This is a genomic window from Flavobacterium wongokense (genome assembly GCF_021608265.1).
Taxonomy (GTDB): domain Bacteria; phylum Bacteroidota; class Bacteroidia; order Flavobacteriales; family Flavobacteriaceae; genus Flavobacterium; species Flavobacterium wongokense.
Genome location: NZ_JAKIHP010000008.1, coordinates 1 through 57,671, shown reverse-complemented (window position 1 = coordinate 57,671; position 57,671 = coordinate 1). Strand labels below are relative to the sequence as shown.

Annotated in this window: 44 protein-coding genes, 1 tRNA gene and 1 pseudogene (1 of these 46 running past the window's edge); 14 read left to right on the top strand and 32 right to left on the bottom strand. The window is 38.3% G+C overall.

Going from position 1 to position 57,671, the window contains the following annotated elements; all coding sequences use genetic code 11:
* The 3 genes in view from L1S31_RS14010 to L1S31_RS14000 are tightly spaced (at most 56 nt apart) and all read right to left on the bottom strand, a layout consistent with a single transcriptional unit that may run on beyond the window.
* Positions 1 to 1,308, bottom strand: partial view of an RCC1 domain-containing protein gene (locus L1S31_RS14010; protein ID WP_236465396.1) — the 5' portion only. It extends 57 nt beyond the left edge of the window; only the first 1,308 of its 1,365 coding nucleotides appear in the window; its start codon is at positions 1,306 to 1,308; its stop codon lies off the left edge, out of view.
* A 10-nt stretch (positions 1,309 to 1,318) separates the two neighbouring features.
* A complete protein-coding gene (locus L1S31_RS14005; RefSeq protein WP_236465395.1) occupies positions 1,319 to 1,939 on the bottom strand; it encodes an L-threonylcarbamoyladenylate synthase in 621 nt (206 codons plus the stop codon).
* A 56-nt stretch (positions 1,940 to 1,995) separates the two neighbouring features.
* Entirely contained in the window at positions 1,996 to 4,323 is a 2,328-nt protein-coding gene (locus tag L1S31_RS14000) for an ATP-dependent helicase (protein ID WP_502539612.1), read from the bottom strand.
* Positions 4,324 to 4,428: 105 nt separating this feature from the next.
* Here L1S31_RS14000 and L1S31_RS13995 point away from each other — a divergent pair, with 105 nt between their 5' ends.
* Positions 4,429 to 4,953, top strand: a complete 525-nt coding sequence (locus L1S31_RS13995; RefSeq protein WP_236465394.1) for a DUF7935 family protein — start codon at positions 4,429 to 4,431, stop codon at positions 4,951 to 4,953.
* 34 nt (positions 4,954 to 4,987) lie between these two features.
* On the opposite strand, the gene L1S31_RS13990 is transcribed toward L1S31_RS13995, so the two are convergent.
* The 4 genes from L1S31_RS13990 to L1S31_RS13975 form a co-directional block, all read right to left on the bottom strand.
* Positions 4,988 to 6,733, bottom strand: a complete 1,746-nt coding sequence (locus L1S31_RS13990; protein ID WP_236465393.1) for an Ig-like domain-containing protein — start codon at positions 6,731 to 6,733, stop codon at positions 4,988 to 4,990.
* 95 nt (positions 6,734 to 6,828) lie between these two features.
* Positions 6,829 to 8,832 (bottom strand): protein-disulfide reductase DsbD family protein, encoded by a 2,004-nt coding sequence (locus L1S31_RS13985; RefSeq protein ID WP_236465392.1) that lies wholly within the window; start codon positions 8,830 to 8,832, stop codon positions 6,829 to 6,831.
* The gene (tilS, locus tag L1S31_RS13980; RefSeq protein WP_236465391.1) at positions 8,829 to 10,136 is read right to left on the bottom strand and encodes a tRNA lysidine(34) synthetase TilS; all 1,308 of its coding nucleotides are present in this window, start codon (positions 10,134 to 10,136) and stop codon (positions 8,829 to 8,831) included. The genes L1S31_RS13985 and tilS overlap by 4 nt, the downstream gene beginning before the upstream one ends.
* Positions 10,137 to 10,157: 21 nt before the next feature.
* Positions 10,158 to 11,435: an anthranilate synthase component I family protein gene (locus L1S31_RS13975; RefSeq protein ID WP_236465436.1), complete on the bottom strand. Its 1,278-nt coding sequence runs from the start codon at positions 11,433 to 11,435 to the stop codon at positions 10,158 to 10,160.
* Between the two features lie 242 nt (positions 11,436 to 11,677).
* Here L1S31_RS13975 and L1S31_RS13970 point away from each other — a divergent pair, with 242 nt between their 5' ends.
* The gene (locus L1S31_RS13970) at positions 11,678 to 12,571 is read left to right on the top strand and encodes a DUF4349 domain-containing protein (protein WP_236465390.1); all 894 of its coding nucleotides are present in this window, start codon (positions 11,678 to 11,680) and stop codon (positions 12,569 to 12,571) included.
* Between the two features lie 96 nt (positions 12,572 to 12,667).
* Positions 12,668 to 13,042, top strand: coding sequence for a DoxX family protein (locus L1S31_RS13965; protein ID WP_236465389.1), 375 nt, complete (start codon positions 12,668 to 12,670; stop codon positions 13,040 to 13,042).
* Between the two features lie 35 nt (positions 13,043 to 13,077).
* Here L1S31_RS13965 and katG read toward each other — a convergent pair whose 3' ends face one another.
* Positions 13,078 to 15,321: a catalase/peroxidase HPI gene (gene katG, locus L1S31_RS13960; protein WP_236465388.1), complete on the bottom strand. Its 2,244-nt coding sequence runs from the start codon at positions 15,319 to 15,321 to the stop codon at positions 13,078 to 13,080.
* A gap of 177 nt (positions 15,322 to 15,498) precedes the next feature.
* On the opposite strand from katG, the gene L1S31_RS13955 reads away from it, so the two are divergent.
* Positions 15,499 to 17,178 (top strand): amino acid permease, encoded by a 1,680-nt coding sequence (locus tag L1S31_RS13955; RefSeq protein ID WP_236465387.1) that lies wholly within the window; start codon positions 15,499 to 15,501, stop codon positions 17,176 to 17,178.
* Between the two features lie 34 nt (positions 17,179 to 17,212).
* Here L1S31_RS13955 and L1S31_RS13950 read toward each other — a convergent pair whose 3' ends face one another.
* The gene (locus L1S31_RS13950) at positions 17,213 to 19,747 is read right to left on the bottom strand and encodes a DUF7619 domain-containing protein (protein WP_236465386.1); all 2,535 of its coding nucleotides are present in this window, start codon (positions 19,745 to 19,747) and stop codon (positions 17,213 to 17,215) included.
* A gap of 673 nt (positions 19,748 to 20,420) precedes the next feature.
* Between L1S31_RS13950 and lpdA the strand changes: the two genes are divergently transcribed.
* From lpdA to ribB, 7 genes and pseudogenes are all read left to right on the top strand, one after another.
* The gene (gene lpdA / locus L1S31_RS13945; RefSeq protein ID WP_236465385.1) at positions 20,421 to 21,824 is read left to right on the top strand and encodes a dihydrolipoyl dehydrogenase; all 1,404 of its coding nucleotides are present in this window, start codon (positions 20,421 to 20,423) and stop codon (positions 21,822 to 21,824) included.
* 10 nt (positions 21,825 to 21,834) lie between these two features.
* The gene (gene tpx, locus L1S31_RS13940) at positions 21,835 to 22,332 is read left to right on the top strand and encodes a thiol peroxidase (RefSeq protein ID WP_236465383.1); all 498 of its coding nucleotides are present in this window, start codon (positions 21,835 to 21,837) and stop codon (positions 22,330 to 22,332) included.
* Between the two features lie 10 nt (positions 22,333 to 22,342).
* Positions 22,343 to 22,717, top strand: a complete 375-nt coding sequence (locus L1S31_RS13935) for a diacylglycerol kinase (protein WP_236465382.1) — start codon at positions 22,343 to 22,345, stop codon at positions 22,715 to 22,717.
* 43 nt (positions 22,718 to 22,760) lie between these two features.
* Positions 22,761 to 25,235: a DNA translocase FtsK gene (locus tag L1S31_RS13930; RefSeq protein WP_236465381.1), complete on the top strand. Its 2,475-nt coding sequence runs from the start codon at positions 22,761 to 22,763 to the stop codon at positions 25,233 to 25,235.
* Between the two features lies 1 nt (position 25,236).
* A complete protein-coding gene (gene lolA1 / locus L1S31_RS13925; RefSeq protein WP_236465380.1) occupies positions 25,237 to 25,878 on the top strand; it encodes an outer membrane lipoprotein periplasmic chaperone LolA1 in 642 nt (213 codons plus the stop codon).
* Between the two features lie 6 nt (positions 25,879 to 25,884).
* A pseudogene (locus L1S31_RS13920) lies at positions 25,885 to 27,312 on the top strand (LptF/LptG family permease); the annotation flags it as partial.
* A 430-nt stretch (positions 27,313 to 27,742) separates the two neighbouring features.
* Complete coding sequence (gene ribB, locus L1S31_RS13915; RefSeq protein ID WP_236465379.1) at positions 27,743 to 28,876, top strand: 3,4-dihydroxy-2-butanone-4-phosphate synthase; 1,134 nt, start codon at positions 27,743 to 27,745, stop codon at positions 28,874 to 28,876.
* 56 nt (positions 28,877 to 28,932) lie between these two features.
* Here the strand turns inward: ribB and L1S31_RS13910 are convergent, their stop codons facing one another.
* The 4 genes from L1S31_RS13910 to L1S31_RS13895 form a co-directional block, all read right to left on the bottom strand.
* Entirely contained in the window at positions 28,933 to 29,322 is a 390-nt protein-coding gene (locus L1S31_RS13910) for a GNAT family N-acetyltransferase (protein WP_236465378.1), read from the bottom strand.
* 50 nt (positions 29,323 to 29,372) lie between these two features.
* Entirely contained in the window at positions 29,373 to 29,912 is a 540-nt protein-coding gene (locus tag L1S31_RS13905; protein ID WP_236465377.1) for an SRPBCC domain-containing protein, read from the bottom strand.
* A 32-nt stretch (positions 29,913 to 29,944) separates the two neighbouring features.
* Positions 29,945 to 31,684, bottom strand: a complete 1,740-nt coding sequence (locus tag L1S31_RS13900; protein ID WP_236465376.1) for a T9SS type A sorting domain-containing protein — start codon at positions 31,682 to 31,684, stop codon at positions 29,945 to 29,947.
* A gap of 142 nt (positions 31,685 to 31,826) precedes the next feature.
* Entirely contained in the window at positions 31,827 to 33,035 is a 1,209-nt protein-coding gene (locus tag L1S31_RS13895; RefSeq protein WP_236465375.1) for a helix-turn-helix domain-containing protein, read from the bottom strand.
* 239 nt (positions 33,036 to 33,274) lie between these two features.
* Between L1S31_RS13895 and L1S31_RS13890 the strand changes: the two genes are divergently transcribed.
* Positions 33,275 to 33,359 (top strand) — tRNA-Ser (locus L1S31_RS13890).
* A gap of 292 nt (positions 33,360 to 33,651) precedes the next feature.
* Here the strand turns inward: L1S31_RS13890 and L1S31_RS13885 are convergent.
* The 4 genes from L1S31_RS13885 to L1S31_RS13870 form a co-directional block, all read right to left on the bottom strand.
* On the bottom strand, positions 33,652 to 34,518 hold the full coding sequence (locus tag L1S31_RS13885; protein WP_236465374.1) for a T9SS type A sorting domain-containing protein: 867 nt from the start codon (positions 34,516 to 34,518) through the stop codon (positions 33,652 to 33,654).
* Positions 34,479 to 35,039, bottom strand: coding sequence for a hypothetical protein (locus L1S31_RS13880; RefSeq protein WP_236465373.1), 561 nt, complete (start codon positions 35,037 to 35,039; stop codon positions 34,479 to 34,481). Before L1S31_RS13880 ends, L1S31_RS13885 begins: the two co-directional genes overlap by 40 nt.
* A 120-nt stretch (positions 35,040 to 35,159) precedes the next feature.
* On the bottom strand, positions 35,160 to 36,728 hold the full coding sequence (locus L1S31_RS13875; RefSeq protein WP_236465372.1) for a helix-turn-helix domain-containing protein: 1,569 nt from the start codon (positions 36,726 to 36,728) through the stop codon (positions 35,160 to 35,162).
* 137 nt (positions 36,729 to 36,865) lie between these two features.
* Positions 36,866 to 37,801 carry a pirin family protein gene (locus L1S31_RS13870; protein WP_236465371.1) on the bottom strand — a complete coding sequence of 312 codons (936 nt, stop codon included), beginning with the start codon at positions 37,799 to 37,801 and terminating at the stop codon, positions 36,866 to 36,868.
* Positions 37,802 to 37,925: 124 nt separating this feature from the next.
* Here L1S31_RS13870 and L1S31_RS13865 point away from each other — a divergent pair, with 124 nt between their 5' ends.
* Positions 37,926 to 40,256, top strand: coding sequence for a GAF domain-containing protein (locus L1S31_RS13865; protein WP_236465370.1), 2,331 nt, complete (start codon positions 37,926 to 37,928; stop codon positions 40,254 to 40,256).
* Here the strand turns inward: L1S31_RS13865 and L1S31_RS13860 are convergent.
* Positions 40,253 to 41,437 (bottom strand): Pycsar system effector family protein, encoded by a 1,185-nt coding sequence (locus tag L1S31_RS13860; RefSeq protein WP_236465369.1) that lies wholly within the window; start codon positions 41,435 to 41,437, stop codon positions 40,253 to 40,255. The two genes, L1S31_RS13865 and L1S31_RS13860, sit on opposite strands and share 4 nt — an antisense overlap.
* Before the next feature lie 37 nt (positions 41,438 to 41,474).
* Here L1S31_RS13860 and L1S31_RS13855 point away from each other — a divergent pair, with 37 nt between their 5' ends.
* A complete protein-coding gene (locus tag L1S31_RS13855; protein ID WP_236465368.1) occupies positions 41,475 to 45,188 on the top strand; it encodes a metallophosphoesterase in 3,714 nt (1,237 codons plus the stop codon).
* Here the strand turns inward: L1S31_RS13855 and L1S31_RS13850 are convergent.
* The 14 genes from L1S31_RS13850 to L1S31_RS13785 form a co-directional block, all read right to left on the bottom strand.
* Positions 45,171 to 46,040, bottom strand: coding sequence for a hypothetical protein (locus L1S31_RS13850; protein WP_236465367.1), 870 nt, complete (start codon positions 46,038 to 46,040; stop codon positions 45,171 to 45,173). The two genes, L1S31_RS13855 and L1S31_RS13850, sit on opposite strands and share 18 nt — an antisense overlap.
* A 43-nt stretch (positions 46,041 to 46,083) precedes the next feature.
* Positions 46,084 to 46,596 (bottom strand): hypothetical protein, encoded by a 513-nt coding sequence (locus L1S31_RS13845; protein WP_236465366.1) that lies wholly within the window; start codon positions 46,594 to 46,596, stop codon positions 46,084 to 46,086.
* A gap of 14 nt (positions 46,597 to 46,610) precedes the next feature.
* The gene (locus L1S31_RS13840; protein ID WP_236465365.1) at positions 46,611 to 47,564 is read right to left on the bottom strand and encodes a hypothetical protein; all 954 of its coding nucleotides are present in this window, start codon (positions 47,562 to 47,564) and stop codon (positions 46,611 to 46,613) included.
* On the bottom strand, positions 47,548 to 48,072 hold the full coding sequence (locus L1S31_RS13835) for a hypothetical protein (RefSeq protein WP_236465364.1): 525 nt from the start codon (positions 48,070 to 48,072) through the stop codon (positions 47,548 to 47,550). The genes L1S31_RS13840 and L1S31_RS13835 overlap by 17 nt, the downstream gene beginning before the upstream one ends.
* Positions 48,065 to 49,252 (bottom strand): PilN family protein, encoded by a 1,188-nt coding sequence (locus L1S31_RS13830; RefSeq protein ID WP_236465362.1) that lies wholly within the window; start codon positions 49,250 to 49,252, stop codon positions 48,065 to 48,067. Before L1S31_RS13830 ends, L1S31_RS13835 begins: the two co-directional genes overlap by 8 nt.
* Complete coding sequence (locus L1S31_RS13825) at positions 49,252 to 51,162, bottom strand: type II secretion system protein GspD (RefSeq protein WP_236465361.1); 1,911 nt, start codon at positions 51,160 to 51,162, stop codon at positions 49,252 to 49,254. Before L1S31_RS13825 ends, L1S31_RS13830 begins: the two co-directional genes overlap by 1 nt.
* A 2-nt stretch (positions 51,163 to 51,164) precedes the next feature.
* Complete coding sequence (locus L1S31_RS13820; protein ID WP_236465360.1) at positions 51,165 to 52,568, bottom strand: GspE/PulE family protein; 1,404 nt, start codon at positions 52,566 to 52,568, stop codon at positions 51,165 to 51,167.
* Between the two features lie 3 nt (positions 52,569 to 52,571).
* On the bottom strand, positions 52,572 to 53,054 hold the full coding sequence (locus tag L1S31_RS13815; RefSeq protein ID WP_236465359.1) for a hypothetical protein: 483 nt from the start codon (positions 53,052 to 53,054) through the stop codon (positions 52,572 to 52,574).
* Between the two features lies 1 nt (position 53,055).
* The gene (locus L1S31_RS13810) at positions 53,056 to 53,493 is read right to left on the bottom strand and encodes a type IV pilin protein (RefSeq protein ID WP_236465358.1); all 438 of its coding nucleotides are present in this window, start codon (positions 53,491 to 53,493) and stop codon (positions 53,056 to 53,058) included.
* Between the two features lie 71 nt (positions 53,494 to 53,564).
* Complete coding sequence (locus L1S31_RS13805; RefSeq protein ID WP_236465357.1) at positions 53,565 to 54,686, bottom strand: type II secretion system F family protein; 1,122 nt, start codon at positions 54,684 to 54,686, stop codon at positions 53,565 to 53,567.
* Position 54,687: 1 nt separating this feature from the next.
* Positions 54,688 to 55,188, bottom strand: coding sequence for a hypothetical protein (locus L1S31_RS13800; protein WP_236465356.1), 501 nt, complete (start codon positions 55,186 to 55,188; stop codon positions 54,688 to 54,690).
* Positions 55,166 to 55,510, bottom strand: a complete 345-nt coding sequence (locus tag L1S31_RS13795) for a hypothetical protein (protein ID WP_236465355.1) — start codon at positions 55,508 to 55,510, stop codon at positions 55,166 to 55,168. The genes L1S31_RS13800 and L1S31_RS13795 overlap by 23 nt, the downstream gene beginning before the upstream one ends.
* Entirely contained in the window at positions 55,485 to 56,693 is a 1,209-nt protein-coding gene (locus tag L1S31_RS13790; protein WP_236465354.1) for a hypothetical protein, read from the bottom strand. Before L1S31_RS13790 ends, L1S31_RS13795 begins: the two co-directional genes overlap by 26 nt.
* The gene (locus tag L1S31_RS13785) at positions 56,677 to 57,477 is read right to left on the bottom strand and encodes a toxin-antitoxin system YwqK family antitoxin (protein WP_236465353.1); all 801 of its coding nucleotides are present in this window, start codon (positions 57,475 to 57,477) and stop codon (positions 56,677 to 56,679) included. Before L1S31_RS13785 ends, L1S31_RS13790 begins: the two co-directional genes overlap by 17 nt.
* Positions 57,478 to 57,671 lie beyond the last annotated feature (194 nt).

The following is a 57,671-nucleotide window of genomic DNA, read 5'->3' as shown; positions in this document are numbered from 1 at the left end:
TAGGTAAATACCCGAAGCGAGATTGCTTACATCAATATAAGTTCTGTTTCCTGAAAACTCCAAAATAGTTTTACCGAAAGCATCGATTATGGTCATTTTTTGGATGTCAAGACCGTTGGGCTTAACAATGTTTAAAGTTTCATTTACAGGATTTGGATAAAGGCTGAATGAAGCCTCATTCAGATTATTGGTGTTTAAGATTGTTGGGCAATCAACTGCATCAGCGGAATTTTGATTCTCAAAATTTCCGTTTCCTAGCTGCCCTTCCCCGTTGTATCCCCAACTTAATAAAGTCCCGTCTGATCTCAAGCCAATAGTATGGACCAATCCTGCCTGAACATCAAGCCATGTTGATGAAGATTGTACCTGAATGGGAACTGAAGAATTGTTGGTTGTACCATTCCCCAGCTGACCTTCGGAATTCCTTCCAAATGCCCAAATGCTTCCGTTTGATTTTCTGGCAACAGAATGAAATTCTCCTGCACTAACGTCAACCCAATCCGTAGCTGTTCCAATTTGAACTGGAATATAACTATCTACAGTTGTTCCATTTCCCAATTCTCCATAGTGATTATGCCCCCATGACCAAAGTGTGCCATCGTTTTTTATTGCCAATGTGTGGAAAAAACCGCAATCTACCTTTTGCCAGTCGGTCGCAGTTCCTATCTGAATTGGTACATATTGAGTTGTGATGTTTCCAATTCCCAATACACCAAATTCATTGTTGCCCCAACCCCATAAGCTTCCATTGGTTTTTATCGCAAAACTGGAGTTCTTACCACAAGCAATTTTTGCCCAATTTGTATCAGTACCAACCTGGATTGGAGTTGCGTTATAAAAACTTATTGAACCATCTCCAAGCTGTCCCCAATTGTCATAACCCCATGCCCATAAAGTTCCGTCTGACTTAAGGCCGAGATTATGCCAAAAGCCCGGAGCAATGGTCTGCCAATTTCCGTCAATCATTATGGGAGTATGTTCCTCTACTGAAGTATCATCGCCTAACTGTCCATTTTCATTAAAACCCCAAGCCCATAAGGTTCCATCAGTTTTTATTGCAAAGGAATGCACCCCGCCTGTATATACTGCCTGCCAGGTAAATTCATTTCCAATGCGTACAGGGTGGTTTCTGTTAAATGCAGTACCATCGCCCACCTGACCTGAGTCATTATAACCCCAAGCCCATAAGCTTCCATCTGATTTAACCGCTAAAGTATGATCTATTGTAGCAAATCCCTGCCAGCATTGGGCTTTGATTTGTGATTGGATAAAAAAGAACAGTATAATTACTAGGTATTTATGCTTCATGATTTTGTTGTTAAAATATATCGGAATCTCCTTTTCCTTCACGGACGACAACCGGTTCATAACCCGACAAATCAATAATTGTCGAGCCTACATTATCGCCATAACCTCCATCTATCACCATGTCAACAATATGCTGCCATTTCTCAAAAATAAGTTCAGGATCGGTTGAATATTCCAAAACCTCATCATCATCATGTATGGATGTTGATACAATTGGATTTCCCAACATTTTTACGATTTCTATTGCAATATTATTATCCGGAATCCTGATTCCGACCGTTTTCTTTTTCCGAAACTCTTTTGGCAGGTCATTATTCCCCGGCAAAATAAAAGTGTAAGGTCCCGGAAGCGTGCGTTTCAGGATTTTAAAAGTAGCGGTGTCAATCTGTTTGACATAATCGGAAAGATTGCTCAAATCGCTGCACACGAAAGAAAAATTAGCTTTTTCCAGCTTAATTCCCTTTATTTTGGCAATGCGTTCCAATGCTTTCGAATTGGTAATATCACATCCCAATCCGTAAACAGTATCTGTTGGATAAATTACCAAACCGCCATCACGCAGAACGTCAACAACTTTTTTGATTGCGGCTTCGCTGGGTTTGTCTTCGTATATTTTTATGAATTCTGCCATGACTCTAAAGTAGTCAAAAAACTAAATGTGCACTTTATATAATTCACTTAATTATTTTATCCAATCACATCGAGTTTTGCAAACCTCAAAAGCAGCTTCTTAATTCCACCAACCTCAAACTTGATTTCTGCTTTTTTATCAGCACCAACTCCTTCAAGATTAAGCACCTGTCCTTTTCCGAAACGCTCATGCATGACAACATTTCCAACAGTCAATTTGCTATCAAACAAATTCGTATTGGACGGAGCGTTTCCTGAAACTGGTTTCAGTTTACGGATATTCAGGGAAGAAACCGGTTCTTCTCCATATTTTTTAGGAGGTATGCCTGCTTCTGGTTTAACCTGTCGCAATTTGGATTTATCTACATCGCCAAAAATATCAATATCCATTGTTGGTTTGTAACGATATCCTGTATCCATTGGATTGACATATTCAAGATAATCATCCTGGATCTCTTCAATAAAACGTGATGGTTCGCTGTCGACCAGTTTTCCCCAACGGTAACGCGATTGCGCATACGTTAAATAAGCCTGGTGTTCTGCCCGTGTTAGTGCCACATAGAATAACCTTCTCTCTTCTTCCAATTCACTTCTTGTATTCAGGCTCATCGCACTTGGAAACAAATCCTCTTCCAATCCAACGACAAAAACATACGGGAATTCCAATCCTTTTGCCAGGTGAATGGTCATTAATGCTACTCTATCATCATCTCCGGTATCATTATCCAAATCGGTTGCCAATGCTACATCTTCCAGGAATTCCGATAACGAACCACGTGCACCATCAATTTCCTTCTGCCCTTCTATAAAATCCTTGATACCACCCATTAAGGTTTCGATATTCTCAATTCGGGCAATGCCTTCCGGAGTTCCGTCTTTTTTGAGTTCCTGGATCAATCCGGTTTTTTTGGCAACGTGTTCGGTTAAAACAAAAGCGTCCTGCTGTTCGTTGATAACCTGAAAACTTTTAATCATTGTGACAAAATCTTCCAACTTTTGTTTGGTTCCCGAATTTAACTTAAGGTCGATCCTATCAATATTTTCCATCACCTCAAAAATGGAACGTTTGTAATGATTTGCCGCGACAGTAAGTTTTTCAACCGTTGTATCTCCTATTCCGCGTGCAGGATAATTGATGACACGGACCAATGCCTCCTCGTCTTTTGGGTTGATAATCAATCGAAGGTAAGACAGTACATCCTTGATTTCCTTTCTTTGGTAAAAAGACAATCCGCCATAAATCCGATACGGAATATCGCGCTTGCGCAAGGCATCTTCCATAGCTCTGGACTGTGCATTGGTACGGTATAAAATAGCAAACTGCCCATTACGCATTTGGTTGCGTATCTTATTTTCAAAGATTTCTCCGGCTACATAACGCCCTTCTTCACCATCTGTAATGCTGCGGTGCACTTTTATTTTTGGTCCGTGGTCATTGGCAGTCCAAACGATTTTTTCGAGCTTGGTTTTGTTTTTATCGATAATCGAATTGGCAGCTTCTACAATGTTCTTGGTCGAACGATAGTTTTGCTCCAATCTATAGGTCTGGACATTTTCATAATCTTTCTGGAAGTTCAGGATATTATTGATATTGGCACCACGAAACGCATAAATGCTCTGCGCATCATCACCAACAACACAAATATTCTGAAACCTGTCTGATAAAGCCCTAACAATCAAATACTGTGAATGATTCGTATCCTGGTACTCATCAACCAAGATATAGCGGAAACGATCCTGATATTTTGCAAGTACATCCGGGAAACGATTCAGGAGTTCGTTGGTTTTCAATAACAAATCATCAAAATCCATTGCACCACTTTTGAAACATCTTTCCACATAATTCTGGTAGATTTCACCTAAACGCGGTTTTTTGCTCATTGCATCAGCTTCCTGAAGCTCAGGATTATTGAAATAGGCTTTTACGGTAATCAATGAGTTTTTATATGACGAAATCCTGCCCAAAACCTGCTTTGGTTTGTAAACATCCTTATCGAGCTGCATTTCCTTGATAATCGCCGAAATCAACCGAACGCTGTCCTGAGTATCGTAAATCGTAAAATTGGAAGGATAACCCAGCTTATCTGCCTCGCTTCTCAAAATACGCGCAAAAACCGAGTGGAAAGTCCCCATCCAAAGATTTTTGGCTTCAGCCGGACCAACAATGTCACCGATACGTTTTTTCATTTCGCGCGCCGCTTTATTGGTAAAGGTCAATGCCAAAATATTAAAGGCATCTACACCCAAACTCATCAGATAGGCAATACGCATCGTAAGTACACGCGTCTTGCCCGAACCTGCACCGGCAATGATAATCATTGGCCCATCTTTTTGAAAGACAGGTGCTTGTTGCGCTTCGTTAAGTTGGGAAATATATTTATCTATCATCATTTTTCAGAAAGTCCAAATTTATAATTACTGTTACGGAATTACAATAAATTCTAAGGGTATTTCTATTATATTTGTCAACAATTTTTAGAAAAAATCACTATGAACCTCGATAAACTTTTTGAAGCATTGATGTATGCCGTTCCATCACTAATTACGGGCGGTGTAGCCTATTATTTGTTTGATAACTACTTTAAGGACCAACAAAATACAAGACGTTGGTTGTTGCAAAGGGAAAACCAAAAACATTCGATGCCGCTTCGTTTGCAGGCGTATGAACGATTGGCTTTGTTTTTGGAACGCATAAGCCCCGCTAAGCTGCTTATACGTGTTGCCCCGTTAAACGATGACAAGGTAGATTACCAACATCTTTTGATTCATCATATCGAACAGGAATACGAGCACAACATGACCCAGCAAATCTATATTACGGATGAATGCTGGACGATGGTTTTAACTGCAAAAAACACCATAATCCAGAATATCAGGAAAACAACTTTAGACGAATCCGTTAAAAATGCAGACGAGTTGAGGGAAAAGATCTTAAGCAATATGCTCGATGGGAATTCGGCAAGTGCATTAGCCCTGAGCTATTTAAAAACTGAAGTCACTGAAGTTTTAGGATAAAAAAAGCCTTCCGATTGGAAGGCTTTTTTTATGTTTATGGCCGGTAAATTTTAAACTCAACGTGGATAGTGTGGGAAGTTTGAAACTCATTATAGGTTCCATCCAGAACTGCTTCAAAATATTGGCCACCTCCGCCCATATTGGTAATTGTTAAGGTTTTTGTTGGCAGTTGATAAAATACTCCTTCAATTTCCAATGAACAAAGAAGATTTGTAAAAGTTCCTGGTTGGGATATACTGTAGAAGTTGAAATTGGATGTTGACGCCACATTGGTACCATTGCCGGGATACGCTCTTACCTGTCTTTCAAACCCAAAATCCAAGAACCCTAAAATTCCGGTTACATTTAAGGTTGGTCCTCCATCAATCTGATAAGTCCAATATTGATTTATAGCATTACAGGTTTGTATGCCCTGCACGTTCAACGACGGAGATACAAAATTATAACTCATTGGAGTTGATGCCTGATAAGCATCATAGTCAACACCGGTTAATGTAAAATTAGTGTCACTCTGGCAATACAAGGCATTGAAACTAAACTCACCATTTGTAACAGGAGAATAGAGACTTGCCCCATTTTGATGCAACAAAACATATCCGTTGGTAACGTTTGTATTATCGCAGGTCAAAAGCATGCCTGTAACATTGGAAGATGAAACATCTGGCGTAGTGACAACAATATTTGGCACAACCGTATCGGTTGTGAAGGGTCCAACCATTGTTGAAAAAACAATCCCATTTACGCCACAATTAAAGACGGGTGAAAAAACAGTTACCGTCAAGGTTTGATTGGCGGGTAATATTCCTGAAAGCTGCCCATTGGTATCAGTCTCTCCTGAAGCGTGGGATCCATTTGGATTTACGATATTGATTGGAAGATTCGGAAGCGGGTTTCCATTTGGATCTACAAAGTTAAATGTCAAAAGAATGGATGAATTCGGCATATCACAATTCCACCAGGAAAAATGCGAAACCTCGCCAATATACTTGTTCCCAACTTTTGTAGCAATACCATCTTCCTTCCAATACCCTTTTGCTTCATCAAAATGCCACAACGGAATTGAGTTTGGTGCGGATGTAGTTTGGTTGTCATCAATCTTCATCGTAATTTCTGCAGTATGCCCTTCCTTGATATTAAGCTTTTGTCCAGTATTACCACGAAGTTCTACGTTGAGCATTCCAAATGTTGCTAAAGATGCTTCCTGATTGGTTTTGGTTTGTGCATATAACATTCCGGGCATCAATTTGTCAAGATTTTCATTGCCAGGCAATAAATGGAACATTGCAACAGTAACCACTCCCGAATAAGGGTTTCCATCTTCATCCTGAAAGGCTCCGTCAAAGGAAACTTTGGTTCCTGAAGGCAGTGAAACCTCGCTGGCTAGTCCAGATTGTACCGTCTGCAATGGCGTATTGGGAATCAGCATTATTTTCAGGTTGTTTTTGCCTGATGTTGGGACCATAGTACGTGAACCATCAATGTAACCAGCTTTAGCAGCCGTAACAAAGGCAAATCGTTCATGGACTGTGGCTCCGTTTATAATGAAGATTCCGTTTGCATCGGTTTGGGCCGTTGAAGTTCCGATCTTAACACTAACATTTTGTAACGGATGATTTTCTGTATCCACAATCTGGCCTATAAAATCCTTTGAAACTTCGTTTCCAAAATTCTCAGAAAAAGTATCGTCGTTAGGAAGATTGGTTGAGTTTTCACTAGGATCGCATCCTGTAAATAGAAGCGATACAAAAATCACGGCGGAAAATAGTCTGATTTTGTTCATGAGTTGGTTAGTTTGGTTTTTATGTAGATATAAAAAAACGAATTGGTTGCGTGGGGTTAAAAAAAAGCCTTCCAATTGGAAGGTTGTTTTTTATATTATTTGCTAAATTTAGAAATCCCATCATTCAGCCAGGTTAAATAATCATCAATGTTCGGAGTATAGCTAATGGGCTTGTTCAGTTTTTGCTCCTTGAGGTCAATCAGCACATAAAACGGCTGCGTATTGGTTTGGTATTTTGTAATTATGAACTCAGTCCATTTGTCTCCAATGCTTGTGATTTCATTTCCGGTAATCTTGGAAACATGCTGCTCGCTTTTTGGCAATTCCCTTTTATCATCTACATATAACGAAATCAAAACCACATCGTTTTTAAGCACTTCCAAGACCTTTTCATCCGACCATACATTGTTTTCCATTTTACGGCAATTAACGCAGGCAAAACCTGTGAAATCGAGCATTACTGGTTTGTTTACTGTCTTGGCGTAAGCAAGCCCTTTGTCATAATCGGTAAAAACATTTAAACCGTGAGGGCCAATTTCTGCTCCGTCCGGCAATCCATTTTCTGAAACTGGAGCAGTGCTGCCAAAGAATCCTGTTGGACTTTCACTATACGTTTGCGGTGGTGGAAAAGCACTGATTAATTTTAATGGCGCTCCAAATAATCCCGGAATCATGTAAATCGTAAAAGCCAAAACGAGCAAGCCCAATGAAAGCCTTCCAACCGAAATATAACCAATCGGACTGTCATGCGGTGTTGTTATTTTGCCCAATAGATATAACGCCCATGCTCCAAAAATAGCAATCCAGATTGCAAGGAAAACTTCCCTTTCCAATAAATGCAGCTGCAGAACCAAATCGGCATTTGATAAAAACTTAAATGCCAATGCCAGTTCTAAAAACCCTAGTGAAACTTTTACTGTATTCAACCAACCACCAGATTTTGGCAACGAATGCAGCCAACTAGGAAACATCGCGAAAAGCATGAATGGCAATGCCAAAGCGCTCGAAAAACCTAACATTCCAACTATTGGGGCAATGCCGCCTTTCGAAGCTGACTGTACCAAAAGCGTTCCTACGATTGGCCCGGTACATGAAAATGAAACTATTGCCAAAGCCAGAGCCATGAATATTATTCCGATGATTCCACCTCTATCCGCTTGTTTGTCCACTTTATTTGCCCATGAATTTGGCAGCATAATTTCAAATGCGCCAAGGAATGAAGCTGCAAAGACAATCAGCAGCAAAAAGAAAAATACGTTAAACCAAGGATTGGTAGACAAAGCATTTAAAGCATCGGCACCAAAAATAGCCGTAATTGCCAATCCTAAAACCACATAAATCGCAATGATGGAAACGCCATAAAAAATCGCATTTCGTTTTCCCTGTCCCGGATTTTTACTTTGTTTGGTAAAAAAGCTCACGGTCATCGGAATCATTGGAAAAACACAAGGCGTTAACAATGCTGCCAAACCGCCAACAAAGGCTAAAAAGAATATGGTCAACAATCCTCTGTCTTCCTCTTTCGGGGATTCAGTAACTGGTTTGACATCTGCCTTAACCTGTGTGGAATCTACAGGTTCAGAAGTTGTAAATGAGGTAACGGCAGCTGTATCTGCAACCGGTTCATCAATTTCCTGAGGTTTATTTGACAGTTGAAAAGTGAATTTCATATTGTCGTTAATGCAGGTCTGTTTACAAACCTGATAATCGATTTTCGCTTTTATTGAAGCTAGTTTCGGATTGATGATTTTTACTTTCTGCGTAAAAGTTACCTTGTGCTCAAAGAAATATTCATCGATTTCAAAAACGTCGCTGTATTTTTTGGTATAAGGGCTTTCTTTTGTTTTGCCGACTAATTCGTAATTTCCTTTGGCATTTTCGTATGTGAATTCGGCTGGCAATGCCGAACCTAAATCGGCTTGCGGCGTAAATTGGGAATACATGTGCCACTCATCATCAATCTTGCCGTCCATTATCAGATTGTATTCCGTATCCGAAATTTTCTCAACCTTTGAAGTCCATTTAACCGGTTTTACAATTTGTGCGTTTCCATTGGCGAAAGCCAAAAAAAGGAGAAGTGAAAGTACTATTTTATTCATTCCTGAAGTTGTATTTGTAGTATTTGAGTTGTTTGTTGTGTTACTTTGAACCGATCGTCCTGTCTTTTTCCTATAACCCATACGATTTGATTATCTGAACATAAGAGCCAGGCTTCCGATTTGTCAATCAGTGAAAATTTTTCATCCTTGAAAAACTTGCCCAATTTCTTTTTGCCTGTCATGCCAAATGGATAGAGAAAATCGCCTTCTTCCCATTTTCTGATTTGCAAAGGAAACTGAAGTTTTTCTTGGTCAACAAATATAGTATTAGTTGTTTGAACCGAAATGTCATCTACGTTACAAAACGAAAGTTTTAAGGGAAATTTAACGTCCTTTTGATCCTTTTCAATCAAAAATGATTCGGTTTCCTGCACTTTCCTTTCAAAAACAATAAGCTCTTCCCTGTCTTTCAGCAAGGTATGCTTCTGCGAATGGATTTGCTTTCCTGATTGCGCATGAACCAGTTCATTGACCGATGGCCAATCGCTGAAACCAAAAGGCTCCAACCATTGGTAAAGATATGCCTGGTAATTGGGCAACTGCATTAGCTCTGGAAGATTGATTCGCTTTTGGAAATTGATATCGCTGACCACTTTTCGGTAAACAATGCGCGAAGCATCATCGACCATAGTCTGCGCCTGCTGGAGGTTTGAAATCGTGCTTTCGAAAGATGATAACAAACTTGGATTCAATTCCTTTAAAATGGGAATCACATCGTGGCGCAGTTTGTTCCGAAGGTATTTATCGGATGCATTGCTGCTGTCTTCCCGCCATTTAATATTGTTTTTATGGGCAAAATCTTCAATTTCATTTCTCGAAAAAGCCAATAATGGCCGAATGATATAACCATTCTGCTTCGGAATTCCAGTCAGTCCGTCCAATCCTGAAGCCCGCGTAAAATTGATCAAAAAGGTTTCAAGGCTGTCATCAAGATGGTGCGCCGTCAGTATGTAATCGTAATCGTTGTTGATCAAAAGCGTCTGAAACCAGTCATAACGCAGTGTCCTTGCCGTAACCTGGATTGATAATTTATGCTCTTCCGAAAATTTTTTGGTATCAAAATGAGCCACGAATAACAGTACACCCAACTTTTCGCATTCGGATTTAACAAAGGCTTCGTCGGCATCGCTTTCTTCGCCACGCAGTTGGAAATTACAGTGCGCAGCCCTTACATCTAAACCCGACTGTTGGCATAAATGCAGCAAAACCATGCTGTCAATGCCTCCGCTTGTTGCCAAAAGGAGTTTCCTTCCTTGTAAAAAAGGAAAATTGGCGCTGATGTGATTTTGAAATTTCTGAAGCATTTCCAAAAGTAGTCATTTTTCTCAACTTAAAACTTCAAACATTGCCTTCGACTTGAGCAAACATTCCTCATATTCCTGTTCGGCTTGAGCCTGGGCTGTAATGGCGCTTCCTACCGAAAAGGAAAGGTATTTTTGTTGCGAATTGTACAAAATGCTACGGATTACGACATTGAAATCGAAATCATTCTCAGGAGTAAAATAACCCACAGCACCACTGTACAAGCCCCGCTTTGTTTCTTCTAATTGTTCGATAATGTTCATTGCCGAAATTTTCGGTGCGCCGGTCATACTTCCCATGGGAAAAGTGGTTTTGATGATTTCAACGGGTGAAGTCGTTTCTTCAACATTTGAAACAACGGTAGAAATCATTTGATGCACCTGTTCGAAAGTATAAATCCCACACAACTCCTCAACTTCAACCGAAGCTTTCGTGGCTGTATGCGATAAATCATTGCGGACCAAATCGACAATCATGATATTTTCGGAGCGTTCCTTAGGGTTTTTAGCCAATTCGGATTTTGAATTTTCATCTAAGGCTGCATCTGCAAATCGTTTTGCTGTTCCTTTTATGGGTTGGGAAATTACTTTGCTTCCTTCCTTTTTCAGATAGCGTTCGGGTGAAGCACAAAGCAGATATTGGTGTTGGTTTTTAAAGAAAGCTGCAAATGGCGGCTTTGAAATGCTGTTGAGTTTTTGGTAAACTTCAAATGGCTCAATGCTGGCATTTTCGGCAAAAAACTCCATACAGAAATTGGCCTCATAAATATCGCCTCGATAAATGTGTTCCAGCATTTTATTGACTTTGGAAACATAATCCTCTTTTGAAATGCGCTGCTCAATTTTGAATTTTAAATTTTGACTCGAGCCAAAGGCGAACTGTGCGGAGCTAATTTTGAATTCTGAATTGTTTTGGATTGCTGAAAAATCACCTTCCATTTCATCGTCGCATAAATGCAGGTATTGGATTTCCAATTGATTTCCTTTTAACAGAAACAATTTCTTTGGCTGGAAGAAAAACAAATCCGGAAAATGCAAACCGTCAAAATTGTTGGAGCTTAGCTTTTCAATATCATTTTTCAAATCATAGGACAAATATCCAAAAAGCCAATCCTTTGCCTGCTGCTGGTATTGTTTCAATTCGTCAAAAGCATTGAAATAATCCGTTTTCAGCGAAGTAAAAGCATCCACAGCCAAAACACAATCATAGCTGGAATATTTTTGCTTATAGTCATTGGAATCCAAAAAAACCACTTCGCGGAACTGTTGTGACCATTGCAAAAGCTGTTGCTTAATAAGCATTGGATTCTCAATCGTTCTGACATTCTTTGTTCTCAAAAGCGGGGAAATTTAAAGGTTTTCAAAATTACAATAAAAATATATTTTCCGTTTGATAATCATCCGCAATTTGTGGCACGCTTTTTAGTAGGAATGAAAACATCGTTTAACAAGTAATTCATTTTAAAACTATTGATAGAAAACTACTCACATTTCATTACCTAAAAATTGAAAACTCTATTAATAACCCTAAAATGAATTAAAAAATGAAACACTTATCAAAAATTGGTTTGGCTTTGTTCCTATTCGGACTTGCCTTTGCATGTAAACAAGCTGATGGCTCAAATGCTGAAGCTGCACTTGACAAAACTGCGGTTGAATCTGCTGAAACTATTTCCTCGAATGCTGCAGTCGAAAAAAAAGACAATAACCGCAAGTTTGTCCGAACGGCTGATTTAAAATTCAAAGTGAAAAATGTAGCCAAGTCAACATATGCCATTGAAAACATCGTAGCCAAAAATGGCGGCTTTGTAACCTTCACCGATTTGAAAAGCAACATCAATGAAAAATCGGAAACCAAAATCAGCCAGGACAGCACGCTTGAAACCACTCATTATACCGTTGACAATACCATTACGCTCCGTGTTCCGAATACCCAGTTGGATACCGTTTTAAAATCGATGGTGAAGGAAGTGGCTTTTCTTGACAGCCGACTGATAAAAGCCGACGATGTTGCACTGCAGTTACTATCCAACAAAATGGCACAAAAGCGATTGAATTCACATCAGAAGCGATTGGAAAAAGGCATTGATGGCAAAGGCAAAAAACTGAACGATATCACCACTGCTGAAGATAAGGTTTTGGGACGCGAAACCGAAAGCGATGAAACCGTGTTAAGGAATCTGAGTTTGGAAGACCAGGTAAATTTCAGCACTGTTACCCTGTATTTATACCAACGCGAAAGTGTGCTTCAGGAAATTGTTGCCAATGAAAAAAGCATCAATGCCTACAGGCCACATATTGGATTGCAAATTTGGGACAGCCTGAAAACCGGTTGGTTTATGTTTGAAGCAATTATTGCATTTATTGTGCAGCTTTGGGCGCTGCTTTTAATTGTTGTTTTGGGGATATTTGGTTATCGCAAATTTGTTAAAAAATAAAGTTAGCATTTTGATTATGAAATAAATACCATTGGCATAAACCAATGGTATTTTTGTTTAACTTTGGTATATCATTAATCAATTAAATCATTTTTTATGAAAATCGCAACCATTGTTATCCGCGTATTGATAGGACTTTTGCTCCTATTTGCATCCGTTAGTTTCTTTTTGAAACTCGTTCCCGAACCTGTAACCACAGGAGATTTTAAGGCATTCCAAGTTGGGTTGGTCGCTTCGACTTATCTGATGCCATTGGCAAAAGCTGTTGAGCTGCTTTGTGGCGTATCGTATGTAACAGGTAAATATGTGGCCCTAGCCAACATTATCATCCTGCCCATAACCATAAACATATTGCTGATAAATTATTTTTTAGCTCCTGAAGGTTTACCGATTGCAATTGCAATGTTTTTAGGGAATTTATTTTTAATCTATCGTTACTGGGATAACTATAAAAGTGTTTTTACGCCATAAAAAAAAGCCTCCGTTTGGAGGCTTTTTTATTTAGCTTATTTTAAGTCAAAACGATCAAGATTCATGACCTTATTCCAGGCAGCGATGAAGTCTTTTACAAATTTGCCTCCAGCGTCGGCACTTGCATATACTTCAGCAATTGCCCTTAATTCGGCATGAGAACCAAAAACAAGGTCTGCTCTGGTTGCAGTCCATTTTCGTTCACCCGAATTGCGGTCAACGCCTTCAAACAATTCCCTGTCTTCAGACGCAGCTTTCCAGCTGGTATTCATATCCAAAAGGTTTACAAAGAAATCATTAGTTAATTTTCCGGGTGTCTTTGTAAATACTCCATGGGCTGAACCATCGAAATTAGCGTTCAAGGCACGCATACCTCCAATAAGTGCCGTTAATTCGGTTGCAGTAAGTGATAACAAATTGGCTTTGTCAACCAACAATGCTTCAGTAAGCACTCCTGATTTTCTTTTGCGGTAATTGCGGAAACCATCTGCCTGTGGTTCTAAGTGCGCGAAAGATTCAACATCAGTTTCTTCCTGTGATGCATCCATACGTCCTGGTGTGAAGGGAACGTTTTGCCCTGAAGCTTTTTCAACTCCAACACAACCAGCCAAAACAATTAAATCAGCCAAAGAAACTTTCTTTCCTGAATTATTGAATTCCTTTTGGATTGCTTCCAATTTGCTCAACGTTTCTGTAACCAATGGCGTATTATTTACCTGCCAGTATTTTTGTGGAGCAAGATTCAGACGGGCACCATTGGCACCACCACGTTTATCGGAAGCTCGGAATGTAGAAGCCGAAGCCCAGGCTGTAGCAACCAATTGGGAAACAGATAGTCCTGAATCTAAAATTTCATTTTTTAAGGAAGCAATGTCACCCGCATCAATCAGCGGATGATTTACAGCCGGAATTGGATCCTGCCATAGTAAAACTTCCTGTGGCACATCGGCACCAAGGTATAAAGCGCGCGGTCCCATGTCTCTATGTGTCAGTTTGAACCACGCTCTTGCAAAAGCATCGGCAAACTGGTCTGGATTTTCAAGGAAACGGCGTGATATTTTTTCATAAGCCGGGTCTAACCTCAACGAAAGATCGGTAGTAAGCATTTTTGGCAAATGTTTTTTTGAAGGATCAAAAGCATCAGGGATAATAGCTTCAGCATTTTTGGCTACCCATTGATGCGCTCCTGCCGGGCTTTTGGTCAATTCCCATTCGAAACCAAAAAGGTTTTCAAAAAAGTTATTGCTCCATTGTGTTGGTGTTTTTGTCCAGGTAACTTCAAGTCCGCTGGTAATGGTATCTGCACCTCTACCACTTCCGTGTTTGCTAATCCATCCAAATCCCTGGTGTTCCAAATCGACAGCTTCAGGCTCTTTCCCTACGTTGTCAGATGAAGCAGCACCATGCGTTTTCCCAAAAGTATGTCCACCAGCTATTAATGCAACCGTTTCTTCGTCGTTCATTGCCATACGCCCAAATGTTTCGCGAATGTCTTTTGCAGCTGCTATTGGATCGGGATTTCCGTCCGGTCCTTCAGGGTTTACATAGATCAATCCCATGTGTGCGGCTGCAAGTGGGTTTTCCAAATCACCTTTCGAATGAGTATCACCAGGATTTTCATCTGAAGAAACTACACCACGTTCAGCCAATCCTTCAACTCCGTGGCTATAGCGGTCTTCATTCCCAAGCCAGGTTGTTTCAGAACCCCAATAAACGGATTCATCGGCTTCCCAAACATCCTCTCTTCCACCAGCAAACCCAAAAGTCTTGAATCCCATAGATTCGAGCGCCACATTTCCGGCAAGTATCATCAAATCTGCCCAGGAAATTTTGCGCCCGTATTTTTGTTTGATTGGCCATATCAATCTTCTTGCTTTATCAAGGCTGACGTTATCGGGCCAGCTGTTAAGCGGTGCAAAACGCTGTTGTCCCTGACCTCCACCACCACGTCCGTCCTGTACACGATAGGTTCCGGCACTGTGCCATGCCATTCGGATAAAAAAACCACCATAATGACCAAAATCAGCCGGCCACCAATCCTGGGAATCGGTCATCAGTGCATGCAGGTCTTTTTTTACTGCTTCCAAATCCAAACTTTTGAATTCTTTTGCATAATCAAAATCGGTATCCATTGGATTTGACAACGAAGAATTTTGACGCAGCACGTTTAGTTTTAATTGATTAGGCCACCAGTCGGTATTTCTTGTTCCGCCACCGGCAAATTGCTTTGAGGCTCCATGGTTAAACGGGCATTTGCCCTGAGATGAATCATTTCCCATAATGTGTGATTTATGTTGTTTTAAATTAGTTTTCGATATCCCAAATCTAAGCATTCCTGCTGTTTTTTCGTAATAGCTTTTTATTATATATTACTATTTGCTAATTGTCAAAATTTATATTGAAGATATTCTAATTTGCTTTTATATATTTGTTTCATACTAAACCAAGAAATACCTATGTTATTATCCAATTTATTCCGAAAAAAATCAACATCAGTCATTGTAAAGGAAGGTGGCGACGGAGAGCAGCACAGTGGCCTCCATAAAGTTTTAAACGTAAGGGATTTAACCTTTTTTGGAATTGCAGCCATCATTGGCGGTGGTACTTTCAGCGCTATTGGGAATGCCTGTTTTTCTGGTGGACCCGGAGTTGTTTTTTTATATGTAATTTGTGCTATTGCGTGTGGATTTACTGCTTTGTGTTATGCCGAATTTGCCTCAAGGGTTCCGGTTTCGGGAAGTGCCTATACTTATGCGTATGTTTCTTTTGGAGAACTTTTTGCCTGGATAATCGGATGGGCTTTGATCATGGAATATTCCATCGGAAACATTTATATTGCTTTTTCGTGGAGCGGTTATTTTACCAATCTGCTCGAAAGTTTTCATTTGCACTTACCCGAATGGCTGACGATAAACTACAAATCGGCGCAGGATGCCTTAATGGCCAACAAAGCCGGTGAAGGATTGACAGCTTGGAACACAGCACCTGTAGTTGGAGGTTTACGTATCATTTTTGATTTGCCTGCAGTTGTCATTAATCTATTGATTACGTATTTGGTTTACAGAGGAACCAAAGAATCTAAAAACTTTAGCAATGCGATGGTATACACTAAGCTTGTCATTATTGCTTTGGTTATAATCGTTGGGGCATTTTATGTAGATATTGCCAATTGGACTCCGTTTATGCCAAACGGTTTTGGTGGTGTTATGGGAGGTGTTTCTGCAGTTTTTTTTGCTTATATCGGATTTGATGCCGTTTCAACATTGGCAGAAGAAAGCAAGAATCCGCAACGTGACTTACCTCGCGGAATGATTTATTCTTTGGTGATCTGCACCGTTGTATATATCATTTTGGCCTTAGTCATTACCGGAATGGTTTCATATAAATTACTTGGAGTGAGTGATCCTTTGGCTGAAATCTTTGCTTTGAAAGGAGTAAAATGGATGCTGTTCATCGTTTCGATTGCTGCTGTCGTAGCAATGACCAGTGTATTATTGGTTTTCCAAATGGGCCAACCGAGAATCTGGATGACCATGAGCCGTGATGGTTTGATGCCAAAGAAATTTTCTGAAATACATCCAAAATATAAAACACCAAGTTTTGCGACTATTGTAACCGGTTTGGTGGTTGGTGTGCCTATTTTCTTTACCGACGAGAATTTTGTACTCGACTTTACCAGTATCGGAACCTTATTTGCCTTTGTATTGGTGTGTGGTGGTGTTTTGTTGTTATCGCCTCAAAGCGAAGCAGAATTGGCCGAACGTGCCACTAAAGGAAAATTCAGGATTCCGTATATCAATTCCAAATGGATATTTCCTCCACTTTTTGCGGTTACAGTAGCCATTCTTGTGGTTTATATTCCGAATTACTTTAGCGATATATTCCATTTTTCGGGTGATAAAATAGCAACCAACTTACCTTTAATAGTATTCTACATTCTTTGTTTTGTCATGGCAGTCATAGCTTTTAGAAAAAATCTATCCTTAATACCTTTATTGGGACTGATTTCGTGCTGCTACTTACTAACCGGAATGGCGGTTTCCAACTGGAAATGGTTTGGCGTATGGCTGGTCATTGGTTTGGTTGTGTATTTTATGTACGGTTTCAAGAACAGCAAACTGAATAAAAATAAGTAAAATAAAAATCCCGAATCATCGGGATTTTTTTATGCTACAATTTGATAATTTTCTTTGTCTCGCTTCCATTTTCAGTGGTTACTGTTACGAAATAGGTTCCTTTCGTTAGTGGACTGATATCCAGAATTGAAGCATTTTGAGATGTCATTATTGTTTGACCCAGAACATTATTGACCATTATTTTGGTTATCGTTTGATTATTCATCATTTGAATGTTTAGGATGCCAGATGTTGGATTTGGATACATAGTAAACAAAGCTGCTTCACTATTCGAATTGCCCAATACTACAGTAATTCTAGTGGTAACCGTATTGGTTATTATTGGGAAGTTAAAATCGAAATAGATATTGGCCTTATTCTCAATGACATCACCAAAAACCAAAGTTGATTTTGGCTTGATCTTAAAGGCGATATAGCCATGGCTCGCAGGTTCGTTTACAGAAGCTGCAGGCAGGTTGATTCCTTCATAAAACACTTCCAGTTTATTACCCGAAGTCAATGTGCTCCTATAAGGATGGCTGCTTGATACCATCTGCAATGTATTCCAATCCAGGTTACTGTCTAAGTCATCCCTGATTACAACATTTTCAGCCTCAGCTGAACCCGTATTCTGGAATCGGATAATATAGTGTATGTAGTCATTCAAATGGTCAAACGGAATATACCTGCTTGTTACTGTTTCCTTATCATTTGGATCAAAAGAACCCACAACAAACTGATTGTAAGACATGAGATTGTTGTTAGGTGTTTCGTCTGTTTGTTGGGAACTAATAGTGGCCGTTAAAAGCAATATATCGTTTATGTTTACCGGAGGTGTTTCTGTCGGAGAATTAACATTGAGTGTTACTTCAATTTCGCGGCTTTGAAATGGAACCAGATTGGTAAAATTCCACGTAAGATTATGGTCTGCCTGCAAATCTACAGCCGGAACGGCACTCACAAATTCCATCCTTGCATCAAAAGACAGTGAAACTGAACCAAATTGCAGTTGATTTCCTTTGTTTGCAAAGACAATTTTATACCGTGCATCAAAGCCCGGCCTCGCCGGAGTAAGAGGAAGAATGCTCACTTCCAAATCGGGATGGATGCCGTTTGCGGATAAACAAAAATTGGCGGTTTCATTATTTCCAAAATCAGTAAAATTGAAAGTATAATTTGGCGGCGTTACTGTGAAATAATTCGGATTTGAAAATTGAGGCGCGACAGTTACCGGAGCCCCATTTGTATAAAATTGGTACACTCCATTTGCATTGGCAAAGGTTGAACCCGACGAAGCATTACTGGTAACATTCACATTTTGATTTGCCATCGGTAAATTTGCACCGCCACAATCAAAAGTCACATTGCCACTTATAGTATTATAATCTCCTCCAGGTGTGAAGGAACAGTAAGTTCCTCTGCTTACATTTTCCAATCCTTCGTTTGCAATTAATTCGACGCCAAATTCACCATCATCGTGACAGATATAGTTTAAGTCTGTATTCTGCAATTGGAAATTATCGCTGGTAAAAGGAGGTTCCGGAAATTGGGAAACATAGATATCCGGAGTAATGATTCCGTTTTTCACATTCACATAAGCCAGGTTTGGATTGTTGTTGGCATACAATTGATAAAGACTTGTTGATGAAAAATCTAATGAAGTCAAATTATTATTGGTGCAACCCACTGAAATCAAATGCAGATTATTGGCAAATAGTAATGAAGTAATCGAATTAAAACTACAGCTGACATACATTATTTCGGGTAAATTGGAAAAATCAAAATTCGAAGTCAATACATTATTGCTGCAATTCAGCCTCTTCAATTGGGTCTGGCTACTAATGTCGAGTGTTGTCAGCTGATTTGAAGAACAGCCAAGTTCTGACAGCTGATTGATTGAACCAAAATTCAACGAGTTAATATTATTTACCGAACATTCAAGATTCCTTAAACCTGTCAAACTACTCACGTCCAGGCTTGATAATTGGCACACACTACACGTAACATGGGTCAATGCCGGATTATTATTAAAAGTCAGGCTCTGTAAAAACTCATTCGCACGGCAGTCAAAAATTACCAAAGCCTGAAGGCCGGCTGTTGAAAAACTCGTAAAGTTATTGTTCCTTATATTCAGGTAAGTCAGGTTTACCAATCCGGTTAAGTTAATCGAAGTCAACTGATTGTTGCCACAATACAAATACTGGAGCAGTGTATTACTGCTTAAATCAAGCGTTGTCAATTCATTACTCCCTACATAAAGATATTCGAGGTTGGTAAATGCGGCAATTCCCGTTAGGTCACTTATCGGACCTATTGTCTGCACGGTTTGCCCAATATTCATTTTAAATGGCGGCGGGCCGTCATTGGTATAAAACAATTTACGAACCGCCAAAGCTTCTGATACTTCAATCTCGCCGTTATTGTTGGCATCAATCTTTATATTGGCATCACTGGCATCCTGGGCAACAGTATTAGTGGTACTGGAAGACAATAATTTGGCTTTAAAATTCGCGTCAGGGATATTGACAATCTGTGCCGAAGCACTTAAGTTGATGATTAGCAAAAGAATGGCTGTGTAGATGTTTTTCATAATCAGGCTTTTAGAGATTATAAAATTAAAACAAAAAATCCGTTAAATGAAGAATTGGATTTTTTTGTTCCTCCAAAACAAAAAATCCGTTAAATGAAGAATTGGATTTTTTTGTTCCTCCAAAACAAAAAATCCGTTAAATGAAGAATTGGATTTTTTTGTTCCTCCAAAACAAAAAATCCGTTAAAAAGAACTTTCTAACGGATTTTCCTATACATCTGATTTTTTTTACGGTCAGCCCACTTTTGCTTTCAACAATCCAGTACATTGTTTCAGTTATTTAAATTTATTGGTTTTCTACCAACTGCAAAAGGATAAAATTTCTTCCTACGGCTACTGTAAAGCACAATCAAATTTGCATACTAAGGGCACGCTCTTACTGTTGAGTACCTCCCTTTGAATACCTTTCTTTTCATTGTTCATTTTCAAAACAATTACTTCTGATATTCTATAGTAAAATTACAAAAACAGATTTGAAGAATTCCTGATTTTCAAAATTTTAACATTAAAAAATAGCAAGATTTTTGTTTTTGTATTTCGATACTTATTAAATAAAAATAAAGCTAAAATTTCTCTTATAAATGCCAAACTATTTTTCCCGATTATTTCATTTTTTACTAAAATAAAAACTGTAATTTTGTGACGCAAAATAAAAACACCAAACAACATAATTATGAGTTCATTTGACGTAGTCATCATAGGTTCTGGTCCTGGCGGATATGTATCAGCAATCCGTTGTGCCCAATTAGGTTTCAAAACTGCCATCATCGAAAAATATCCAACCCTAGGAGGAACCTGCCTTAACGTAGGCTGCATCCCATCAAAAGCACTGTTGGCATCCTCACATCATTATGAAGAATTACAGCATTTTGCCGATCACGGAATTGAAGTTTCAGGAAAGGTAAAAGTGAATCTCGAAAAAATGATTGCACGCAAGCAGGCTGTAGTTGACCAAACTTCGGGAGGTGTAAAATTCCTAATGGACAAAAATAAAATCACCGTTTTTGAAGGATTAGGTTCTTTTGAAAGTGCTACCAAAATAAAAATCACAAAAGCCGATGGTAAATCTGAAACCATCGAAGCTAAAAATACCATCATTGCAACCGGTTCAAAACCGTCTTCCTTGCCTTTCATCAAACTGGACAAGGAAAGAGTCATTACTTCTACCGAGGCCTTAAAATTACCTGAAGTCCCTAAACACTTAGTGATTATTGGTGGTGGTGTTATCGGAATTGAATTAGGACAGGTTTACCTTCGCCTTGGTGCTGAAGTTTCTGTGGTGGAATTCATGGACCGAATCATTCCGGGAATGGATGCAGGTTTGTCAAAAGAACTGACCAAAGTCCTGAAAAAACAAGGAATGAAATTCTATACGTCGCACAAAGTACAATCGGTTGACCGAAAAGGCAAAACCGTAACCGTTAAAGCTGAAAACGCCAAAGGTGAAATCATTACCCTTGAAGGAGATTATTCATTGGTTTCTGTTGGAAGACGCCCATATACAGATGGATTGAATGCTGACAAAGCCGGAGTAAAAGTTACCGAGCGTGGCATGATCGAAGTAAATGACCATTTGCAAACCAATGTCCCAAATATCTATGCAATTGGAGATGTGGTTCGCGGTGCAATGTTGGCGCACAAAGCCGAAGAAGAAGGAACGATGGTTGCCGAAATTTTGGCTGGACAAAAACCTCATATCGATTATAATTTAATTCCGGGTGTAGTTTATACCTGGCCTGAAGTTGCTGCTGTTGGAAAAACCGAAGAGCAGTTGAAGGAAGCCGGTGTTGCCTATAAAGCCGGAAGTTTCCCGTTCAGAGCGTTGGGAAGAGCAAGAGCGAGTTCTGATAATGATGGATTTGTCAAAATTTTGGCAGATGCAAAAACGGATGAAGTTTTGGGAATCCACATGATTGGTGCACGTTGTGCCGATTTGATTGCCGAAGCCGTAACCGCAATGGAATTCAGGGCCTCTGCCGAAGACATCTCGAGAATGTCGCATGCACATCCAACATTTGCAGAAGCTGTAAAAGAAGCAGCGTTGGCAGCAACCGATAACCGTCCTTTACACATCTAATAAAAAAATTATGGCTTCAGTATTATTAAGTGGAAAACCTGTGAATACGAATGGTGAATTGCCAAACGTTGGCTCAAAAGCTCCCGATTTCAAATTAGTAACAACCAATCTATCAATCGTCAGCCTAAGCGATTTTGCAGGGACAAAATTAGTCCTGAATGTTTTTCCAAGCATTGATACTCCAACCTGCGCAATGTCGACACGGACATTTAATGCAAAAGCAAGCCAATTGGAAAACACCAAAGTATTGTGCATTGCACGTGATTTGCCATTTGCCTTCAAACGTTTTTGTGGTGCAGAAGGATTGGACAATGTAGTTTGCCTATCTGATTTCAATAACGGGAATTTTGGAAAGGATTACGGGCTTGAATTTACAGATGGTGCTTTTGCCGGATTGCATTCGAGAGCTGTAATTGTGCTTGACGGAAATGGCGTTGTAAAATATACAGAACAGGTTCCAAATACCTCAGACGAACCAAACTACGAAGCGGCTTTAGCTGCATTATAATACATTAAATATGGAATTCGAAAAAGACAACTCCTTTATTAAGGGCCGTATGAAAAGCGTTGGCTTTGCGGTAAAAGGTGCCATCAAACTGATAACTACTGAGCACAGCGTGATGGTTCAGTCCTCTTTGGCTATGATAATGATCATTGCCGGATTCTATTTCCATATCTCAAGGGAAGAATGGATGATGCAGATTTTGGCCTTTGGTTTGGTATTGAGCATCGAAGCTTTAAATACCGCCGTTGAAAAAATTGCCGATTTCATCCATCCTGAATTCCACAGCAGAATTGGCTTCATCAAGGATATTGCCGCTGGTGCCGTTATGTTTGCTGCTATGGCTGCCATTGCGGTCGGATTATTAATTTATGTTCCTAAATTTCTTTAATCATTCGATTAAATTTCTATTTTTATAGCGTTATAAATCACCAATGGCAAAAACAGTAAAGAAAGAAACTAAGGAAAAAGATCCACAATCGGAGATTAAAATTTTAAAGACCAAAAAGCAATACCGAATGCTGTTTGGGTTTCTTTTAGTGTTGCTTTCCATTGCTTTTTTGGTATCCTTCATTTCCTTTTTTGTTTCCGGAAATGGCGTTGGCTATGGCCAGGCCGACCAAAGTGCTGTTGATGCGATTACCGACAGGAATGTCCCTGTAGAAAACTGGCTGGGCAAATTTGGAGCTTACATTTCCGATTTATTCATTTACCGCGGTTTCGGAATTGCCTCTTTCCTTTTTGTCAAATTGTTCTTTTTGAGCGGTGCCTTTTTACTGTTGGACCTGCCGGTTAAAAAACTCAAGAATACCTGGTTTTGGGATTTGTTTGCCATTATCGTTTTATCGATAACCTTTGGTTTTTTTGCTACTTCCCTTCCTGAATTAGGAGGAACCGTTGGTTATGAAATGAATCAGTTCATCCAGGATTATATTGGCAAAATCGGAACGCTGCTTGGAATTGTCTTTGCAATTGTAATCTATCTGATATTCAAAATAAAGATATCTCCCGATGCCATTAAGACCTTCTTCGAAAAGAAACATCAGGACATCAAGGAGGATATCGATTCGTTGGCTACTGCCGACAAAGGAACCGATTATAACCTTGAGGAATTTGCTGTAAAGGAAGAAGGCGAAGAAGAGGAATTGGAAGAACCAACTTTAAAGCCTTCCCAGTTTGAAATCAATAAGGATGCTTTAAAACCAACTATTTCGAGTGCTTCCGAAATCAATATGGAGCCTACCTTAAAAACGGTTGAACCGACTCCCGAACCCATCGCAGAACCTGTAAAACATATTATTGAAACCAATGACGAGGCATTTGTCATAGAGCAGGCTCAGGATGAAGACATTATCGAAGAAAACCTTGCAGCAAAATTGGTAGCGGATTTTGGTGAATTCGACCCTACATTGGAATTATCCAACTACAAATTCCCAACCATTGATTTATTAAAGGAATATACTTCTGTTGGTATTACCATCAATCAGGAAGAGCTTGAGGAAAACAAAAACAGGATTGTAGAAACATTGAAAAACTACAAGATTGATATCGCCCAAATTAAAGCGACCGTTGGTCCATCGGTAACGCTTTATGAAATTGTTCCCGAAGCAGGAATCCGTATTTCAAAAATCAAAAGCCTTGAAGACGATATTGCACTTTCACTGGCAGCTTTAGGAATCCGTATCATTGCGCCAATTCCGGGAAAAGGTACTATTGGTATTGAGGTTCCAAACAAGAACCCAACAATGGTTCCAATGAAAACGGTCATCGCTTCGGCAAGATTCCAGGAAGCTGAAATGGAACTGCCAATTGCTTTAGGGAAAACCATCTCGAATGAAACCTTTGTGGTCGATTTGGCAAAAATGCCCCACCTTTTAATGGCCGGAGCAACAGGACAGGGAAAATCAGTTGGATTGAATGCCGTCCTAACTTCGCTTTTATACAAAAAACATCCGGCGGAAGTTAAGTTTGTTTTGGTAGATCCAAAGAAAGTGGAACTTACGCTTTTCAATAAGATTGAACGTCATTACCTGGCAAAACTTCCGGATGTGGAAGATGCAATCATTACCGACAATACCAAAGTAATCAACACGCTCAATTCGCTTTGCGTAGAAATGGATAATCGTTATTCCTTATTAAAGGATGCAATGGTGAGGAATATTAAGGAATATAATGAAAAATTCAAAGCAAGAAAATTAAATCCGGAAAACGGACACCGATTTTTACCTTATATAGTTTTGGTTGTCGATGAGTTTGCCGATTTGATTATGACCGCAGGAAAGGAAGTGGAAACTCCGATTGCGCGTCTGGCTCAGCTAGCCCGTGCCATTGGAATCCATTTGATTATTGCTACCCAAAGGCCATCGGTGAATGTTATTACGGGTATCATCAAGGCGAATTTCCCGGCACGTATTGCGTTCAGGGTTACTTCCAAAATTGACTCAAGAACCATTTTGGATACACAGGGTGCAGACCAGTTGATTGGACGTGGGGATTTATTGTATTCCAACGGAAATGATTTGGTTCGTGTACAATGTGCTTTTGTAGACACGCCTGAAGTAGAAAGAATTGTAGATTATATTGGTGGGCAAAAAGCCTATGCAAGCGCTTATCTTTTACCGGAATATGTTGGAGAAGAGGGAAGCGGCCCTAACCTTGAGTTTGATATTTCCGAAAGAGACAGTATGTTTAGGGAAGCAGCCGAGATAATTGTGACAGCCCAGCAAGGTTCGGCATCATTATTGCAAAGGAAGCTGAAACTTGGCTATAACCGCGCCGGAAGATTGATTGACCAATTGGAGGCAGCCGGAATTGTAGGCCCGTTTGAAGGAAGCAAAGCCAGAAGTGTAAACATTCCCGACCTGGCTTCATTAGATCAATTTTTTACGAATGAACAAAACAATGCATAAAATGAACAAAATACTTTCGATTGCTATCTTATTTTTAGTAACCATTACTGCTAATGCGCAAGATAAAAAAGCAAAAGACTTATTAGATCAGGTAACGGCTAAAATCAAGTCGTACAATAATATTACCATTGATTTCAAATATACCCTTACCAACAACAAGGAAAACATCAATAAGGAAAGTAAAGGAAATGTAATTATCCAGGGCAACAAATATGTGCTGAATTTTATGGGTGTTACCAAAATATTTGATGGCAAAAAAAGCTATACCATTGTCCCGGAAGATGAAGAAGTTACAGTTTCAAGCTTGAGTGACAATGATGAAAAAGCGATTACCCCTTCTAAAATGCTGACTTTCTTTAACAGCGGCTATAAATTTAGCTGGGACATCCTACAAGACGTAAAAGGTCGAAAAATACAGTACATCAAACTGATTCCAACCAATGCCAAAGATCAGCGAAAAGAGATTTTATTAGGCATCGATTCCCAAACCAAAAACATCTACAATGTTATTGAAATGGGGAAAAACGGAACCAGAACTACGTTAACTGTTAATTCTTTTAAAACCAATCAGCCATTATCAAAAAATCAGTTTACCTTTGTAGCTAGTAAATATCCAAATTACTACATCAATAAACTAGATTAATCCCGGGTGAAAATACTTGACAAGTACTTATTAAAATCCTTCCTTATTACATTTGCTACGGTATTTGTAATTCTGTTTTTCATATTCGTACTTCAGGTTGTATGGCTCTTCATTTCTGAATTAGCCGGTAAAGACTTAGATGTCTTAATGATCGTTAAGTTTTTACTTTTCAAAATGCCAAGCATTATTCCGCTTGTTTTACCATTATCCGTTTTATTGGCATCCATCATGACTTTCGGAAGTTTTGCGGAAAACTACGAGTTTGCCGCAATGAAATCTTCAGGAATATCATTGCAGCGGGCGATGCGCAGCCAAATCTATTTTATTGTTCTGCTGAGCTTGGTTGCTTTTGCATTTGCCAACAATGTCATTCCGTATGCCGAATATAAGTTTGTCAACTTTCGGAGAAACATAGCTCAGGTAAAACCTGCCATGGCAATCGCCGAAGGGCAGTTTAGCCAGGTTGGAAGCTACAATATCAAGGTTGAAAAAAAATCGGGAGAAAACGGCAAATACCTTAGCGGTGTTACCATTCACCAATTATCAACCCAGGGAGCTGGTGCCAATACCGTAATCAAAGCTAAAAAAGGAGAACTGATCAGCAGCGAAAGCTCCAATATCCTGAAGCTGGTCCTGAAAGATGGTAATTATTACGAGGATATCACTCCAAAAAAATTCGAAGACCGAAACAAGGTTCCGTTTGCCAAAAGTGAGTTCAAGCGATATGTCATCAATATTGATTTATCCAAATTGAACAGTGCCAACATGGATGAAGCGCAGATTACCAATACCAATACGATGCTTACCGTTGGTGAACTTTCGTACACGCTGGATTCCTTACAAAAAAATTACAACAAGGACATCGTTTCCATGGCTGATAACCTGACATTGCGTTCTTCAATTTCGCCAACGGTCAATCCGGCAACAGTAAGTCCAAATACGCTTAATGCCTCTAACCTGTTACAAGGTTTTTCAGATAGCGATAAAATGCAGATACTTCGTGTAGCAAGTGGTAATATTGATGCTGTTAATTTTTCTCTCGACAGTTCGAAATTTGAACTCGAAGACAAGGAAAAGAACATCAGCCAACACTGGATTGCGCTTTACGACAAGTTTGTGATTGCTTTTTCCTGTTTGCTTATGTTCTTTATCGGGGCGCCTTTGGGAGCCATTATCCGAAAAGGAGGTTTGGGACTTCCTATCGTATTTGCGATATTGATTTTCATCATTTTCCATTTCATCAATACGTTCGGGAAAAAAGTAGCACAACAGGACGAAATCACACCATTCCTGGGCTGTTGGATGTCGTCATTTGTATTGGCACCCTTGGCAATCATACTCACCAAGAAAGCCACCGATGATAAAGGATTTACCTTTGATTTTAGTTGGTTTACCAATATCTTCACTCGTTTCTTTCCAAAAGAAGAGGAAGAACTGGCAACCGAATCTGTTCCAACAACGGGTAGCTTTGACTTAAAGGATGAAGTAAAAACGCTTGAGAAAAAAGCATCAAAGACACCTAAAAAAACAGCCCCGAAAAAACAAAAAATAGATGCTGCCGAAATAAAAACCATTGCACAACAACACCATAAATTCAGCCTGTTTGCCTTTATTGGCTATGTGCTGTTATTACTTCTTGCCCTAACCGGCCAGTTAGATAACACAGTTATGATGATTGTTGCCATTGGCATTGCTCTTGTTTTCTATTTTGCATTATACAAAGCACAAACGATATTACATTCTATCGGAAAAGCTGATTTAAATACCATCACTGTATTACTTGCAGCTTTTCCATTTTATCCACTTTTCTATTTATATAACAGAAGTTATTTAAAGGAAATCCAATTCGAATCCCATGCATAAAATGAGTACAATGAAAATACATCTCAATACCATAGAGGAAGCCATCGAAGACATTCGCCAAGGCAAAATCATCATTGTAGTAGATGATGAAGACCGTGAAAATGAGGGTGATTTTTTGGCTGCAGCCGAAAAGGTAACCCCGGAAATGATTAACTTCATGGCTACGCACGGTAAAGGATTAATCTGTGCGCCATTGACGGAGAAGCGTTGTGTGGAATTGGAACTGCATTCCATGGTAAAGAACAACACCGACCACATGGAAACTGCCTTTACGGTTTCTGTTGATTTGAAAGGAAATGGTGTTACAACAGGAATATCAGCATCAGACCGTGCGAAAACGATATTGGCCTTAATGAATGAAGATACGAAACCTTACGATTTGGCTAGACCTGGACATATTTTCCCACTGATTGCAAAACAAGGCGGCGTATTGCGTAGAACAGGACATACCGAAGCTGCAATTGATTTTGCCCGATTAGCCGGTTTTAAACCTGCAGGTGTAATTGTAGAAATTATGAATGAAGATGGTTCTATGGCGCGTTTGCCTGAATTGGTAAAAGTGGCCAAAAAATTTGATTTGAAATTGGTTTCAATTGAAGATTTGGTAGCCTACAGAATGCAGCACGACAGCCTTATTGTGAAAAAAGATGATTTTGAAATAGAAACCCGTTTTGGGACTTTTCGTTTGCGTGCATACCAACAAACTACCAACAAACAAGTCCATTTGGCATTGACCAAAGGAAGCTGGAATTTAGGAGACCCAGTGCTGACCCGGATTAATTCAACCCAGGCCAATAATGATATCCTGAATACTTTAGCCATGGCAATGGATAAAAAACTGGATGATGTTTTCAACCGCATCATTAAGGAAGAAAAAGGTGCCGTTCTTTTTATCAATCAGGAAGTAGATTCCTCCGATTTGCTGAACCGCTTAACCGAATTGAAACATTTACAGGCTGAAGGCATTCATAAAGTGCCGCAAATCAAGATGGATGTTAAGGATTTTGGTATTGGAGCCCAAATCCTGCACGATATTGACATTTCCAAAATACGACTGATTTCGAATACTACCCAAACCAAACGTGTAGGTATGATTGGCTACGGATTGGAGATTATTGAGTACGTAAGGTATTAAGTAAAGTAGCTATGTTAGGCAAATACAGGACAGGATTATTGATCTTCTTTTGTCGTTTATAAAATATAGCATTGTTCAAAATGTTTCATTCCTATTTTTGGATAATATGTTACAGCTGCCGGAGCAGACAACAAAATAAGCATCGCTTCAGGACTTTTGTTTTTTGTAAATTCAATCAATTTCCTGCCAATGCCTTTATGTTGAAAATCCTTATCAACAGCAAGATCTGAAAGGTAAGTACAAAAAGCGAAGTCGGTTAATGACCTTGAAATTCCTATGAGCTTTCCTTCCAGCCTGGCCGTAACTATTAAATTGGCATACGTGCACATTTTTTCAATCCGTTCGTCATTGTAAATTGGCCTGCGTTCGCCAAGCGTGCTTCGGTTTAGGATATCTTTAAATTCTTTAGGATTCAGTGTATCTTCCACTTGGTAAATTATTTTCATACTACTGTTTTCTATTTGGAATTTCAGTTTTGGTGCATTACAGCGTCCAACTATTTTTTAAAGATTCTGATTAATTCGTTATAGGTCCATTCATTACCTTTCGTAAAGAAGGAATAGGTTTTATCCCAATCTTCCCCATCTCCAAAGCCCACCATCGATGATATTATTTTCGTGTGCTTGTCATCAATTTTCCTCAACTGGATAATTTCCTGCAGGTTCCTGTCAGTATCCCTAGTATTCTTGGAAAACTTCCCATTTAGGTTTACTTTTAGAGTAATCATTTCATTTTCTATAAAATTGATGATGGGCATAGTAATCGAAGTAGCGTCTGTCAGTTTTTTTGAAGAGTCATAATTGGTTACTATCGAGCCGCCTGTCCTTAGCTCAATATGGGATACTGGAGCAATCCATTTTTGAAGTTGATTGTCTTCAGAAAAAAGGCGCCATGCGTTTTTAATATCTAGTGGAATTACCATTTCAAAACGTAAAACACGTTCACCAGCCTGATTTTTATACGAGGTGTTTTTCACAGATTGGCTAAAGCTGTGAGTAGTTACAGCCATAACAAAAAATAAAATATATTTGCTCATAAAATTAAATATCTATTATTTTTATTGACAGGCTAATTATCCGATTTAATAAATTTTGTACTGTAATTAAATGACTGCCCTTCTATTTTAATTAGATAGGTTCCTATATTAAGTTCGTCAGTCGGTATTTTTATTGAATTGCCTTCAATCTGGTAATTGATGGTTTTCAACAATTTTCCTTTCATATCTATCAGACTGACTTTGAGTGGTTCCTCAACATTTCCGTCAAAAGTAATATTTAAAAATCCTTTTGCCGGATTTGGATAGATACTAAACGGCTTTTGTATTTCATTTGATTCAACAGCCAGCAAATTTCCAGAATTTTCAATATTTGAATAAAACGTGTTTATGCCAACGTTTGAAAACGTTTCCAATATCCCGGAAGGGTATTTGATAGATAAAGTTTGGATAGTCGTAGCATTTCCCAAACCAAAATGAACCCTTAAATCATTTTGACTTTGAAATGAATTCTGTGCTGTAATCTCCCTCATTTGCCAGGTATCGACGCCATTAATCGTAGCCCTTAGTTTAACCAGAGTTCCAAGTGCAGATTTATTTGATGTTGTCCCGACACACTTTATGGTAATCCAATTATTTCCTGTTGCTGCAGAGGTATTTTTATATAATGCCCGCGTTGCGTCAACACCACTAACAAATAAATCCAGATCGCCATCATTATCATAATCTCCATTAGTGATGCCTGAACTATTATTTACTGTTCCCAAACTAATGGCAGTGGCAAAAGTACCATTGCCATTGTTTTTGTAAAATTTAGGTTTGGACATATCATTTGTAATAATTACATCCAAGTCGCCGTCGTTGTCAAAATCACCCCAATCATTGGCAAGATTAGTGGTTTGAGTGGTAAAAGGAGTAGTTTGCAAGGTATAGACGCCACCCGAATTCCGATAGAATCTTGTACTTGCACCTCCATAATTTGTAAGGCATAAATCTAAATCCTGGTCATTATCAAAATCAATAAAGTTATAGCATTGTCCATCCTGGAGTTGAGTAGCGAACAACTCGGTGGTCATAGGTTCAAAAGTATCTGAACCGTTTTCAATCTTCATGTTTTTATAACAAAAATCAGGTCCTGGAGTTCCACCTGGTCCACTGGCAACAAATAAATCCATGTCGCCATCCAAATCATAATCACTCCAATAAGGTACGGTGTAGGGATGCGTTTCATCCGTTAGCTGATAACCTGTTATTTGTTCGGCTACTGCTGTTGCACTGGTATTTAAAAATAATTTAGAGGGAAAGGGTCCAATGCCTGCGCCATGAAATCCGGCAGCATGCACAAAAACAAAATCAGGAAAAGCATCGTTGTTCCAGTTACCGATAGCGCAACCCCATGCCGGATAATCGGTTAGGCTGGAATATTGGGAAGTAATATTTGTAAAAGTGCCACCACTATTTCCTAAAAAAATTCCCGCTGGATTTTGTGAAATAATGCAATCCATAAACCCATCGTTATTAATGTCTGCCCAAGATGCACCACCGGGAGCCTGCAATGGCTCAAAATCAAAAGGGTTTGTGATCTGGGCAAACATTTCGTTTCCATCATTTCTAAACAAAAAATTTGGCGATGCAAATAAGTCCAGATCATTATCGTTATCAAAATCCACCCATGAAACGCCTTTATATATTCCGGGAGACATATAGGTTGTTATTGGATTTGAAGGGTTTACAATTTTAGTAAAACCACCTTGAGCAGTAATGCTTAGATTTGCAATAAGAAATGTCAAAATAGAGGCGTAATTTTTTTTCATTTTATCAACTATTTAAGTTACTTTTTTAAACAAGTTTGAAACCTTACAGTTATCGATGCATAAAATTACAATGCACAACAAACCTATTGGGAAATCCTTATAAAGGTTTACCAATTAAAATTGTAAAATGATTCAATGAAAATTAAGAGGCCGGGCTGGTTTTGTGGGGCGCCTCACTTTTTTTAAAGCTTTTTTTGTACTCTATAGGCGACATGTTAACGTATGCCCTGAATGCTTTCCCAAAAGAAACTTTGTTATTAAACCCTACGATATAGGCGATTTCTATCAAGGTTACTTCTTTGTCGCTATTTTTAATTAAGGCTTTGCCTTCTTCAATCCTGTATCGGTTCACAAATTCAAAAAAGTTCATTTTGAATTGTTCATTTATGATTTGGGATATGTATTCTTTCTGGAGTTCCATTTTGATTGCCAGATCATTCAATCTTAAGTCATTTTTTCTCCAAAGTGTATTTTCTGTCATAAGCCTGTCCAATTTTTCCGCCAGTTCCTTGCTCGTTTTCCAATCAATGGGAGAATTTTTATACTTTGTGAAACTACCAATAGTTGCTTTTTCGTCTCTCGGTGCGTTAGATTGCGTAGAAAAATCACTCTCATATTTTTTTTCCCTGATCTTTGGCATTAAGTCATCAAAAACATAGGGCTTTAAAAAGGCAACTACCGTTATTATAAGAATGAATACAACCATTGAGAATGCAATCATATAATCCCATTCGAGGGTAAGGATTCCAAACGCGACAAACAGCTTATAGATGAGAAACGAGAATGCTATGCCACACAAACCAATGCAAAGCATAATTATCCAGTTTTTTATTAATATAAATTCAGAGAAGGCTTTCCGCATGTTGTAAATCAATATACCATAACTGAAAATCTGGATTATGCTGAACCATGTTATTATCTGAAAAAATATGAAATAAAATGATTCTTTCGGAACACCATAGACCATATTAAATTTCTTCTGATTCGCTGCTTGGATTAAGTAAGGAATATGAATCAGCATTGCAGTACAAAACGGAATGAAATGCAGTAAACTTCTGCTGTTTATGCTGTGCTTTTGTACACTTTCAACATATAGGAATACAATAGGGCCAAATAATAAAAAGAAAAAACCGGATAATCCCGCAAAATGAGGGAAATAAATTTGATACCTGGTCCAATATAAAACATAGTCGACTAAAGTAAGCGAAAACAAAACCAGTAAAAGGGAGATTAAAAACTTACCAATCCTGTTTTGACCATTTTGAAATTGTATCAAAATACTGGTAATAAAACCAAGGAATGAAAATAAAAGGAAAATAATTGTCCAGTTGTCAAAGGAAGGTTCTTTCATGTTACAAATTTAAGCGAATTAACTTGTATAGTTAAATTATTTAATCTCATGCGACTCGGTCATGCTAATTTAGAATTTTAAATTGTAAAAGTGTTCAACCAACCTCAGTAAAGAGCAGTCCGTGAAACAAATAGCTTTTTGGCAAAAAAATAACTTGATATTTTAGTCAAAATCTTTTTGCAAAACGAAAAAGGTTGCTATATTTGCAACCGCATTGAGAAATTGATGCCCGACTTATTGGAGAAATGGCAGAGTGGTCGATTGCGGCAGTCTTGAAAACTGTTGACTGTAACAGGTCCGGGGGTTCGAATCCCTCTTTCTCCGCAAAGAAAAACCGATTAGTTTCCTAATCGGTTTTTTTATTTTCTAAAAGTGCCAAAAGTTTACTTTTGAGTGCTTTTGGGAAATAAAAAAATAAGGCTGTGCAACAGCCGTAGTTTTTCCTTGCTCAGGATACCCTTTAGGGCTCACCGAAGGTAATCCCGAATTAAATGCGCGGGCCAAACCTGCCTGTTCCAAATCCAACTGAGTAGCTCATCTCAATCCGTAATACAAACCAAAAAAAAAACCGCCAATATTTGGCGGTTTTTTTAATGGATAGAATTTGAATTAATGTTTATTCCTTAACAATTTTTATTACATCAGAATTGCCATTGTCCAGCTGTACTTTAACCATATAAATTCCTGTTGCAAGTCTTTGCATATCAATAGTATTTCCGGAAACGGTATAACCAATTATCTCACGGCCTTCCATATTGTAAATAGTGACGTTTTTGATTTGTTCCTCAGTGGTGAATTGCAATACATCTTTGACAGGATTTGGAAAGTATTTGATAGTTGTCTGTTCATGTGTTTGTGTATCAAGAGTAGAGTCACAATACCCTTCTACACTAAAAACCAGATTGTATCCTGGATGCTCTTCCCAAGTAGCTCCCATATCAAAAGAGGAATAACTGTCAAATCCAATTGCGGGTTGTGAAGTAGCTTCCCAAGTAAGGAAATCTGTTGAATAAGGTGTCGGGATTACTTCGATGAAATAATTACCTTCGCTCAATTCTATAGGTGCATTTTCCCAGGAAAAGGTGATAAATACCGAAACAACATCAAAAGGCATTCCCGGGAAAGGCCAGTAACCATTATAATCTTCTGTTGCTGGTCCTTTGTTAACGAAAGAATGTAAGATTGGGCCAGGCGCACCATCTACTGCACTTCTGATATTAATTGTAGCGTTGTGCAAACCACCTCCAAGAAGCAACGTGTGCATCGTAAACTTGGTCAGGTGAAAACTTGTGTTAGGTTCTACTACAAAATCATCTGCAACACAAATAACGCCTCCCGGAGAAAGGAAAGACGCCGCAGTTTGAAATCCTTCGGTCAAATTTTCCTGTTGGCATGCATCCCCATAATCAGGTTGCACTTCACCCGAATCTGTACAGGTTCCTATTACCTGAAAAACCTTATTATAATAACCTGTTCCTCCCATGGTTCATTTTCAAATCTAAAATAATCAAACACGCCATACGTTTGGTCTTCAAGTGTGATTTCCCAACCTACAGGCACATCATCACCGGCAGCAGCAGTTAACTGCACAAAGTATTTCCCTTTTTCCAAAGTCACAAAAGATGGTAAATTAACAGTTACGGCATAGCAACCCATGCTAACATCTGGAATATCATAAAGAAAAACCTGGCTCGTCGGAACCAAAGCGTCAAAAGTCATTATTGCATCGCCGGGAAGTCCGTTTTGTTCGTTTCTCAAAGAAACATTCAGATAAGGAATGGATGCCAGGCCTTTTGTCAAGTTGAAAGTCATACTATTTGCGGTAAAGGTCGTACCAAAGGGAACATCAAAATCAGCTGCTCCTGCGTATTCATATAATCCGCCTGTAGTAATGTTTTCTGCGCCCGAAGAACTATCCGAAGTGGTTCCAAATGAGCATGGTCCTTGTCCGAATGATAAACCCGCAACCCCAACCAATAAGAAAGTAAATAATTTTTTTTTCATGAGTTTTTTTTTAATTGATGGGTGTAAAATTACAAAAGCGGGCTAATGCAATTTTTCAGATGTCTTTTAAAATTTGATATTTTAAAAGATAAAAAGATGTCTAAATGGGGTTATTTAGCGTTAGCTTCCTTTTTTTGAATGCTGTTCGTCTTCATAGCTTAAAAATACTGAAGGAGCAATACCCGTCACTTTCTTAAAAATTGTAGAGAATGTACTATGCGATGTAAATCCGCAGTCTTCGGCCAGATAACTTATTTTGTAGTTTGCGTATTCGCGCTGCGTGTGTATTTTATGGCAGATATAACGGATGCGCAATTCATTGATGTAATTATTGAAATTCTTGTCTTTATGTTCCTTTATAACTGCAGAAAGATAGGTCGGATTCGTATTCAAGGATAAGGCAAGCATCGAAACATTGAGTTTGGGATTGCGAAATTTTTCCTCCTCTTCGAATTTTTGCAGACCTATTAAAATATCTTCTTCCACAAACGACGGCACCGAATAATTGGTTTTTACTTCAATTTCTTTTTCGATCTGCGTTTCAATCGAAAATGCCATCGGCCGCTTTAATTTTTCTATGACAGATAGGTACTTCAGATGTTTTTCCCTTTTCTTCTTATGCAAATAGAAAAATATTGAACCACTTGTAATTACCATTAAAAGAATTCCCAACACAAGCCACTGATTGTATTGTTCCGTCTTCAAAATAGATTCAGAAAGATCTTTTTGCTCCATCTTAAAAGCAGTATCTATTGCTTTTAGGTCATGGTCTTCAAGCGTATCCCTCAATGAAAGGTGCTTTTCGTTGTATAAAGTATAATTCGCCTTGTCGCCAATTTTCTGATAATTCCTCGAAAGATTTAAATAAATTTCCAACCTTAGGGAAGTGATATTGAAATCCGGATCTTTTAAAATGGATTGTAAAGTCGAGATGGCTTGACGGTGATTGCCCCTTAAGGTATAGACTTCTGAAAGGGTTGAATAAATATAATAGTTCAAATTACGGTTTTCAGTGTCTTTAATTTTTAGCGCTTTTTGCAAATAAACCTCAGCCGAATCAGGCTGGTTAAGATAATAATAGGAATTCCCGATGTTGTAAAGCGATCTTCGGTAATTGTAAATGTGTTTTTTGTTGGTTTCTTTTACAAGTTCAAATTGATGCAAAGCGTTTTTATAATTTTTATTTGCTGCTTTGTAATTTTTATTATTAAAGTCAAGATTCCCTAACTCAAGGTAACTCAAAGCTTTCAGGCGGTACATTTTATCTCCTTGTGGTAATTTTTCAATTTGCTGCATTGCCAGGCCTAAATAGTATCGTGCTTTATCCGTTAGGTTCAGAAAAGAATATTGATTGGCTATCGTTCCATAAGCCGTGGCCATTCGCTCAGGGTCTGCAATCTTCTCAGCAATTTCCTTTGCCTTGAATGAATAATCAATTGATTTGTTGATGGCATTGGTGCGAAAATAAGCTTCCGAAATCCTTTGCAGGACTTTAAATTTTTGACTGTCTGATGATGTATTTTTGTAGATATAAATGCCGGATTTTACGATGCGCAAAGTGTCATTCGCTTCAAAGGAAAACAAGACGGTTTCCAAACTGTCTAACTTTTGTTGTTGTTTGGTTTGGGCAAACAATGGGAAAAGTAATGACAATAGAATAGTCGAAAAATAATACTTCTTTTGGATCATCGGAATTCAGCTTGTCAATTGTGCATGTAAAGTTCTTAAATAATACTTTAGCCGGGAGTTGATTTGTTATAATTTTTATGTTTTTAAGGATAAAAATTCCACACAAACCAAGGCAGTACAAATAAAAGCTTATTTTTTCAAGAAAGAGGTTCCGGTTTTGGCGGTCCACCAGCGGGTTTGGAGTTCTCATCTGGTAGTGGCACAAATTCCTTATTGTCGTTGGGAGGTAAAATGATGCGTCCCTGTTTCCAGTCCTCTTTTGCCTGTTCAATCCGTTCCTTTCTTGATGAAACAAAATTCCACCAGATGTAACGATCCCCAAGTGGTTCACCGCCAAGCATCATTAAGATAGTATCCTCATTTGCAATAATCATTGGATCGACACCCTTAGAAAATACCAGCATAAGTCCCTCAGGATAATTTACTCCTGAAACTTCAACACTGCCTTTTACAATATAAATCGAGCGTTCACTGTGTTCTTTAGGAAGGCCAAACCTTGCTCCTTTCTGTAAAACTACATGAAGATAGAATAAAGGTGAATTGGTTTTTACATCGTTCTTAAGTCCGTATGCATTCCCTGCTATAAGCCTCATCCACACACCGGTATCGGTATATATTGGCAACTGTTCGGGTTTGTAATTTGTAAATGATGGCGCTGCTTCTTCGTCCTTTTCCGGGAGTGCCACCCAGGTTTGTATCATTTCTAATTTTCCTCCGGCCAATACCGAAGGATCTTCGAACCTTTCGGAATGTGAAATGCCGCTTCCGGCTGTCATCCAGTTTACTTCGCCAGGGCGAATGATTTGCTCTACACCTAAACTATCACGATGCGTAACCTGGCCTCCAAAAAGATAGCTTACAGTTGACAATCCAATATGGGGATGTGGTAAAACATCTAAGGTTGAAACTATTGGAGGGACATTCAATACTGGTCCGGCATGATCCATAAAAATAAAAGGGCCAACCATCCTGTGTGTCCTGAACGGAAGGATTCGCTTTACTTTCATCGATTCACTGATGGCAGCATTCCTGGATTCTATAACTATATCGAGCATAAATTTAAAATCTATCATAAAAGTACGGAAATTTGAATGAATTGATTTGACCATTTAGTAATTGCGCAAAAAATTTTCCTTTTTGCCTTTTCTCAAATATTGACTATATTTATCGGTAGAATTGCAGGGAAGAAAAACCAAAATGAAAAGCAACTTAGAACAGACTGAAACTCCATTTATCGCCCAGATTTCATTCCACAAACTGATTGAAACACTGGAACAGATTGCGGCTTCCAATGTTGATTATCGGGTTAATTATGCTATGGCTTTACTAAAGGAAGTAGAGCGTCTGCCCGAATTCAGGACCGGAATTGTAGACTTATCAGTTATAAATGAGCATGAGGAATTAATCAGGAACCTGCTGGCCGATTTGTTTCCAACGGCCTTAACGCATAACGAAATCAAAGCTGTCGCCATTCCTTTCCACAACGTTACCTTCAATTATACCCAACGTTTTAAGAACATTTTGAAAGATGCCGGGGTTGCCTTTGATATGAACATCAGGGATTTTGATGACGAGCGTTTTTACATTATGAGTTGCTGCCTGATATTAAATGCGCATTATAAGCAGAATATCGAATTCAACAATCCACTGTTTTATGACATTCCCGATGGTTCCGGAATCATGAAGCACTACCGCATTTTGTATAATGCCGATTTTATTGAAATCATCCCGACTGAAAAAGCAATACCACTTACTGAGGAAGATATCGTATTGCTGATTGATAATTATGACGATTTTGAACTCTGGAAAGAAAAGTTTCCATTAAAAAGTTGGATTTTAAAAGGCTTCGGAATCGTACAGCTTTTTGATACCACCACCGAAAGTTCGGTGTCGACCCTCAAAACAAACCTCTTAAAAGCTACTGATACCAAAAATGAAGAGCTGGCTGAAGACTTTCAGTCGATATTCCGTTCGATATTCCGAATTCCCGATTTAAGGATTGGCCTGACCATCTATGAACCAGAGGACAAAAAATTCATACGTCCCAATGTTGATGCCAGGAACATCCATAGTTTTATCTTAAGTGAATGTGAGGAGGCAGAATGTTCGGGCAAACTCTACAATAGTTTTTTTGATGCGGTCATAAAGGAAAAGCAAATTTTCATCGTTTCAGATGTAGATATCTTTTCAGCCAAAAAAGGAAATGAAGCATTGGGCAGTCATTTGAAACAACAAAATATTAAAAGCTGTATTTTGGCTCCTGTCATCAAAGGTGATGAAATATTGGGCATTTTCGAATTGGCTTCAGAAAAAACAAGGGTACTCAACAGCATCAATGCCAATAAACTCGAATTGATACTGCCTTATCTAACCGACACTTTAAGCCGTTACAGGCTCGATTTACAAAACCAGATTGAAGCCGTTATCCAAAAGGAATACACCGCAATCCATTCGAGTGTTTATTGGAAATTCCGCCGTGAAGCCCAAAAATATATCCGCACGCTAATTGCCAATCAGTCCAAGGATTATATTTTTAAGGAAATTGTATTTAAGGAAGTGTATCCTTTGTTTGGCCAAATTGACGTAAAAGGTTCATCCGAACACCGCAATGAAAGTGTTGTCCAGGATTTAAGAATTCAATTGGAGACATTGATCGCCATCATTGAAAGTATGGAATCACAGGCGAACCTAATGATTTTGCAACAGCGAAAATTTGAGCTCCACTCCTTTCTCACACAGTTGGATGCTCCACTAAAAGCAGATACCGAACAAATCATTCAACGTTATGTTGAGTCCGAAATCCATCCCATTATCCATAGCAATGCCGATATTGAGCAAAGCAAAGATGCCATTGAGAAGTATTTTAAAAAAATTGATGAAAAGACCGGCATGTTTTACCACGCACGCAAAAAATTTGATAATGCCCTGAGTAAAGTCAATAAAAGATTAGCTACCGTTTTGGATGAAAAGCAGTTGGAAGCCCAGAAAATATTCCCGCATTATTACGAGCGTTTTAAAACCGATGGCGTAGAACATAATCTTTATATTGGTGCATCGATAGCTCCGGAAAAATCTTTTGACAAAATCTATCTGAATAATTTGAGGCTCTGGCAGCTTCAGACGCTCTGCGAAATGGAATTGGAACACCACGAATTGAAAGGCTCATTACCCTACACCCTTGATGTTACTTCGCTCATTTTGGTTTTCAGTTCGCCTATTTCCATCCGTTTCCGAATGGACGAAAAACGGTTTGATGTTGACGGAACCTATAATGCCCGTTATGAAGTGGTGAAAAAACGTATTGATAAGGCATTTATCAAAGGCACCCGTGAAAGGATTACCGAAAAGGAAAAGATTACCATCATTTATTCCCATTCGCATGAAGAAAGGGAATACATGGATTATATCAAATATTTACAGTTTAAGGAAATCCTGGAGCCAAAAGTCGAACAATTCGAAGTTGAGGAACTTCAGGGAGTTTCGGGCCTAAAAGGAATCCGGGTCAAGGTGGTGCATCAGAAACATTAAATGGGTGCCGATCTGAAAGCAAGTACAAAAGCGATTACCGAAACAATGATTCCAATCATAAAGATATTATAGGTAATGCGCAGCAAACGGTATTTTCGCTCCAAAACCAAACCAAGGTAATACAAATCCTTTGTCATCGAATTGTGAAGGTATTCCCTGTCCTTCAACAATTCATTTACCGCCCATTGATACTCATCATAAGGCATCTTAAAGAAATTCCCAAAGAACAACAGGTTCACTTTTTTATCCTCGATGTCCTGACGCGTAAATTTGCCCGAAGTCACTTTTGGTTTTGTCGAGAGAATGGCAAAAATGATGCTGATTACACTAAAAAAAACCATAATGAATGTTGGGATAACCAGGTGTGCGTTTCCCGGACTGTCCAGTTTGGGCACAATGGTAGAAAGCGCTATGGAAATAATAATCGCATTCACCGACAATAAAATATTGGCTTTGCTGTCGGCAATTTCACTCAGTCGAATGTGGTTCGTAAGTGTGATTTTGAACATGGTATCAATGCTTCGGTCGGGTTTTTCCTCCTTCTCTTTCTGCTTTTTTGTTTTAGTTGTTGTTTCCATAGTTTCATTTTCTAATGCGTCAATCCTTTTTAAAATCTTTTGAATGTTCTTTTCCTTTTTAGGCTGCCAGTGAAACAAGGCATATTCGCTAAAAAACTGATGCTGGTTTTGAAGGAAATTCAAATTCCCTTTTGCCCAATCCAAATCAGAGAATTCCATTTTCATCGTCATTTTCAGTTCTTCACGTAAAAAATCCGAAACGCTTATGTATTCCTTGGAAGCAAAATGATAGTAATCTGCATCGTGGATGATTTTTTCCAACAAATTAACCGGGATGTAGTCTTTTCTGGTTGCGTTAATCAGAGCCATAATTTGGTCAATCTTAGCTGCTTCATAATTTTGTTCTTTGAGGAATTTTTCAGCAATTTCGATACCCGCTGCTTCATGATTTTCACAACCACAAGTATACCCCGCATCATGGAACCAGGCAGCCAGAAGCAACAATTCCATTTCATTTTCGGTGACTGATTGTGCTGTTGCTATCGTTTTTACAGCATTGACTACAGATGAAGTATGCTTAAAATTATGATACAAAAATGAACCAGATAACTTATCTTTGAATAGTTTTTGGACAAAATCTTCAGCCTGATCTATAATAGTCATTTGCAAAAATAAAATCTGAGTTATGAAATTGTTTTGTATGAGCACAAATACAAGAAAATATTATAAACTTACATCTGTAATATTTCTCTTTGCCTTGTTGCAATCCTGCGCGACACACAAAATACAATATAACAAAAATAGCAATAAATCAATTACCCAGATTGATACCGGCAATATAAATGAGGACCATACGTTTTACCTGATTGGTGACGCAGGCAATGCAGGAGACAGTGTTACTAACGCTACGCTTTCGAATTTAAGGCAAAGGCTTGAAAAGGCAGACAGCAACAGCACACTGATTTTTCTGGGTGATAATATTTACCCTGTTGGAATGCCCGCTGACCCCAAGAATCCTGAGTATGAATCGGCAGTAAAAAAAATAAACCGCCAACTGGAAGTTGCCAAAAAATTCAAAGGCAGAACCATATTCATTCCCGGAAACCATGATTGGTATAGTGGCATTGAAGGGCTGAAAGCGGAGACCAAAACAGTCACGGCCTATTTAAATAAGGATGCTTTCCAGCCGAAAGATAATTGCGCCATTGAGGAAATTAAAATCAACAAAAACATTACCCTGATTGTCATTGACAGCCAATGGTTTTTAGAAGATTGGGAGAAAAGCCCTAAAATAAATGATGATTGTTCGATTAAAACCCGTGAAGCTTTTTTTGAAGAACTGGAGAGCATATTAAACAAAAACCAGGACAAAATTAAAATCATAGCGCTGCATCATCCGTTGTTCAGTAATGGTTCGCATGGCGGTCAATTTTCCTGGAAAAAACAACTTTTCCCACTTGAAAGTAATTTTCCTTTGCCAATAGTAGGCAGTGCACTGAATTTCATAAGGAAGACTTCCGGAATAAGCACTCAGGATTTACAGAACAAGGTATACCAGGCTTACAGAAAAAGGATAACCGCTTTGCTTCAGGGACAGGATAATGTTATTGTAGTTGCCGGCCACGATCATAATTTACAATATTTAGAGGTAAATAATATCACTCAGATCATTAGTGGTGCCGGTTCGAAAAGTGAGGCAGCCCGAGCAATCGGCAAAAACGATTTTTCGTATGGCGGCAATGGATATACTGAACTTACGGTAGACAAAAACCAGGAAATATCCATTCGTTTTTTTGGCATTGAAAACCGTTCGGAAAAATTGTTATGGCAGACTTCAATCAACAAAAAAGTCAAAACTTCAGAAAATAATTATCCAAACCTATTTCCAAAAACAATTTCAGCTTCTGTTTATACCAAGGAAATGACGCAGAAAAGCATGTTTCACAATTGGTTTTTGGGCAGTCATTACAAGGATTATTACAGTACTCCAATTGAAGCCAGAACAGTCAGCCTTGACACTCTCTTTGGTGGATTGAAACCCTTGCAGGCTGGTGGCGGTCACCAGTCCAAATCGCTGCGATTGAAAAACAATGAAGGCAAGGAATACGTGATGCGTGCCTTAAAAAAAAGTGCTTCACGTTTTTTACAGTCGGTGGCTTTTAAGGACCAGTATGTTGAGAAGCAGTTTGAAGATACCTATGCCGAAAACTTTCTACTCGATTTTTACACCACTTCCCATCCCTACACGCCATTTGTAGTAGGTAGTCTGGCCGATAATATAGGCATCAGCCATAGCAATCCCCAACTCTATTATGTTCCGAAACAAAACTCCTTAGGAAAATTCAATGATGATTTTGGTGACGAATTATACATGATAGAAGAGCGTCCAACCGATTCCCAAAAAGAGCTCCAATCTTTTGGGAAACCCGATGCGATTGTCAGCACCAGCGAAGTACTCGAAATGCTCCATAAAAATGAAAAGAAACGCATAGATGAAAAAGGATATATCAGGGCACGTTTATTTGACATGCTGATTGGCGATTGGGACCGGCATTTTGACCAATGGCGCTGGGGTGAGTATAAGGAAGGGGAGCAAACCGTTTATAGGCCGATTCCACGTGACAGAGACCAGGCTTTCGCCAAATATGACGGCGCTCTATTGGCAATCGTCATGAACATCCCCGATTTGAGGCACATGCAGACTTTTAAGGAAAAAATCGGCAATTTAAAATGGTTTAACCGAGAACCCTATCCATTGGATATTACATTCCTGAAAACAACTGACGAAACCGATTGGGTTACCGAGGCCAAATTCATTCAGGATAATCTATCGGAAGCAGCTATTGCAGCAGCTTTCAAAAACCTGCCAAAGGAAATGCAGGACGGAACCATGGAAAGCATTATAGCGAAATTGAAAATACGGAAAAAGGATTTACAGGAATACGCCAAAGAATATTATAAAGTGCTTCAGAAAACAATTGTCATTGTTGGAACTGAAGAAAAGGATAAATTCGAAATTACACGCAAATCGGGAAATCAAACCGAAATAAAACAATACCGGTTAAAAAAGGAAGAGGAAAAGTTGGTCCAAACCAGGACTATTTCTGGCAAATTAACCAATGAGGTTTGGATTTATGGCTTGGATGAGGACGATAGTTTTATTGTAACCGGAAACGAGAAATCGACTCTTAAAATTCGGTTGATTGGTGGCCAGAACCATGATAATTATACGGTTCAAAATGGCAATAACATTGTCGTTTACGATTTCAAATCAAAGAAAAACACTTTTGATTTAGATCACAAAGCCAAAAAAATCCTGACTGACGATTATGAAACCAATCTTTATGATTACAAAAAACCAAGATTCAATGCCTGGACAGGCTTGCCAGCCATTGGTTACAATCCCGATGATGGTGTAAAGATTGGCGGAATGCTAAATTATACCCGCTATGGTTTCAAACAAAACCCTTACACCCAAAAACATACTTTTAAGGCGTTTTACTATTTTGCCACCAACGGCTTTGAGCTGAATTATTCGGGCAAATTCCCAAAACTGCTCGGTCAATGGGATTTTGACATTGAAACCCGTTTTACCAGCCCAAATTTTGCCATTAACTATTTTGGCTATGGTAACGAAACTGTCAACGATGATGAAGATTTTGGAATGGATTACAACAGGGTAAAAATCCAGATGGTAAAAGTAGAGCCTGTTTTGAAATTGGTTGGAAAATACGGTAGCGAAATCCAGTTTAAGGGATCTTTTGAAAACATTGAAGTGGAGCAAACCAATGGCCGTTTTATCAATCTGCCAGGCATCGTAAATCCTGATATTTTCGATTATCAGCAATTTGCCGGTGGAAGATTGCAGTTCAGTTTTGAAAATTATGACAATGCTTCAAATCCAACTTTGGGGATGGGATTTTTAATAGCTGCAGGCTGGAAAATGAATCTGAATCAACCGGAACGAAACTTTTCCGAATTGGAAGCCAAATGGAATTTTAATTACAAAATAGATAAAAAAGGAAAGCTGGTGCTGGCAAGCCTTTTTAAGGGAAAAGCCATCACAAATGACAATTTCGAGTTTTATCAGGGCGCTGTTTTGGGTGGAGATTACGACTTGAGGGGTTTTAGGAACGAACGCTTTTTAGGAAAGCAGTCCTTTTTTAATAGTAACGACATCCGATTGAGCTTAGGAAAAATCAAAGGAAGTTTGCTGCCAATGTCCTATGGGATTTTGGGCGGATTTGATTATGGAAGGGTTTGGTTTCCAAATGAAGATTCCAATACTTGGCACCGTTCCTATGGCGGTGGTTTGTGGCTGAATGGCGTTGGCGTTATCACCGCAAGGCTCACGTATTTCAAAAGCGAGATTGATAAAGCCCGTATTGCCTTTGGCTTAGGGTTTGGCTTTTAAATTCCGTAAATCGAACTGATAAATGTTACCACCAGTCGATTTGTCTTTTTCATCGGCAATTAAAAGTGTGTTTTCATCCTTAAAGCTCACCGCTTCTTTTTGGGAGTAATGATCCAACTCCAATCGTTCAATTTTCCCTTTCAAAAAATCATCACCGTTAAATTCAGAAAACAACCAAATCCTACTGTGGCTAAGCAGGGCAAATCTTGAACCATCAGGACTGATTGCAGCGCCTGTAATAGCAGAATTATTGAAATCCTCTCCGGTTTTGTATCGGCCTAATAATTGTGCCGGATGATTGCCTTCTTTGTTGGGGATTTTATAAATCAGGGTTGTCCCGTCAAAATCTTTGCTTCTGTTTTTGGTAAAAAGATAGAAGAATCCTTTTAACTCAAAGAAAGCTTCACAGTCATACAACAATTCTTTTTTAGATGGCGGGAATGCTGTCTGCTCAGGATAATAAAAGGAGACTTTATAATCGGGTTTAATGGTCTCTTCCTGTAATAAGGATGCGTTGATTTTGTAAATGCACAAGTCCTGCCGTTTATTGCCGTTATTGCCAAAATCGCCCAAATATAGGTTTCCATCCTTGTCTGATGCCAAATCTTCCCAATCTGTATTTTCAGCTTCAATGGCTATTTTCCTTTGTTTTTTGTCATTTAAGCCAACTTCATACAAATAATTCCCGTTGCCGCTATCTTCAATTACAAAAATAGCATCACTGCTTTTTTGGATTTGGATTCCCGATACTTCAGATAGTTTTTTAGGAAGCTTGATTATAATATCAATCTTGGGAGTAGTATCATTACAACCCATCAAAAATAAGGCGCCCAATAGTATCCCGCGCTTCATATATCTTCAATTAAATCATAAAGTTACGGACTTCAATTGGAACCTAAAATGATTTTTTTCGTTTGGGAATCCATTTGGTTTCCTTATTGTAATTCACTTTAATCGAATCCTTATTCAATGCTGTTACTTTTAAACCATCGCTATCCTGATTCAAATGCAGTCTTAGGAATTTACCATCAACACCCAACAGTATCATCTCCTGTGATGTTTTATCTATGGCTTTTATAAAGCCGAAATATTGAACATTTGGAAACCTGCTGATATTAACTTTTAGCGGTTCTTTTTTTACTTCTCTCCTTGGAAAAACTCGTCGGACACTATTAGAATTGTTCGATTTTACCACACTGGCATAACCTCCCAAAAATGGGTCTCTGGCTATTCTGTTTAATTCGAAAGTATCTTTCTTTACGATTTCAGTTTTAGTCGAATAGTTAGCAGTATTGACGTACGATACTGGTTCATTTTTAGAAAAATATTGATTGACATATTTATAAATCACTGCGCCCCATAAACAAAGCACGAGAAGTAATAAGACAATATTTAGTTTCTTTTTCATCTAAAAACGGAGTTCTAATTTATCGTAAATCTAAACGGAGTGCTGTACAATCCTGTGTTGCCTGCCAAATCCTTGGCTTTTACCCTCCAATAATAATCTCCGCTTGTAGCGAAAGATTGTTGGAAGCTCGCTGTAGTTGCATTGGACGACTGTAGTATTGAGGTGAAATTTATGTTATTGGAAAACTCGATTACATAAGATATAGTCGATTGAATGGTTCCAACATCAGCTGGGATTCCCCAAGAAAAATTAATCTGCTGATTGGCGTTATAGGTAGCATCAGTTGCAGGCAGTGTGTTTGTTGGCGTGTTCGGATTGCTTCGGTCAAGATAAAAATTCCGGAACGAAAATGCAGTCTGGCTTGTAGTGTTTACTGCCTTTATTTTCCATTTATACTGAGCATCATTGGCTAAAATGGTACTGTTTAGGGTAAGCGAAGTTGCCGTTAGATTGGACTGCTGATTTACAATAGACTCACCATTGGTAACATTAATCAATTCAAAACTATAAGTACTCGCAGCTGCTAAGCTTTGCCAGTTTAAAATCACATTGGCATTGTTGGTATAAAAATTATCGCTCGGACTATTCAGTATCGTCTGCTGATTGGTCAGGTCTGTCGTTGCAATCACAGAAAAATTGTAATTAAAAGTATAGTTGGAATTATAGGCAAAATTCTCTCCTCTTATGCGCCATTGGTAATCACCTGCCGTCATTGGCATGCTCAAATGGTTTTGGGAAACCAGCGAATCAACTATTACACTCGAATTGGAATAAACCTGAACGCGGTATTTGTCGGCGCCATCAAGTTCGTTCCATTGAAAATTAACTACATTGCTGTAAATATCCTGATTGTTCTGGGGAGAAACGATGATTACGGTATCATTGGTGATATCTTCCTCAATAATATCTTCACATGAAAATAGGGAGATAAAACCCAGTGCGATGATTATTTTACTTATTGCTTTCATAGTTTTGGAATATTAGTTTTAAATGTAAAATTTCTGTTTTGGAATTCTTCTTGTCTGTATAAAATGCAAGGCTGATTATTTTTGAATATTCGAACTGCCTTTCAAATTTGTAGGTGATGTCCAATAACTCATTATAACTGCCTGTTAAATCAATCTGATAGGTATAAACCTGGTAATCGTCGTAGGTGAAATTATGGATTGGCTGTAAATCATTGATGGAAACCCCGGAACTGTTTTTGACTAAAAAGGCGATGATTTCCTGTTGGATTTTCTCTTTTTCAACCCCTTCCTTCCCTATTAATTTATCCAATCCTGCAACCTGCACAGTCAATGCGTTCACATTGGGTGCCTGGTTTTTCATTACTCCTTTTTTCTCTCTAAGCGTGCTGTTTTCCTTATACAATAAAATCAAATTACTAAATGATCTTTTGTATGCAGCTACAGACAGTATTATAAAAAATACGATCAGGAACTTAAATTTGAGTTTGTAGCTATACTGGTTAAACATCCTTTATTGTAATTTTTAATTCAAAATAGGAGATATTTTTTTTGTCTCTTTTAATCGAAACAATCTCAAGCTTTTGGAGCCATTTTTCATTTTTCAATGCATCAATCCAATCATTGAATACAGTTTCATTGCCTGTATGCCCTTTTAACAGGATGATTTTATAATCAAATGCAACCCTTTCTGTTTTTTTGATTTCTTTTTGTAATGGATAGATTTCCATAAAAGAAAGATTTATGGCTCCGGGAATTGATTTTGTCAATTCGTAACAATAGAATGAGATAAACTTCTTTGATGAAAATCCGGTTTCGGCAAGAATCTTTAATTTTTTATCCTTTTGAAGCTGCAGATTATTAATGACTGTATAGGTTTTGCTGTTATAACTGTTTTCAAGGTATAATCCGGCATTGCTGTAATTCAGGTATTGTGTCAGTCCATAACTGCCCAAAAGCAGGCAAAAGAAACCCACCAAAATAAATACTCCCATTTTCTCAAAACCTTTCTTATAAATAAGCTCTTCCGTATCTATTAAGCCTGTATTGCTTTTGGCAATGGAATTCTGGCTGACATAAAAATTTATGGCTGCACCATATAACGGAAGATGGAAGTTTGATACTGAATGAGTCCCAACTGTATAATTCTCTGTTTTCTTTTCAGGGTCGGGTTTGGCAATGCCGCTTAAAACATTATGATCAAACTCGAGGAATGTTTCATTGGACAACAGCCTGCTTTTATCCAGCAGTTCATTAACCAAAACAGCTGTTAAGCCGCCAATATAAAAATCGATAATCTGGATTTCATTTTTATGGAAAACTTCGATAAGTTCTTCCAAAATGGTATGCCTGCAAAAACTCAGGAACTGATGGTCCGAAGTGGTGTAACTGGTGTAATGTATTGATTTATAGTCAAGGTTTTTCAACCATTCGGTGTCTGCCTCATTTTTTAAATCAATCTTTTTATTCAAAACTCCTTTCCCATCAAGCAAAAGGATTGTTGGAAGTTTGTTGTCCAGTTTAGATTTTAACTCTTCGACGGAATCAAAAGCAAGGTTCTCAACAATATCAAGGGTTGTCTTCTTCTTTTTTACCTTCAATAGGAAATACGAATCACCCTCACTCCCTCGAAAAACCCCGATGAGATTGAGCGTATCAAATTTTACTATTTTATTCAGTAAAAAGTCCATTAGTAAACTACTGTTGGTTTAATGAAAATATGGAGTTTCGAATTACTTTTTGATTTCTTCCTGCTGCTGAAAAACCATTTTATGATTGGTATCCTTGATATTAATGGCACTCCTGATCCTGAATTTTCCTTTTGCAGTTCATCCAATCCGCCCAATAATATCATCTCGTTATTTTTGACCCTTACCAAAGATTCAAATTTTTGTGTTGCTTTTCCTGGAGGCGCTGTTGCTCCTGCCCTTGCCAGGAATGAGCTTTTTTCAACTGAAATATTTAGCGTGACATTTTCATCTGTTGAAACAAAAGGTTTTATGGACACACTCAAATTGGCATCAGTAGATTTCCAGGAACCCGACTGCAGGATGTTATTGTTGATTCCGCTGTTGATTAACTGATTGGTCTGTTCAAAATAATAGCTTGTTTCCCCAATAGCAAGTTTTGCTTCATGCCCGCTGATGGTCGCAATTTTTGGGGTTGATTCTATTTTGATAATCGAATTGTTCTCAAGTGCCTGAAGATTCAAATAAAATGCTTCCGTTACTTTACCAAGTTTTATCAATCCAAGTCCGTTGAACGCATCAATCAGGTTATTTACAGAACTACCATTAAGATTGACATCGGCTGTTGGGAATAAAACACCACTGGTAGGTTTAATGTTGCTTTTGTCAATCCCAGCCTTGATTCCGGTTTGGATATCGTATGATTTATTATACTGGACAATCATTACCTCAATTTGAACCATCGGCACCACTTTGTCAATCTGCTTGATGTAAACCCGCAGTTCATCTACTGTTGTTTTGGGTCCGGAAACTATCAATCCATTAAGCTCAACAAATTCCTTGATTTCAAGTTTTTCAGAAAAAACCCTTGGCAATGCACCTAAAACCGATTCAATAGACCTGTTTTCCAACTGGATGATTTCGGTTGCCCTTAAACCTTCTGTAACCTGTTCTCCAATTAAATAATAGCCATTTTGTTTTTTGAAGGCATACTTCTTTCCTTTAAAGATATTTTCCAATAAGTCGTCAAAAGTCAGGTTATCAACCTGAAGCGATGTTTTCTCATTTTCGGGTTTGTTGTAAAAGAAGTAATTGATTTTGAGCTTATCCGCAGCTTCTTCAATCAAACTGGTTGCATCGGCAACATTCGCCTTTACATCTAAAAAGCCCGACTTGTTAAGGTCTACCTGAAAAAAACCTGGAGTATCAGACGTTGTTTTTTGAGCTTTGTTTTTTGGGTTCGTAGTTTTGTCAGCAACATTTGTAAGTGCTGGCTGATTATTTTTCTCCAACAGGTAAAATCCATTTTCATCTTTGGTAGCAGAAAGGCTGTTCGATTTTGCCATCATTTCTATAACCTGGTCAAAAGGGCGGTTCAGGATGTAAGCCGATACCTTTTGGTTTTTGATGTCCGGAGCCATAATGATATTCTTCCCCGATTTGTCTATGATTGCCTGAACCACATTGGGGATCGAATCATTCTCTAGTTTGACTGAAAGGAAATCGTTCTCCTTATTGTAAGTCACATCAATGACTTTGGCTACTTTTTTAGGGATGATTTTTACTTCCTTATGTTTTTTGAACATGATGATATTGTTCACAAAATCAACATCCAAATCATATTTCTGAACCAAAAAAGTAAACACATCCTTTACAGTCACATCAAAAAAACTGTTGACAACAGGATCATTCAAATTACTGTCAACACTAACATTCAGCTGATGTTCCTGTGCTATTGAATTGATAAAATCATATAAGGTCACGCCCGAAACGTCAGTTTTCATCACATCATTCAATCCTTTCTTGATCTTAGAAAAATCATCAAACTTTCTGTTAATCTCAGCATAGTCCTGGCCATACGAAAGTGTAACCATAAAAAACCCAATGACTGCGTATATAATTTTATTTATCATTATCAAACATTAATTAAAATTGAATAAATTTCTTCAAGCGATGTTTCTCCGTTTGAAAGGATGTCAAAAGCTCTTTCCGGCAAGGTCTTATGATCTGCCTCTTCGTTGAATATGCTGTTTACTTCATTGTTTTTTATAAGTCCGGCCGTTTTAAAATCGATGTTTAACATCTCATAAATCGCTTTCCTTCCGCTATAACCCGTATGGTAACATTTATTGCACCCAACTGGTTTGTATAATTTGTCGATAGGATAAGGCAGCTGGAAACTTGTTGGAAAATCCTCAGCCCTAAAATCGGCAGTCTGTTTGCAATGCGTGCAAAGTTTCCTGATTAATCGTTGGGCAACCGAAATGTTTAAGGTTTCGGCAATCAGGTACGATGGAATTCCCATATCAATCAATCGGGCAATGGTTCCTACAGCCGAATTCGTGTGTATGGTTGATAATACCAAATGCCCTGTCAGCGATGCCCTTATGGCCATCATCGCAGTTTCTGAATCCCTGATTTCCCCAAGCATGATAATATCCGGATCCTGGCGCAGGAACGAACGCAATGCCGAAGCAAATGTCAATCCGATATCTTCCTTAAGCTGTACCTGGTTGATTCCCTTGAGTGTATATTCGATTGGATCTTCAACAGTAACAATATTGCGGACAGAGTCGTTGAGCAATTTTAATGTGGCGTACAAGGTCGTTGTTTTCCCAGAACCTGTTGGTCCGCTAATCAGGATAATGCCATTGGGTTTTTTGATGGCTTCAAGGTAATGACGGAGTTCTTCACCGTCCATGCCAAGCGTATTCAAATCGATGTTGGAGGCATCATTGCCCAGCAGACGCATCACGATTTTTTCTCCAAAAAGAGTCGGCAGTATGGAAACCCTGATATCAAAAGTTTCATTGGTAATCCTTCCATCCTGTGGCAATCGCTTTTCAGTGATGTTCAGTTTTGCCTTAATTTTTACCTTATTGATCAGCTCTAAATAATTATCCCTATCAACCTTGTAACGTTCGATAAGCTGGCCGTCAATCCTGAACCTGATACGGGCATCCAACTCATAAATTTCAAAATGGATGTCACTGCTTTTCAATGATTTTGCTTCGTAAAGCAGGTTTTCCAGGAAATCGCTTTTATCAATGTTCAGCGATTTTGAAACGGTTGCTGCCCTGTCTTTTCTATAATACAACGAAAGTGCTTTTTCAATTTCGCTGCTGTCAAATGGCAGGAAAACAACTTCCTTTCCCAACAACAATTCGAGTTCTTCTATAGAATCCTTGGTGTTATGGGCGTTGTCTACAAAAAAAGTGATGCTGCTCTCATCGGCAATTTTGGGCACAATTTTATAATGATTGGCTAAATCACTTGAAATGACATGTTGGTGTTCTGATGTAATGCTGATTTCCTGCATAGTTTATAAAACGGTCATTTTAGGATAGCTGAGCAAAACATCCTTGAGCATGAATAATAGTAACAGTAGTGCTGAAAAACCAGCAAGCGGAATCGTCTTTTCCTTCATTTTCTTTTGAAAGGCCAATTGCAGTCCAATTGAAAAAATCATCGACAGTATAAAAAAAAGAATGAAATTATACGTCAGGAATAAAGGCGTGATACCTATAAAAAAAAGCAAATCACCAAGGCCAAAATAATTGGCAAAGGGATTCAGGAACTTTTTGTTTTTTAGGCTCATATATAAGGTTAAGATTGTAATTATCAATAAAAAAAAGATCATGTTCGCAACATAAATCGTGTAATTGATTCCCGGATTCCTGTTGAACAACACTACAGAGAAAACAAAAATAAGTGCCGGTAAAATAATGTGGATTCTTCTAAATTTTAAATCCTGGAACAGCACAACAATCAGGCACAATAATAATCCGAGAACAATAAAATCCAATTTATTCCTTTGTTACTTCGGTTAGTATTTTTTTATCGTTGATTTCCCAGGTATTAAAGGCTCCGTCACCGTCAAGATCGGAAACAGCGGTTGCCCTTGCAACGAAAGAATCATTGGAAGCTTCAACTATTTCGACTTTATAAACAGCCTGTCCTCCTTCATCAACTGTAACTTCCTGTTCAAAGCCAATTTCCTCTAAATTATTGGAGTATTTTGAAAAGCGGTAAAACTGGCTTTTTTCAAGTCCGTATACCTGATTGAGCATTGCCTGTGCCTCAATCGATTTTGCCTGGCTTATGACTGCTGTCTGATTTGGAAGTACCATCAAAAGGATAATTCCGATGATGCACAATACAATCAATATTTCAGTCATGGAATACGCCCTGACCATTCCTTTTTTTAGGTAATTTTGGAGTTTTACTGCTACCCTTTTCATCATTCTTTGGTTGTTGCTAATTAGTGTTCTAATTAAAGATTTTTTTTTATTTCCTACAAGTTTTCTTGATAACTTTAATTTTTGATAATCTTACTCAAATCAAACATTGGCGCATACATCGATACCATGATTACACCTACTATTACGCCAATGAAAATAATAATCATCGGTTCCAAAATCACACCTATCATTTTCGTTTGATGGTTTATTTCCTCATTGTATTGTTCTGTAAGCCTTTCGAACATAACATCCAACTGGTTTACCTGTTCGGCAACCTCAATCATTGATATCATTTTATTTTCATACACGCTGTGTTTTTTTAAGCTGTCGCTCAATGAAACTCCTTTGGTTACATCGGCCTTGATGCTTTCAATCGACTTTTCTATTGGATAAAAACCAATCATTTTTGAGGTTAACGACAACGATGTGATCAGCGAAGTTTTGGAACTCGTCAATAAGTTCATTGACTGGCAGAAACGGGAAACATATATCTTCCGGATAAGGTTTCCAAAATAAGGTATTTTCAAAACCATTTTGGAGGTAAAATCCCGATAAGCTTCCTTTTCCTTAAAAACGTAGTGAAAAGCAATAAGCCCAATTATGAAAATGAACAAACACAGGAAAATTGCCCCTGAATGGTTTGAAATCCTGATAATCATTTGGGTACTTTTGGGAAGTTCACTTCCAAATTGTTTGAAAACCGAACTGAACATGGGCACTACTTTGTTGAGCATAAAATACAAAACCGAAATCGTAACCAGCATCACGATGCTTGGATAAGTCAGTACCGAAATAATCTGGCGGCGCATTTGTATTTTCCTGTTGAAGAACTTCTGCAGTTCGGCAAGGACTTCTTCAAGCTTTCTGGTTTCTTCTCCAATCTGGATGCTGTAATATTCATAAGCTGAAAACTGGTTGGTGCTGATCATTGCTTCGCAGATGCTTTTACCCGAAACCACTTTTTCCTTTATGTCTAAAATGATGCTTTGCTCCAGCTTTGATTTGGCCTGATGGCTTAGAATTTCCAATGCTTTCTTAAAATCAACACCTGATTTCAAGAGCATTCCCAATTCCCTGTAGAACACTTCCTTTTTCTTATCGGAGAGCTTCTTGGCAAAATTGGCTGATTTTATCTCGAAACTGAATTCCTTCTTATCGGTGGAGGCATTTTTATATTTGGCTAAATCAATTCCCATACTATTTCTCTTTTTCAATTAATTGATTGGCATATACTTTTTTGAAAAACCTTAAATCCATTGGCTGTTTATTGACATCAATGTTAATCCTAAGCCGCTGAAAGGTTACTTTTTTGCTTTTGTTTTGTAATGTATCTACAATGAAATTTTTCATTGGGATTTGAAAAGTATCCAAAAAACCGTCTTTTTCCCTTATTGTATATTCTTCATTACGCAAATACCTCACTTTATTGCCAGAGTAACCCGTAAACATAATTCCTTCCTCATTTACAGCCATTGCCTCATTGTCAAAAATATCCTTGTTTAATGCATAAGTCAACCGGTTCATGTCGGCTACAAACTGGTTTTGCTTCTTAAAATCGAGCATTCTTTCGGAAAGTATCGTGAAAACGACAAAAACCAAACCGATGACAATCGCAGTGATTACCATGCTGAAGGCTGCTTCTAAAACTGAAAAAGCTTTTACGGTATTTTTATCGTTATTGATTAGCATTCTGAACAAAAAAGTTGCTTTTAATTACTACACCTGAACTGTCCTTGTATTCCAAATTTACCTGCTGCAGGTTGGTATTAATCCATTCCTGTTTTATGGTCGTGTTTTCTTTTTGCATTTGTGTAATCGAATCAGGATTAACCTGTGCCATATAATACATTTCTGCAACCTTATTCCTTGAATTGTAAAACCTGGGAGCTGTTTTTGGTGTAAATACTGTCGCATAGACCATTACGGCCACATACAGGCAAACCGCAATGATACACAAAGCAATTACCGATTCGAGTATGGAATTGGCCGGAAGTTTATAATACTTTCTTAAACACACCATAAGATTCATCCTTGGTTTTAAATAATGGTATTGAAATAAAATAATCCGGTTTTTTTGTGATGTCAATTTCTGCGTTTACGATGCAATCTTCATAAGCCCCAGTTGCTGTTCTATTAAAAAACTTATTGGTATAAACGGAGCCATACACACTTCCGTTCAGCATGAGGCTGCCCGTACAGTAAACATCACCTGTAATCAATGATTTTGCCTTTACAATAATTTTATTCTCTTCTATTTTGAAAAAAGATGTGCCAAAAAGCACGACTCCTCCATAAATTTTTGAATTCTCATTTATTATGATTTCGCTCTTACTTTCTGAATTGTAGATTGACAAAACAGAAGGATAGGAAAGCGTAACATTGTCTTCGACCACAATCTTTTCTTGGGCAAAAGCCTGAATGCTTCCTTTAAATCCTTTTTTAATCCGGATTATGGGAGCTTTTAGGATAACATCTTCCAGTACATTGTTCTCGCTAACCACTATGGAATCTTTCTCATATAAAACAAAATTCCCTTTGATACTGATATCCTGCAATGTTGGAGAAGACAATTGCACTTGGGTTGTTTTATTCAAAAAAGAGTTGAAGTAAACAGCATCGCTATTTTTTTCCAAATCATTCAAACCGACTTTTTGTTGGACATTATTTTCGAATACTTTTTGAAAGTCGGGGTTTATTTCGGGCAATTTGGTTCCAGACAATTTAATCGTTCCACTCGAAATTAATGTATTGGGCAAACTACTGATATTTTTTTCCTCGATGAATAAATTAGGCAGCATTTTACTGCCTATCAACTTAACGTTTCCCGAATAAGATAAACTGTTTGAAAGATTCGTCACAAATAATGCGGTTTCCCATGCCGTATGATGCCCGATAATGTGAGCTGAAGTTATGGTATCGTTTTTCAAACAGCTTTTTACAACAATAAGATTCAGCAATCCATGGGTTTTCAACTCGAAACCAGTGGTGATTCCTGTTCCAGGGTCAGTCAGACCGTCTTCGATATTGCCATTGGACAAAGCATAGTTTAATGCAGATTGGTTTTGAAGGTATAGCTCTTCCCTACTGTTGTAAAACTGATTGAGCATGTTGTAAAGATTGGAATAATACAACAATGCTCCACAGATTATTGAGACTATAAGGCAAACGTAAACTGCATATAATAAACTATGAGCTTTTACCATTTGATTTTTCCTTTTTGGAAAACAATCTCTTAAAGAAATTATCTTTCTTTGGTTTTGAATCCGGTTTGTTGGAAGTGCCCGACTTAGCACTATTCTGTTTGGCCGCTTCTTTCCCCGATTTCGAAGGAGTGCCTTTTATCGTATTTTTATCTTTTCCAGATTGCTTTTCATCTTCAGGTTTGGCTTGTTTCTTTAGCGCTTTTTTCTCTTCCCTTTTTAGCTTTCTCTTAGCTTTGTTTTCTTTTCTTTTGGCTTCCCTTGCCAGTTCTTCCTTGCTTAGGACTTTAATCTTGTCATCAATGTATGTAATTGTGTCTTTGGAAATGAAGTTAATCCACTGACCCTGTTTTTTTCCGGCACTGTATCTTCCCTTCTCAATGAGGACAGCTCTATCGCTATAAAAATTATACATGCCCTTTTTTCGGCCATTGCCCCAGTTTTGGGTAGATTCCAGTACGCCATTCGGATACCAGGTTCTCCATAATCCTACTTTCAGTCCGGATTCAAATCGTCCTTTTTCCGCCAATTGGTTATTCAGGTAAAATTTCTCAAATGAATTATTCAACAATTGCCCCGATATTCCATTTTCAGAATTGTGAATGGCTCCGCCTTTAAACCAGTAATACATTCGGTCTGATTTTAATCCGGGTTCATTGTCGGTTACATAAAACTCATATTTATAGTCTGTATCGGTAATCCTTTTTTTAAGTTCCGGTTCCTGAAAAGATAAAAATGACAAAATAATCACCAAACCCAAAAACCAATATGTGCCAGTATTCTTCACAATCATAAATTTTTAAAAAACTATTGCAATATAGGATAATTATAAAAATGGAAAGCAACGAAAATTACATATTTAAAAATATTTTTTACCTTTGAAAAAAATGCATTTTTTGTCCAAATGAAGACAAAAGCATTTCTGGAAAAATTCTAAAAGTTCTTATAAATAGTGGCTTAACAGAGTACAGGATTACCCTT

What these genes read in the sequence shown, in the direction of transcription:
- L1S31_RS13825 (WP_236465361.1), bottom strand. Translation starts at nt 51,162, where the DNA reads ATGATAAATAAAATTATATACGCAGTCATTGGGTTTTTTATGGTTACA.
- L1S31_RS13840 (WP_236465365.1), bottom strand. Translation starts at nt 47,564, where the DNA reads ATGAAAGCAATAAGTAAAATAATCATCGCACTGGGTTTTATCTCCCTA.
- L1S31_RS13795 (WP_236465355.1), bottom strand. Translation starts at nt 55,510, where the DNA reads ATGGTGTGTTTAAGAAAGTATTATAAACTTCCGGCCAATTCCATACTC.
- L1S31_RS13810 (WP_236465358.1), bottom strand. Translation starts at nt 53,493, where the DNA reads ATGATGAAAAGGGTAGCAGTAAAACTCCAAAATTACCTAAAAAAAGGA.
- L1S31_RS13845 (WP_236465366.1), bottom strand. Translation starts at nt 46,596, where the DNA reads ATGAAAAAGAAACTAAATATTGTCTTATTACTTCTCGTGCTTTGTTTA.
- L1S31_RS13955 (WP_236465387.1), top strand. Translation starts at nt 15,499, where the DNA reads ATGTTATTATCCAATTTATTCCGAAAAAAATCAACATCAGTCATTGTA.
- L1S31_RS13850 (WP_236465367.1), bottom strand. Translation starts at nt 46,040, where the DNA reads ATGAAGCGCGGGATACTATTGGGCGCCTTATTTTTGATGGGTTGTAAT.
- L1S31_RS13950 (WP_236465386.1), bottom strand. Translation starts at nt 19,747, where the DNA reads ATGAAAAACATCTACACAGCCATTCTTTTGCTAATCATCAACTTAAGT.
- L1S31_RS13985 (WP_236465392.1), bottom strand. Translation starts at nt 8,832, where the DNA reads ATGAATAAAATAGTACTTTCACTTCTCCTTTTTTTGGCTTTCGCCAAT.
- L1S31_RS13910 (WP_236465378.1), bottom strand. Translation starts at nt 29,322, where the DNA reads ATGAAAATAATTTACCAAGTGGAAGATACACTGAATCCTAAAGAATTT.
- L1S31_RS13860 (WP_236465369.1), bottom strand. Translation starts at nt 41,437, where the DNA reads ATGACTATTATAGATCAGGCTGAAGATTTTGTCCAAAAACTATTCAAA.
- L1S31_RS13805 (WP_236465357.1), bottom strand. Translation starts at nt 54,686, where the DNA reads ATGGGAATTGATTTAGCCAAATATAAAAATGCCTCCACCGATAAGAAG.
- katG (WP_236465388.1), bottom strand. Translation starts at nt 15,321, where the DNA reads ATGGGAAATGATTCATCTCAGGGCAAATGCCCGTTTAACCATGGAGCC.
- L1S31_RS13880 (WP_236465373.1), bottom strand. Translation starts at nt 35,039, where the DNA reads ATGAAAAAAAAATTATTTACTTTCTTATTGGTTGGGGTTGCGGGTTTA.
- L1S31_RS13830 (WP_236465362.1), bottom strand. Translation starts at nt 49,252, where the DNA reads ATGGACTTTTTACTGAATAAAATAGTAAAATTTGATACGCTCAATCTC.
- L1S31_RS13930 (WP_236465381.1), top strand. Translation starts at nt 22,761, where the DNA reads ATGGCAAAAACAGTAAAGAAAGAAACTAAGGAAAAAGATCCACAATCG.
- L1S31_RS13835 (WP_236465364.1), bottom strand. Translation starts at nt 48,072, where the DNA reads ATGTTTAACCAGTATAGCTACAAACTCAAATTTAAGTTCCTGATCGTA.
- L1S31_RS13995 (WP_236465394.1), top strand. Translation starts at nt 4,429, where the DNA reads ATGAACCTCGATAAACTTTTTGAAGCATTGATGTATGCCGTTCCATCA.
- L1S31_RS14005 (WP_236465395.1), bottom strand. Translation starts at nt 1,939, where the DNA reads ATGGCAGAATTCATAAAAATATACGAAGACAAACCCAGCGAAGCCGCA.
- L1S31_RS13975 (WP_236465436.1), bottom strand. Translation starts at nt 11,435, where the DNA reads ATGCTTATTAAGCAACAGCTTTTGCAATGGTCACAACAGTTCCGCGAA.
- L1S31_RS13935 (WP_236465382.1), top strand. Translation starts at nt 22,343, where the DNA reads ATGGAATTCGAAAAAGACAACTCCTTTATTAAGGGCCGTATGAAAAGC.
- L1S31_RS13965 (WP_236465389.1), top strand. Translation starts at nt 12,668, where the DNA reads ATGAAAATCGCAACCATTGTTATCCGCGTATTGATAGGACTTTTGCTC.
- L1S31_RS13905 (WP_236465377.1), bottom strand. Translation starts at nt 29,912, where the DNA reads ATGAGCAAATATATTTTATTTTTTGTTATGGCTGTAACTACTCACAGC.
- lpdA (WP_236465385.1), top strand. Translation starts at nt 20,421, where the DNA reads ATGAGTTCATTTGACGTAGTCATCATAGGTTCTGGTCCTGGCGGATAT.
- L1S31_RS13865 (WP_236465370.1), top strand. Translation starts at nt 37,926, where the DNA reads ATGAAAAGCAACTTAGAACAGACTGAAACTCCATTTATCGCCCAGATT.
- L1S31_RS13895 (WP_236465375.1), bottom strand. Translation starts at nt 33,035, where the DNA reads ATGAAAGAACCTTCCTTTGACAACTGGACAATTATTTTCCTTTTATTT.
- L1S31_RS13790 (WP_236465354.1), bottom strand. Translation starts at nt 56,693, where the DNA reads ATGGTAAAAGCTCATAGTTTATTATATGCAGTTTACGTTTGCCTTATA.
- lolA1 (WP_236465380.1), top strand. Translation starts at nt 25,237, where the DNA reads ATGAACAAAATACTTTCGATTGCTATCTTATTTTTAGTAACCATTACT.
- ribB (WP_236465379.1), top strand. Translation starts at nt 27,743, where the DNA reads ATGAGTACAATGAAAATACATCTCAATACCATAGAGGAAGCCATCGAA.
- tpx (WP_236465383.1), top strand. Translation starts at nt 21,835, where the DNA reads ATGGCTTCAGTATTATTAAGTGGAAAACCTGTGAATACGAATGGTGAA.
- L1S31_RS13820 (WP_236465360.1), bottom strand. Translation starts at nt 52,568, where the DNA reads ATGCAGGAAATCAGCATTACATCAGAACACCAACATGTCATTTCAAGT.
- L1S31_RS13900 (WP_236465376.1), bottom strand. Translation starts at nt 31,684, where the DNA reads ATGAAAAAAAATTACGCCTCTATTTTGACATTTCTTATTGCAAATCTA.
- L1S31_RS13875 (WP_236465372.1), bottom strand. Translation starts at nt 36,728, where the DNA reads ATGATCCAAAAGAAGTATTATTTTTCGACTATTCTATTGTCATTACTT.
- tilS (WP_236465391.1), bottom strand. Translation starts at nt 10,136, where the DNA reads ATGCTTCAGAAATTTCAAAATCACATCAGCGCCAATTTTCCTTTTTTA.
- L1S31_RS13990 (WP_236465393.1), bottom strand. Translation starts at nt 6,733, where the DNA reads ATGAACAAAATCAGACTATTTTCCGCCGTGATTTTTGTATCGCTTCTA.
- L1S31_RS13885 (WP_236465374.1), bottom strand. Translation starts at nt 34,518, where the DNA reads ATGGGAGGAACAGGTTATTATAATAAGGTTTTTCAGGTAATAGGAACC.
- L1S31_RS13970 (WP_236465390.1), top strand. Translation starts at nt 11,678, where the DNA reads ATGAAACACTTATCAAAAATTGGTTTGGCTTTGTTCCTATTCGGACTT.
- L1S31_RS13855 (WP_236465368.1), top strand. Translation starts at nt 41,475, where the DNA reads ATGAGCACAAATACAAGAAAATATTATAAACTTACATCTGTAATATTT.
- L1S31_RS13870 (WP_236465371.1), bottom strand. Translation starts at nt 37,801, where the DNA reads ATGATAGATTTTAAATTTATGCTCGATATAGTTATAGAATCCAGGAAT.